This is a genomic window from Arthrobacter sp. B0316-1-20, from assembly GCF_059091865.1.
Genome location: NZ_JBNHHC010000020.1, coordinates 1 through 57,243, shown reverse-complemented (window position 1 = coordinate 57,243; position 57,243 = coordinate 1). Strand labels below are relative to the sequence as shown.

Here is a 57,243-nt window from a genome sequence, read left to right as displayed (position 1 = left end):
GATGGAGGCCTCGGTGCCCTGCACGGCCAGCATCGGTTTCACCGCTTGCGGCGGCCGGGCGCCCTGAGGCGCGGAGCCGGCATCATCCGCAGGCGCGGCGGTGACGGCCGCCCGCCCGGCGCGCCCGGACCCGCGGCCGTCCGCCGTCCCCGCAGCAGGACGCGGCTGGTCCTTCATCAGGTGCATCAGCCAATTGTCCTTGCCGTCCTCGCCGCCGGTGCGGATCAGGGCGTAGCGACGCGGACCGGGGGGCCCGCCGTCGTTCGCCAGGCCGCCGTCGGGTCGCCCGTGCAGCACGATGATGACTTCCTTGCCCTCGCGCCACTTCTCCACTTCGTAGGTGCCGCTGTCCCAGATGGTCATCACCCCGGCGCCGTATTCGCCCTTGGGGATGGTGCCCTCGAAGGTGGCGTATTCCATGGGGTGGTCCTCGGTGTGGACGGCCAGGTGGTTCTTACCGGTCGTGACCGGCGGTCCCTTGGGCACGGCCCAGGACACCATCACCCCGTCATGCTCCAGCCGGACGTCGTAGTGCAGCCGGCGTGCGTGGTGCTCCTGGATGACGAAAACCGGTTCATCGTCCGACTCGCGCCGCTCGATCACCGCAGGCACCGGCTCGGGCGTGCGGTCCGGGTCGCGCATCGAACGGTACGTGCTGAGCCGGTCCGGCCCCGGCTCCGGCAGGGACTGCTCGTCGGCGGTGCCGCCCGCCATGCCGGCCAGCGGGTCGCCGATCTCCTTGACGCGCTCGAGCACCTGCCTGAAGTCGAGGTGAGCCAGGTCCGGGTCTTCCAGCTCGGCCCAGGTTCGCGGCACCGCCACGGTGGGGTGCGGCCGGCCGCGCAGGGAGTACGGGGCGATCGTGGTCTTGGCCCAGTTGTTCTGGCTCCAGTCGACCAGCACCTTGCCCGTGCGCAGGGACTTCTTCATGTCGCTGACCACGAGGTCCGGATGGTCGGCCTCCAGCAGGCGGGCGAGTTCGTGGGCCACCTGGCTGACGTCCTCCGAGGTCTGCTTGCCGTCCAGCCCGGCGTAAAGGTGAATGCCCTTGGAACCGGAGGTCACCGGCCTCGGGTCGAGCCCCATCCCCTCCAGGATGTCCTTGATCAGGAAGGCGACTTCGACGCACTCGGCCAGCCCGGCCCCTTCCCCCGGGTCCAAATCCAGCACCATCCGGTCGGGATTGTTGATCTTGCCGCGCGGTCCGAACTTCCACTGCGGAACATGGATTTCCAGGGCCGCAATCTGCGCCAGCCACGTCAGGGTGGCCCGGTCATTGGCCAGCGGGTACACGTTGATGTTGCTCTTGTGCTCGATGGTGTGCCGCATGACCCAGTCGGGCGCGGACTTGTCCAGGTTTTTTTGGAAGAACACCTCGCCCGGTTCCTCCGCCGTGCCGACGCCGTGGACCCAGCGTTTGCGCGTCACCGGCCGGTCCGCAGCATGCGGAACCAGGAACTCGGCGATCTCCGAATAATAGGCGATCACCTCCGCCTTGGTGGTCCCGGTTTCCGGGTACAGCACCTTGTCCAAATTAGTCAGCCTGAGCCGGCGTCCGTCGACGTCTACGGTCTCCTTCTGGCTGGATATCCGGCTGGAATTCTGGCTGGCCATACCGCCAGTCTGTCCGCCGCGCGGCCGGTTGGCTAGGCCCTCGCCTCTGGCTTTGTACCGCCCGCGGGTGTTCACTAGTGGCATGAGAGCCATCTGGAAAGGCGCGGTGGCGTTCGGTCTGGTCAATGTGCCGGTCAAGCTCTACAGCGCCACCGAAGACCACGACGTGAGCCTGCACCAGGTCCATGACAAGGACGGCGGGCGCATCCGCTACCAGCGCCGGTGCGAGGTTTGCGGCAAGACCGTCGACTACCAGAACATCGACAAGGCCTACGACGACGGTGAGCACACCGTGGTGATCACGGACGAGGATTTCAAGTCCCTGCCGGTCGAGAAGAGCCGGGAGATCGAAGTCGTCGAGTTCGTCCCGAGCGACCAGATCGATCCGATCATGTTCGACCGCAGCTACTATCTGGAGCCGGATTCGAAGTCGTCCAAGGCCTACGTCCTGCTCCGGCGGACCCTGGAAGAGACGGACCGCACGGCCATCGTGCAGTTCGCGCTGCGGCAGAAGACCCGGCTGGCGGCGCTGCGGGTCCGCGGCAAGGTCCTGATGCTGCAGACCCTGCTGTGGGAGGACGAGGTACGGGAGGCCAGTTTCCCGTCGCTCGAGGAAACCGTGCGGATCTCGGCGAAAGAGAAGGAGATGTCCGCCGCGCTGGTGGAGTCGTTCTCCTCCGACTTCACGCCCGGGGACTACACCGACGAGTACCAGGAACAGCTGCGGACCCTGATCGAGGCGAAGCTGGAGCAGGGCGAGGCGCTGGATACGGCAAAGACCTTCGGCACGGACGAAGAGGAAGAAGGCGGCAAGGTCCTGGACCTGATGGAGGCGCTGCGCCGCAGCGTCGAGCAGAACCGGGAGGCCAAGTCTTCCGCCGGCTCCCCGAAAAAGAAGAAGTCAGGCTCCAAGTCCGAGGCGTCAAAGGGCGCCTGACGCGCGGTAAACGGACGACGGCGGGGCGGGGGACGACGGCGGGGCGGGGCCCAAACCACCGGGACCGCCTGCCGCTCGGCTACTGCCGGTAGTTTTCCACTTCCCCGGCCGGCCTGGTCTCTGCTTCGCCCGGGTCCTCGCCGGCCCTGCGCTTGGCACGGCGCTGGCGCAGCAAGTCCCAGCACTGGTCCAGCTGCTCTTCCAGGCGGCGCAGCTCGGCGGCGCGGGCGGCGGCCTTGTCCGGCTCCTCCGGCGTGGAGTCGCGCAGTTGTTGTTCCTTCTCGACCAACGCGCTGATGTACTTCTGGATGTCCTGGTCCATGGCACGCCCCTCCCGGCGGTAGTCACCTCAGGCTACGTCGCACGCCATCCGCGGGCTAGGGCCGCCGCCTCCTCAATGGACTGCGTTCTGTGGTTGACTTCCTGCAGGGCAATCCCGGTGGCGGGCGATGTGGAGGAACAGAAGACTCATGGCATATGGCGAGCTCGACACCTCGTCCGGGGTACCCCTGTATCGCCAGATCAGGGAAATCCTGCGCAGGGAAATAGCCGAGGGGATCGCTGATCCGCGGAAGCCAATGACCGAGGCGCAGTTGCTCAGCCGGTTCGAAGTCAGTCGGGCGCCCGTCCGGCAGGCACTCCAGGAGCTTGCCAGCGAGGGGTACATCTACCGGAAACAAGGCAAGGGGACGTTCCCGGTCATCGGCACCAGGGTCCAGCGGCCGGCCGACGTGCGCTCGGGGGCCCTGTACCAATACCTCGCCGAGAGCGGACTGCGTCCGACGGGGAAGGTCGCCGGCATCGAGCGGGTGGAACCGCCCGGCCGGATTCGGGACCTCCTGGGACTCGAAGCGCACGAGCGGCTCCTGCATTTCACCCGCCTTATCTCGGTCGAGGATGAGCCCCTCGTCGAAGCCGACGTCTACATTCGGGCGCCCGGGGACTTCAGCCCCACCGCCGCGGAACTGGAACGCGTCGGCTCCGCTTTCGAACTCCTCAAGAAAGAGTTCGGCATCGCACACGTCCGCGCCGAGCACGAAGCCTGGGCAACCGCGGCCACCGCCGAACAGGCCGCGACCTTCGGGGTCGCCGTGGGGAGCCCGTTGCTCGTCATCGAGACGGTCTTCTTCACCACGGGTAACCTGCCCGCCGGATGGCGCTCCGCAGTGCACCAGGCAGACAAATTCAAGTACCGGTTCAGCACCGGGCAGTAGGCCGCGACCCCGCGGGAAATCCACCCCGTCAGCCAAAACGAAACGAGATGTTTTCCGGTCAATCGCCTTGACTTTGACACTACATCATGTAAACCTAGTTGACAGGTAATCAAGGTCACATCAGCGGGAGCCCGCGGCCGTTAGCGGACGCCGGGCCTCCCGAGGGGCTCCTCCTTCGTTTACTACCGCCTGCACCGGTTTCGGCGAGGAATGAATCCAGAGGTCGCGGTGCATGATCCTTCCCAGCGTGACGTCTGCATGGCGTGGCGTCAGACGAAAGGTTGTGCCAATGACGGATACAACAACAACCCCGCACCCGACGGCCAATACCGTTCTTGGCCCCGTTCCGGCCCACGAACTGGGTGTGGTCGCGGTCCACGAAGCCCTGCTCTCGGTGGTCCCGGGAGCCCAGTACGCCCCGGACATCAGCATGGACCGGGCGGAGATCTTCGAGGTCCTGGCCGGAAAGCTGACCGACTTCCGCAGGGCCGGCGGCCAGACCATCGTGGACAGCACCGGCATGTTCCACGGCCGCGACGTGAAGCTGTACGAGGCGCTCTCGCGCTCGACCGGCGTGCACATCATCGCCTCCACCGGCATGGGGCCGGAGGAAATGCTCGGCGGCTACTTCCTCACCCCGCAGACCAACCCGCCGACCCCCTGGCCGGCCGAAAAGTTCGCCGACCTCTTCTCGAAGGAAGTCAGCGAGGGCATGGTGGTCCCGCGGGTCGAGCGCCGCGGAGCCGCCGGGCTGGTCACCAGCACCGCAACCCGCGAGGGCATGACCCCCACCGACGAGAGCTTGTTCCGCGGGGCGGCCCGGACCGCCCTGGCCACCGGCATCCCGGTCTCCATCCGCTACGGCGCCGACGCCCTGCACGACCTCGACGTCGTCCTGGACGAGGGACTGCCCGCCGGGCGGGTGCTCGTCGGCGGCCTGGACCGCCAGGACGCCGCGGCCGCCGGTGCGGCGCTTGAGGTGGCCCGCCGCGGTGCCTTCGTGGGCCTGGACCACGTGGGACTGGACGACGACGGCGGCTACCTCAGCGACCGCGAGCGGGCCGGACTGGTGCTCGAGCTTGTCAGGGCCGGCCACACGGACCAGGTCATCCTCTCGTCCAACGCGATCGGCGTGGCCAAGGGGCAGCCGGACTACGACCTGCCGTTCAGCCACGTGTTGACCGCCTTCGTCCCCTTCCTGAAATCACTGGGCCTGGGCGACGACGACGCCCGCCGCATCCTGGTGGACAATCCGCGCAACCTGCTGGCTGTGCGCTGAGCACCGCGGCCCGCCATCAACAAGCTTTCGAAACCCTGAGGTGAGGGAATGACCAAGGTCAACACCGTGCTGGGAACAATCCCGGCTGAAGAACTGGAAATCGTGGCAGTCCACGAACACATCGGCTACGGCATGCCCGGCTCCGAGCTCGACACGCGATGGTGGAAGTCGCCGGAGCAGGCCTACGAGGAAACCGTGCCGAAGCTGCGCAGGTTCCGCGAAAACGGCGGCGGTACCTTCGTGGACGCCACCGGCATCTGCAACGGCCGCGACGTCGACTATTACAAGTCCCTCTCGGCCAAGACCGGCGTGCACATCGTCGCCTGCACCGGCTTCGTGGGCGGCGACACCGCACTGCCGCACTTTGCACGGGCGTCGGTGGACTACCTGGCGAAGGTGTTCATCCACGAAATCACGGTGGGGATCGGCGACACGGGCGCCAAGGCCGGCGTCATCAAGGTCGGCGTGAGCCGCGGCGGCAAGATGACCGAACTCGACAAGCGGATCTACCGCGCGGCCGCCCGCGCGGCCGTCCTCACCGGGGTCCCGATCCTCACGCATCTGGCAATCGACCCCGAGCCCGCCGTGAACATCTTCAACGAGGAGGGCCTCCCGTTGGATCGCGTCCTCTTCGGCCACGCCGACGACGGCCTGAACGCACCGATCACGCCGCACGACTGGATTTACGAGCAGGGCGGCCGCATCGGCTTCGACACCTTCGGCTACGATCTCGAACTGCCCGACCCGCCGTTCTGGGGCCGCAAACGCGCCGAGCGCATGGAGCACTTCGTCAAGCTGGTGAACAAGGGCTACGCGGACAAGCTGCTCGTCTCAGCCGACGCCAACTGCAGCCCGCTGGGCTGGCCGGGCGTGAAGGGCCACACCATCAACTACATCTTCGATGACATGCTCCCGGACATGCGCGCCGCCGGCATCGACGACGCCACCATCAAGCTCCTCCTCGAGGACAATCCGGCCGATTTCCTCTCCATCAAGGCCTGACCCGCATCACTCCATCCGGCGCCATGCGCCGGCTCCGCTGCCGCCTACGACGACGGCGACGGATTCCAACCAACCCATTCACCCCGAGGACGCCTGCACCGGCGTCCAGTGAAGGAACAACAGAACAATGCAGACTTCCGAAATCCAGAACCTGAAGGTGGCCGTCGTGGGCGGCGGCTACGCCGGCGCTTCCGCTGCCCTGGCACTGCTGCAGCTCGGCGCCGACGTGCACGTCTACGAGCAGGCCCCCGAGCTTGGTGAAGTAGGGGCCGGCATCGGCCTGCGCCCGCCGACCGTGGAGGTGCTGCGCAAGTGGGGCGTGTTCGAAGAATTCGAGAAGGTCTCCGCCCCCTCCGAGGCCATCGAGGTCTACCAGGCCAACGGCGAGCTCATCGCCCGCGACCCGTGGCCGGGCATCAACGAGTACGCCCAGACCAACCACTGCCGCATGGTCCACCGCGGGGACGTCATCGAGACCCTCCTGCGCCTGCTGCCGGCCGAGCGGGTTCACATCGGGCACAAGATGATCAGCATCGCCGATAACGGCAACTCCGCCACCGTGAAGTTCGAGAACGGCGTGGAGGTCACAGCCGACCTGGTAGTGGGCGCCGACGGCATCCGCTCCAGCGTCCGGAACCAGATCTTCGGTGAGGTCCAGCCGGTGTTCTCCCACACGATTGCTATGCGCGCCGTCATCTCCGCCGACGACGCCTATGGCCTGGTGGAGAATGACAACTTCCGCGTCTACGTGGGCCAGAACGGCACCACCGTGTACTTCCTGCCGCTGCGCCACCGCAACCAGGTGTCCTTCGACATCACCGCCCCGAGCGACGACACCGCGTGGGCGCCGGAGGTCACGCACGAGTACATCGGGTCGCTGCTGGAGGGCTTCGACGAGCGCCTGCAGAAGATCGGCCAGGAACTGGACATCGCCTCGATGACGAACCGCGGTGTCTACGACATCGACAAGCAGCCGACCTGGCACACGGACAGCGTTGCCCTGGTGGGCGACGCCGCGCACGCCATGCTGCATCACCAGGGCCAGGGCGCGAACTCCGCCATGCAGGATGCCGCCTGGCTGGCCGACGCCATCAAGGACGGCTCCGACCTGCAGGACGCCCTGCGCACCTACCAGGCCAAGCGCAAGCCCATCACCGACGTGCTGCAGGACATCTCCCGCAAGCCGTTCGACATCGGTGACTCCTTCCCGGAGACCACGTCCTTCGAGAAGGGGGCGGGTGTCGAGTGACAATCCACCCCGAGATCGGCAAACTCCTCGCCACGCTGCCGCCGTTCGACCACGGCACGCGGCCCGACCCCGAGGCAAAGCGCGCGGGCGACCTGCAGTTCGTCGCGCCCTTGGAGGAACGGCTGCCACTGCACGCCGTCGAGGACACCGTTGCGGCCACTGACGCGGGCGAGGTCCCGGTGCGGATCTACACCCCGGCGGAGGCGGAGTCTTACGGGCTGCTGGTGTACTTCCACGGCGGCGCATTCTTCTCCGGCAGCCTGGAAACGCACGACCATGTCGCGCGGGCGCTGGCCAAGGAGAGCGGCTACAAGGTCATCTCCGTCGGCTTCCAGCTGGCACCCGAGGCCGCCTTCCCGACCAGCCTGCAGGAGTGCTACGGCGTGGTCCGCTGGGCCGCCGAGCAGGGCGGGAGCCTAACCTGGGACGGCCAGAACCTGGCTTTGGCCGGCGACAGCTCGGGCGCCAATTTCGTGGCGGCGGTGACGGCGATGGCCCACGACGAGGGCTTCGACCGGATCACGCACCAGGTCCTGTACTACCCGTCGCTGGACCTGGACTTCGACGAGGACCGCTACGCCTCGCTGTGGGAGAACGCCACCGGCTACGGCCTGGAGACCCCGGCGCTGAAGCCGTGGAACTCCTTCTACCTCGAGAGCGGCGCCGACCCGGCCGACCCGCTGGTCTCCCCGATCAAGCGCGAGGACCTCACCGGCCTGCCGAAGGCCCTGATCATCACCGCCGAGTACGATCCCCTGCGCGACGAGGGCGAACTCTACGGCCGGCGCCTGCAGGACGCCGGAGTGGACACCACCGTCAGCCGCTACGCGGGCGCCAACCACGGCTTCGTCCAGAACTTCTTCTGGATCCCGGAAATGTACCGGGCCTACCAGGAAACGGGCGCGTTCCTTAACCGGGGCTGACCCCACCCGCCCCAAACGCAGCGGCGGCGCGCACCCATAGGTGCGCGCCGCCGTCGTCGTCTGGGGTGTGGGGCCGGTCAGGCGCTCTTGCCGTACAGCTTGCGGTAGCCGTGCAGCGTCGTGAAGAACGGGGAAGGCTCCAGCGTCGGATCTCCGGTATAGCCGAGTTCCTCGGCCACCGAGGCGAACGGCGAATAGGGCGAGTCGCTCTCCTGCAGGCCGCCCTCCAACGAGCGGCGCACGGCGGCGCGGACCCGGGCCTCGATGTCCAGGCTCTCCTGCAGGGCCTGTCGGGCCATGCCGGCGTCCATCCCGACGTCGAAGGGCACGCCCTCGGTGTTGCGGTAGGGGTGGCCAAGGTACAGGCGGTTGGGACGGATTTCGTCGCGCAGGTAGCGGAGGCTGGCACGGTAGGCGTCCGGATCCTCATACCCCGGGAAGTGGTTGGCGGCGCCGTGGACCTGGACGGAGTCGCCGACGAACACGGCGTCCTGCCCGTCCACCACGTAGGCCACGGAGCCGGCGGTGTGGCCGGGGATGTGGTGCACGGAGACCGTGACGTCCCCGCCAAGGCTGAGGGTTTCGCCGCCCTCCAGGAGCATGTCCGGTTCCATCTCGCCCGAGATGGCATGCCCGGCCGCCTTCGTCTGCTCCTCGACGGCGTTCGGGTTGTCGAGGTACTGCCGGCGGACGTCGAGGTAGTTCTGCACGTGCGCCTGCCGGGAGCGCAGCAACGGGGCGTCCGCCCGGTGGATGACGACCCTCGCCTTCCGGCCGGTGAGCTCCCACAGGGCGTGGGCACCGCCGAGGTGGTCGATGTGGCCGTGGGTCAGCAGGATCCACTTAACGTCCTCGATGCGCCGGCCCAGCTTCTCCAGCTCCGGCGCCATTCCCTCGACCGGCGACGTGGTGATGCCCGTGTCGACGATGGCCGGCTCGGGCGCGTCGATGAAGAAGCTGTAGAGACCGAAGCGGCCCCAGGGCGAGACCAGCGGATGGATGGTCACTTCTTGCGTCATTGTTCTCTCCTCGGCTCCGGGACCCGTTCACGGTCCTGATGGTACGGCTCGACAGCGCGGCCCCCTTCCCTCGCGCGGCCTTTCCGCGCCGCGGCCCGGACCTGGTCACCATCGTTTGCACGGACTTTATTATAATAATATAATTTGAGCGGGGCTCCGGAGAGCGCGCCTGCCAGCGGGACACCTGGCACTCGAACGTCAACAAGGAAGTGCACACATGACTGATTTCACGACGTGGAATGCCGGTGGGGAGACGATCAAGATCCGCAAGGACCTGCGGATCCCAATGCGCGACGGCGTTGAGCTCGCCGCGGACACCTACCAGGGCCTGGAGGACAAGCCCCGGCCGGCGCTGGTGGCCCTGAGTCCGTACGGCAAGGAGCTGCAGGCGCTGGCGCTGACCACTCCCCCGCAGCAGCGTCCGAGCCCGATGTGGGACGGCTGCATCGAGGCCGGCGACATCGCCCGCATCGTCAAGGAGGACTACGTCCACGTCATCGGCGACCTGCGGGGGTCCGGCGACTCCGGCGGCGAACACATCGGCAACTACAACGCCGGCGGCGTATCGCTGGGCCAGGATGCGTACGACTTCATCGAATGGGTTGCCGAACAGCCGTGGTGCGACGGCAACGTCGGCATGGTCGGCATCTCCTACTTCGGCTCCATGCAGGTACTGGCCGCGGCCGAACGCCCGCCCCACCTGAAGGCGATTTTCGTCAGCGGCGGCCACTACGACTTTTACGAAACCACCTACCACGGCGGCATCATGTGGTTCATGCCCCGCGCCGCCCGCGAAGGCCGCGGCGGAGACTCCGGTTGGGCCTTCACCGACGGCGTCAAGTCCCGCATGATCGAAAAGTACTCGCCCGAGGAGCTCAAGAAGCTGGTCGCCAAGCGCCTCGAGGACCCGGACGTTGCCGCCTGGCCGAACCTGGTCCACGTGCTGCATTACCCCAAGAACCACGAAGCCTGGTTCGACATCGTTATGAACGAGCTGGACGGCGAGTGGTACGAGGAGCGCAACCCCATCACGCTCGCTCCGAACATCGACATCCCGGTCTGGCTCCAAATCGACCAGGGCCGCGGCTGGACCATGGACGGCACCATCGAGCTGTACAACTCGCTCAAGGGACCCAAGAAGCTGACCATCGGCCCCTACCCGCCCATGCAGTCGCGCCCGTTCATCGAGGAGCACGACAAGATGTTCCGCTGGTACGACTACTGGATCAAGGGCATCGACAACGGCGTGATGGACGAGCCGGCCGTGAGCGTTTTCGTCGAAGGTTCCCGCGAGACCGTCGAGGCGGACCAGTGGCCGCCGAAGGAGATCGAGTACACCTCCCTCTACCTTCGTCCGCGCCACAAGCTGTCCGCCGAGCCGGAGTTGATGGGCGTGGAGTATGCGGCCCCGGACGGCTTCTACCAGGCGCCCCTGACGGTGACCGACAAGGTGGAGATCCTCAGCTGGAGCACCGGGCCGTTCGAAGAGGACACGGAGATGATCGGCACCGGCGCCGCGCACATCTTCGCCGAGATCGACCAGCCGGACTCGAACTTCATCCTGCGCCTGTGGGACTACGCCCCGAACGGCAAGCGCCAACTGATCACCACCGGCTACCTCAAGGCCTCGCACCGCGAGCTGGACGAGGAGCGCACCAGCGAGGGCAGCCCGATCCACCCGCACACCCGTGCCGTGCCGGTGGAGCCGGGGAAGATCGAGGAGTATGTCCTGCGCCTCTACCCGTTCGCCAACACCTTCAGGCCGGGACACCGGCTGGTGGCCGAGCTTTCCAACGGCGAGCCGCTGGCCGACGAGCACAACGCACTGCTGCCTCCGGACGCCTTCCACCTCCCGGTGGGACGCCCGGTGACGCACAAAATTTACCGCGACGCCGCACACCGGTCCCGGCTGGTCCTGCCCTTCACCGCCCGCAAGGCCGAGGATGGGGCGAACTAACGCGACGGCAGCTCCGACCGCCGGCCGGGCGCCCTCGAGGTGCCCCCGAGGCTTCCCCGGCCGTGGTGATCAGCGATCCTGAACGTCACGGCCGGAGGTGCCCGGCGCACCTCTTATCCTTGGGTAATGGAAACAACCGAGGGCGGCACGGCCCGGAAAGCCGTCGAGGACAACCGCGATCTGGCGGTGGCCTTGATCGACATCTCCTCCGATGTCCGCCGAAAATCCCACGAGAATTCCGGCGTCCCGTTGCTGCCCAACGGCATGGTGGACATCATGCGGGTCATCGAAGCGCACCCGGGCATAACCGTGGCCGAGGTCGCTTCCAGGCTTGACCGCCAGTTCAGCAACGTGAGCACCCAACTGCGTGAACTGGTGGCCCGCGGGCTCGTGACGCGCAGGCGCGACGAGGCGGACAAGCGCTACGTGACGCTGCACCCCACCGACGAGTCCCAGCGGATCAGGATCATGCTGGAAACCGCGTGGGCGGAAACCCTGGGGACGGCGGCCGCCAGGCTACACCCCGGGGAACAGGAACAGATCGCGGCGAGCCTGCCCGCCCTCCAGCGCCTGGCGGCGCTGATCAACGAGCCGGACCAGCGCTGAACCGTCGGCCAGTCGGCCTTTTCTTTTTCGGTATACTTATACTTTTGTAAGTATTAGCGGCGCACCTGTCTGCCGCACCCCACAAACAGAAAAGGTGGCCATGAAAGACGTCCTAGAGGAGAAAATTCCGCCCGGAGAGGTGGAGGCGGCAGAGGCCGTGGAGCCCGAGAGGATCTCGCCCAAGCGCATCGCCGCCGTGATCACCGCCTTGGTGCTGTCAGCGCTGATCATGATCCTCAACGAGACCGTGCTGACGGTCGCCCTGCCCGACCTGATGGCGGACCTGGGCGTCCAGGCCACCACGGCGCAGTGGTTGACCACGGGCTTCATGCTCACGATGGCCGTTGTCATTCCGACCACCGGCTTCATGCTTCAGCGGTTTACCACGAAGAGCCTCTTCGTCAGTGCGATGCTGCTCTTCATCCTCGGCACGGCGCTGGCGACCATCGCCCCGACGTTCGCGGTGCTGCTCGTCGCGCGCATCGTCCAAGCCGCCGGCACCGCCATCATTCTGCCGCTGCTGATGACCACCACGCTCACCTCCGTGCCGGTGCGGCACCGCGGCACCGTCATGGGCCTCAACTCGGTGGTCATCTCCGTGGCTCCGGCCATCGGCCCCACCCTCTCCGGGGCCGTCATCAACTCCTTGACGTGGCGCTGGGTCTTCGGCCTGATGGTCCCGGTGGCCATCATCGTCTTCCTCTTCGGCGTCATTGCCATCAAGACCGGCAAGGAGACGCGCAAGGCTCCGCTGGATGTCCTCTCGGTCATCCTCTCCGCCTTCGCCTTCGGCGGCATCGTCTATGCGCTGTCCTCGATCGCCGACCTGATGGCAGGTTCCTGGGCCCCGGGCGTGGCACTGGTCGTCGGCGCCGTCGCGCTGGTCCTTTTCATTCAGCGTCAGCGTGCCCTGCGCAAGACCGAGTCCGACCTGCTGGACCTCCGTCCGTTCAAGGTGCACAACTTCCGCATCTCGGTCATCATCGTGATGATCGCCATGGCCACCATGCTGGGCACGGTCATGGTGATGCCGATCTTCATGCAGAACGGCATGGGCCTGAGCACGTTGACCATCGGCCTGGCCCTCCTGCCCGGCGGTTTGATCCAAGGGATCGTGTCCCCGCTCGTCGGCCGCCTTTACGACAAGGTGGGCCCCCGGCCCATCGTCGTTCCCGGCGCCTTCCTGCTGGCCGGCGGGCAGTGGCTGTTGGGAAGCGTCCATATTGATACCCCGGTGCCGACGATCGTCGTCTTCCATACTGTGTTCTGCGTCGGCATGGCCATGCTGATGACTCCGCTGATGACCGTGGCCCTGGGCGCCCTGCCGCGTGAGCAGTACGGCCATGGCAGCGCGATCATGAATACCCTGCAGCAGTTGGCCGGCGCCGCGGGTACCGCGGTTCTCGTTGCCGCCATGACCATCGGCACGGCGGCGGCAGCCGCCGGCGGCATCGCGGCGAACGTCGCCCTGGTTGACGGCGTCCGGGTCGCCTTCACGGTCGGCGGCATCCTCGGCCTCGTGGCCGTCGTGTGCGCACCGTTCGTTCGGCGCCTGCAGGAGAACACCGGCCACTAAGGCCCGGCCGCCCCGCCCGCACGCACGCTTAAAGGAAGCCGGTCACCCCAAGGGATGGCCGGCTTCCTCTGTCTCGGTCGTGCGACGCTGCGGGATGCTACCCGGCCGTGCGCGGTGCCGCTGCTTCCGGTTGGGTTTCCTTGACGCCGTGCAACCCAAAGAAGCTAAGCAACGCCGCGGCCAGGGCCGCGATGGCAACCACCAGGAAGGCCTGCGTGAATCCGCTGCCCAGGGCCTCGAGGGCGAACTGGCTGCCGCCCGATCCGGGGACGCCCTCGGGGATGCTGTTGAGCGCGATCGGCCCGCCCGCTTCCGCAATGCCCATCGCCGGACCCAACTGGTCCGGAGCCAAACCGGAGGTCTGCAGGGAGGTCATGAGTTTTCCGCCGGCGGTGGAGAGGGCAATGGCGCCCACCAGCACCGGTCCGAGCGCAAACCCGAGGTCGCGCAGGAGGTTGGTGGTGGCGCTGGCCATGCCGGTCATCTCCCGAGGCACAGAGTTCACGGCTATAGCGGTCATCGGGCTCAGCGTGAAGGCGAAACCAAGTCCGACCAGCAGGGACGGCAGGATGAAAGCGGTCACGTCGCGGCTGGTGACATCGGCAGTGGAGTTGATCAATGCGCCGGCAGCCATGGCCAGGAATCCGAACGTCATCAGCCAGCGGGATGAGACGCGGGCCTGCAGCCGGGACAGCACGGGGATCAGCACGAAGGCGGGCCCCTGCAGCAGCAGGAACAGCAGGCCGAGGTACAGCGGGTTTTGGTGCTGGACCGGCCCCAGCCACATGCTCGTGGAGAAGCAGGCGCCCAGGAAGGCGAACATGCCGACCACGGCCACGATCGACGCGATGGCGAACTGGCGGTTCAGAAACAGCCTCAGCTCCAGCAGCGGGGACTCGACTCGCAGTTCGATGGCCACAAAGATCGCCAACAGCACCACACCGGAGGCGAGGGCGGCTACCACGTGGGCGCTGGTCCAGCCGTCTTCGGGACCCTGTACCAGCCCGAAGAGAACCAGGATCAGGCCCAGTGCGAAGGTGATTTGGCCCCAGATATCCATCCGGCGCTCCCGGGCGACCTTGGCCTCGGCGGAGCGCAGGGCGGTCAGCAGCAGTGCGGCGAGGGCCGTCAATACCACCACCGCATAGGCCCCGCGCCACCAGCCGAAGCCGGCAAATACGCCGCCGAGCAAGGGCGACAGGGCCGAACCCGCCGAAAGGAAGCCTGCCCAGATGGCGATGCCTCGCACGCGCTCCTGCATGGAGCGCGCCACCGAAGCAACCAGGGCCAACGATGCGGGGAAAATCGCACCCGCACCCAGGCCGTTAAGGGCGGAGCCAATCCACATGGCCTGGACCGTCGGGGATATGGCGCAGACCAGCGAGCCGATCATGACCAGCACGGCGCCGCCCACGACGAGCTTGCGGTGGCCGTACTTGTCACCGAGCACACCAAAGGTCAGCTCGAAAACCACCACCGGAATCATGAACGCGGCGGTGATCCAGGTCAGCTGGGAACCGAACGTGTTAAAGGTGACCTGGAATTCGCCATTGAGCGCGCCTGGCAGCGCGTTGGCGATCTGCGCCACCATGACCGCCAATGATGCAGCGACCAATGTGCCCCTGGTGCGCGCGGGCGTGACCTGCACGGGCGGCGCCTGGGGCGGCGGATCGGACTGCGGCGATGACGTGTGGGTCCCCTGGTCCTGGCTCATATGAACTTCCTTGTCATGGTGTGAGCGGTGTGGTGAACGGGTGGTGCTCGGCGGAACCGGTCCGGGCATGGGCGGCCGCATTCGTCCGCACTCGCTGGAACCGGTGGTGGACGAGACCCTGCCGCAACACCCTGTGCTGTCTGCGGCACCCTGTGACGCAGGCGACAGGCTCATCGTGATGGGGCTAACAGTAGTGATTCGAAATACAGGGTGTCAAGTGAACATTCGACGTGTCATTTGAAAGGTTCCGCGCTCGAAGAGCGCGCGGCTGAAGTGCTGCAACGGTGCGGGGAAATCCGGACGGCAGCCGCGGCTGGTCCGGAGGATCCGCGGCCACCGGCTATCCTGTGTGGCATGGCAACACTCCGCGAGGCTCAGAAACAGCAGACCAGGCAACTTCTCTTGGACACCGGCCTGGACCTCTTCGAATCCAAGGGCTACGCGGCCACCACGATCGACGACATCGCCGCCCGTGCCGGCACCACGAGGACGACCTTCTACCTGCACTTCGCGTCGAAGGCGCAGCTGATGGGCGACGTGGTGAAGACGGTGGACTCCATTCTCACCAGCGTGGACGACCCGGCCCTATCCACCGTGGTGGAACTGGGTACCCGTGACTTGATCCGCGCCTGGATCAGCCGGAAATTCGACCAATGGGAAGCAACGCGCCCCTATCTGCATGCCGTCTACCAGGCGGCCCCGGTCGAGCCCGAGGTCGCAAAGGTCATGGAGGACTGGTTCCGCGATGTGGCGGCGGACATGACGTCCGGGCTGGATCGGTCGGGGCGGTTCGACCCGGCCAGCCGCCAGGTCCGCTGCGTCCTCGCCTTCGGCCAGCTGGAATACCTCTCGCAGCGGTGGATCCGCACGGGCTGGATCATGGATCGGGAGATGTGCCTGGAAACCCTGACGGATTCCTGGTGCCATCTGCTCTCGGAGGGGTAAGCCTCCAGCAGGATCACCCTTGGCGCGCGCCCGCCAGCAATTCGGCCAGCGCCCCGCGGCCCAGCACGGGCTGGCGATACTCATCGCTGAGGATCTGCAGCATGGAACCGGCATAGTCCTCATTGGTCGAGGCAATCATGTCCTTGGCGAAGACCACGCGGAAGTTGTGGGCGAACGCATCAGCCGCCGTCTGCGCCACGCAGTTGTGGGTCGCCACGCCTGCCAGGACCAGCCGTTCCACCCCGGCGTCCCGCAGCCGCTCGGCCAGGCCCGTACCAAAAAACGCGCTGTCGCGTGTCTTGACGATGCGCTCGAGGCCCTCTGTTTGCAGCCCGGGCAGGAATTCGGCCTGCTCGGTCCCCTCGAACAGGAATCCCTGGTCATCGTCGAGCATGCTGAGGGTCCAGGTTGAACGGTCCCTGAGGTGCTGCGTGTAAACAAGCAGCACCGGCACCTGCGCCGCCGTCGCGGTCCTGATCAACAGATTGGCTGACTCCACCACGGCTTCCTGCCGCTTGGCCAAGGCAGGGTCCTCGAAGTACGCGTTCTGCAAGTCGATCATCAGCACCGCAGTTTTCATGCCCTCCGCCTTCCGCCGGTCGTCCTCGCTTCCATCCTGTCAGGTGCACCCGCAGTTTGGGTCTTGACGCGCCAGCAGGGACAGGGTGTGGTGTGTACTACCATCCGGCCGAAAGGACAGCGTCATGCACTCACTCTGGCTCGATACCGCCCAACAGATTCCCGTGGACACGTACTCCGGCCAAACCGGGTTCGACTCGGTCGTCGCCGGAGCCGGGCTGACCGGCCTCACCACTGCTGTCCTGCTGGCGCGGGCCGGGCACCGGGTTGCCGTGGCGGAGGCGCGGTCGGTCGGCGCCGCCACTACCGGCAACACGACCGCCAAGGTATCCCTGCTGCAGGGCAGCCAGCTTTCGCGCATCGCGAACCATCACGATTCCGGCACCGCCGCGGCCTATGTGGCCGCCCAGCGGGAAGCCCAGGCGTGGATCCTGCGGTACTGCGACGAACACCGGGTGGGATACGACCGGCGGGACGCCTTCACCTACGCCACGACCCCCGAGGGCGCCGAGGACCTGGCGGCGGAGCAGCGCGCCAGCGAATCCGCCGGCCTGCCGGTCGAAAAAGTCTCCGGTGCCGGCGAGCTGCCGTTCGAGGTCGCCGGGATGCTGCGGTTGGCCGACCAGGCCCAGATCCATCCGATGCACCTCCTGGCGGCGCTCGTTGCAGAACTGCGCAGCCGCGGAGGCCTGGTCTTCGAGGGCATGCGGGTCACGGGCATCGGCCGCGCGGACGACGGCGGTGACGGGGCGGGGCCGCGAAACCTTACCGTGCGCACGGGGCTGGGCGACATTAAGACCGGCATCCTGGTGCTGGCGACCGGCACGCCCATGCTCAACCGCGGGGGACATTTCAGCGTGCTCAAGCCAATGCGTTCCTACGCCGCCGCCTTGACGGTGCCCGGGCGCATCCCGTCGGGGATGTATTTGTCCATCGACGGGCCGACCCGCTCGCTGCGGACCGCGCGCCACGGCGACCGGGAGGTCTTGCTGGTCGGCGGCAACGGCCACGTTGTCGGCCGCCACGGCCATACCCGGGGTCTGGTCGATGACCTGCTCCGTTGGACCCAACAGCACTTTCCGGGTGCCGAGCCCACGCATGCCTGGTCTGCGCAGGACTATGAACCCGCCGGTGCGGTGCCGTACGTGGGTCCGATCCTGCCCGGGGAAAAGCGCATCATGGTGGCCACCGGATTCAACAAGTGGGGCATGACCAACGGGGTGGCGGCGGCACTGGCGCTGTCGGCCTCCATCCTGGGCGGCGACAATCATTGGGCCAAGGACCTCTATAAGTCACGCATCTCCGGACGGGACGCCGCCAGCACCGCCGGCACCAATTTGTCCGTCGGGTTGGAATTGCTGTCCGGCTGGCTGGGCGGATTGACCAGGACCACGCATGCGGCACCGCCGGAGGGTCAGGGCACTGTGGTGCGGGAAAATTCGCGGCCGGTGGGCATTTGTACCGTGGACTCCGCCACATACCGGGTCAGCGCGGTCTGCACGCATCTGGGCGGCGTGCTGTCCTGGAACGACGCGGAGGACAGCTGGGACTGCCCCCTGCACGGGTCCCGCTTCAGCGCCGACGGCAAGGTGCTGGAAGGCCCCGCCGTCAAGGACCTCGAGGCACGGTAGCCCCCTTGGGACTGACGCCGCCGCACCGGTAGTCTAGTGCGGATGCCTCAGTTGAAACGCCGCGCGGCCGCCCTTGGTACCGCCGCCTTGATGTCCTTGTCCCTGGCCGCCTGCGGCTCCGACTACCCGCTGGGTCCGGCTCAGGAAGCCGCCGCCCGGCAGGGATCCTCCCTGTCGGGCACGCTGACAGGGGCCGGAGCATCATCCCAGAACGCAGCGATGGACGCGTGGGTGGCCGGCTTCGGCCTGCTCCATTCCGACGCGCAGGTGCAGTATTCGCCGGACGGCTCCGGCGCAGGACGCACCGCCTTCCTGGCCGGCGCCGTCGAGTTCGCCGGCTCGGATGCCTACCTGGACGACGAAGAAGTTGACCAGTCGCGCAAGGTGTGCGGCCCCGAGGGCGCCTTCAACGTCCCGTCCTACATCTCCCCCATCACCGTGGCGTTCAACCTTCCGGGCATCACCGAACTGAACCTGGACGCCGAAACCATTGCCAGGATCTTCCAGGGCGAAATCCGGTCTTGGGACGACCCCGCCATCGCGGAGCACAACCCGGGCGTGAAGTTGCCCGATCTTGCGGTCACTCCCGTCAACCGTTCCGAGGACTCCGGCACCACCGAGACCTTCACCGAGTACCTGCACGCCGTGGTCCCAGAGGTCTGGACGCCGGAGCCCAGCGACACCTGGCCCGGAGAATATGCCGGGGAAAACGCACAGGGTACAACGGGCGTTGTGAGCATGGTCGCCGGCACGGCGGGCGCCGTTACCTATGCGGACGATTCCGCCGTCGGGGATCCCCTGGGCAAGGTTAACCTCAAGGTTGGCCAGGACTATGTCCCGGTGAGCGCAGAAGCGGCAGCGAAGGCGTTGGACGAAGCCACACCCGTCGAGGGGCGGCCGGAATACGACCTGGCCCTGGAAGTGGACCGGACGACTACCGCCGCCGGCGCCTATCCGCTGATGCTGGTCTCCTACCACATCTACTGCACCACGTACGAGGACCAGGAGAAGGTGGACCTGGTCAAGGCGTTCGCTCAGTATGTCCTGAGCCCCGAGGGCCAGAACGACGCGGCGGACTCGGCCAAGAGCGCGCCGCTGTCCGAGGAGCTGTCGAAGCGTGCCGTGGCTTCCGTGGAGCGGATCAGCGCCCGTTCCTGACAGCGGCCGCAGGCCCCGAGTGGCAGATTAGCTGCCGGGACCCCGCCTCCGGTTCTCCCGGTCCTCGGGCTCCCGGACGTCCGGCTCCCGGTTGTAGGCGTTGTCATCCTCGTTCTGGGGGATGTCCGGCTGGGCCGAGGCTGCCGGAGGAAATCCGCCGGCGAAGGTTCCGCCGTAGAACTGCTGGTTGCCCGGCTCGTGCGTTTCCGATCCTCCGGACTCGACGAAGGTCTTGAAGCGCCACAACTCGTTGCGCACCTCCCGGTGGTCCGATCCCAGTCCCGAACCGGCCTTTTCCAGCAGGGAATGCGGCTCCCAATCGAGGTGCACGTGCATCGACGTGGTGTCGGCATCGATGCTCCCGAACGTCACGGTGCCGCTGTGCCTGATTCCGCCTTCGCTCCTCCACACGATCCGCTCTCCGGGCTCGTCCTCGGTCACGGCCGTATCGAATTCGCGCTGCACGCCGCCGACTTTCGTGACCCAATGGTGCGTGGTGTCGGACGTCCGGATCACCGATTTCACGCCGTGCATGAAGGAGGGAAAGTACTCGAAGCGCAGCCACTCGTCATAAACCTTTGCGGCGGGCAGCGAGATCTCGACTGTTTCTTCGATGGTTGCCATGATCATCCTCATTCCGCCGCGGAACGGCGCCGCAGGCACCGCCTTCATGAGTTGCCACCTGCAGTTAACGCTACAGAACGGCCCGGGGCGCGGCAATGAACGGCCACGCCCGCGCGCGCGGGAGGGTTGGCTGCAACCGGGCCCGCGTTCCGGGACGAGAAGGGACGATGTCCTGCATTGGTAGTCTGTGTGGTAAACCACTGCGTTGAAGTTGAGGGGGCGGTATGCCGCGCTGTTTTCCGGAACAGCCTGAGTTCGGCCGGGACCAGCCTGCCGAACGGCAGGTCTGGGAGGCGCTGAAGCGTACCCTGCCGCCGTCCGCCGCCCTGCTGCATTCGGTCGACATCGTCGAAAACGGTGCCGCCCGTCGGATCGATCTGCTCGTTGTCTGGCCCGGCGTCGGCATCGCCGCCATCGAGGTTAGAGGCGGGCAGATCAGCTACGACGCGGGCCAGTGGTACCAGTCCGCCAACGGCCGGCAGCACCGCATCAAGGATCCATTGGTCCACGCTCAGGACGCCCGGCACATGCTCCAGCGCTACCTCGGCTCCCAGTTGGGGCTCAGCCGCAGGGTCCGCTTCGCCCACCTGCTGGCCTTTCCGGACACGCGGCTTCCGCGGCATTGGGACATCCCCGGCCTCAGGCGTTCCATGGTGATCGGCAGCGAGGACCTCAAGTACCCGGACGACACGGTCAGGGAAGCCATCAACTTCTGCGGCGACGGGGACGGCGAAACCGCGCCGGATATCGCCGACCGCATCGGGGCATGGTTGACGCGCCCCCGGCCGGGCGACGGGGCGCTCTCCGCAGCGGCCGAGCACGAAGGCCGCGCCGAGCAGATGACGCGGGACCAATCGGCGATCCTTGATGTCCTGAAGGACCAGCCGCGGGCACGCGTCATCGGCGGCGCGGGCACGGGCAAGACCTGGCTCGCATTGGAACAGGCCCGGCGGTTGGCGCGCGACGGAAAGCGGGTGGCGCTGCTGTGCTCCAGCCGCGGCCTGGCCCGGTACTTCGAGACCGAGACGGCCGGGTGGAAGCCGGCCGAACGCCCGGCACACGTGGGCATGTTCTATGACCTGCCGGTCCGCTGGGCCGCGCACCATCCGCTGGACCCCCGGTTGCTCACCAACCAGTACTACGAGCACTACCTCCCCCGGACACTCAAACGGCTGGCCAAGAACCAGCCGGTCCGCGAACTCTTCGACGCGATCGTCGTGGACGAGGGCCAGGACTTTGGCACGCTGTGGTGGGAGGCCGTCTTGGAGTGCCTGAAGGAACCTGCTGTCGGCGGCCTGTATGTGTTTATGGACGAAGACCAGCGCCTTTTCGGCCGCGACGGCTGGCCGCCGATTGAAGTGCCCCCCTTGGTGCTGAATGAAAACCTGCGGAATACGAAGCAGATCGCGGCGCTCTGCGGCGCGCTGTCCACCGAGCTGGCGATTCCGCGGGGCCTCTCCGGCCCGCGCATCCGGCTGGTGGAGGCGACGGCCGGGAACGTCATCCAGCGGGCCGGCGATGCGGTGGCGCAGCTGGTCGAGCGTGAAGGCTGGGCCCCGCAGCAGGTGGCGCTGCTGACCACAAAGCGCAAGCATCCGGCCCATCAGCAAGCGGTGGACGCACTGGGCTGGCGCGGATACTGGGACGCCTTTTTTGACGACGACGACGTGTTCTACGGCGACGTGCTCGGCTTCAAGGGACTCGAACGCTCGGTGGTGGTCCTGGCGGTCAACGGCTTCGGCGATCCCGAGCGGGCGCGCGAGATGCTCTATACAGGCTTCTCCCGCGCGCGCAGCCTGCTGGTCATCGTGGGCGAAAGATCGGCCATCACAAGGGTGGGCGGCCCTGCCCTGGTCAAGAGGCTGACCCAGACCGAATCCTGGGATCCTGACCAGCAGCAGCAAGACCATTGACTTTCCCGCCGCAGCGGAGCATTCTAAAACTACTTATTCGGTTTTTAGAATTTACCGGAGGTTCCCATGGCAACCACCACTCCTGCGCTGCAACGGGTCCGGACCGAGCCCGCCTACGGTGCTTTTTGGATGCTCAGGCTGGGCTTTTCCGTCCTGCCGATTTTGATGGGGCTGGACAAGTTCTTCAATCTGCTCACTGACTGGGAACAGTATCTGGCCCCTTGGGTCGTTAACCTGCTGCCCTTCAGCGCGCACACCGCCATGCTGATCGTCGGCGTGGTGGAAATAGCCGCCGGCATCGTGGTCTGGTTCAAGCCGCGGTACGGCGCCTACATTGTTTCCCTCTGGCTGGCGGGCATCATCGTCAACCTGCTGACGCTGTCGGGGTTCTACGACGTGGCGCTGCGTGACGTCGGCCTGCTGCTGGCGGGACTGACACTGGCTCGGCTGGCCACCCAGTACGATCCGGCGTGGCACCGCCGTCGCTGATCAATCCCTGCCCGCGCCCGCCTTCAGTGCCCGGTGAAGGCGGGCGCCTCCTTGGCCAGGAAGGCATCCCGGCCGATGCGCGAGTCTTCAGTGGTGAAGGCCTGCCCGAAGGCCCGGCGCTCCACCTGCAGCCCGTCGGCGGTGGGACGGCCCAGCGCCGCATCGACCGTTCGTTTCGCGTTTGCGACGGCGGCGGGGGACTTTGCGGAGATCTCCCGGCAGGTGGCGGCGGCGGCGTCGAGCATGTCGTCCTTGCTGGCGAAGACGGCGTTGGCCAGCCCGATCCGCAGGGCTTCCTCGGCGCCGATGCTGCGGCCCGTGAAAATCAGTTCCCTGGCCATTCCGGGGCCGACCCGCTGCGGCAGCCGGACCGTCCCGCCGAAGCCCGGAATGAGGCCCAGGCCGACTTCCGGCAGGCCGAACTTCGCGTTGGCCGTCGCGTAGATGAAGTCGCAGGCCAACGCCAATTCCAAGCCTCCGCCCAGGGCAAACCCGTTGACGCAGGCGATCACCGGAAGGTCCAGAGTCTCCAGCAACCGGGTCAGGTCCTGCATGGCGGCGCTGTGTGCTTCCGCTTCGGCCGGCCCCATGGAGGCCAGTTCCCGGATGTCGGCGCCGGCCGCGAAGGCCTTCCCGCCGGCACCCGTGATCAGGATGCTCCGAACTTCCCGGCCTTCCGGCGAACGGATGTCCGTGACGAACTGTGCCAGGTCTGCCACGACCTGGGTGTTCAGGGAGTTGAGCGACTCGGGACGGTTGATGACGACGGTGGCCAATTCGCCGAGGCATTCAAGCTGAATCGTTTCGTAAGTCTTTTCCACAGCCCCACTATGCCACGCCGGGCCCCCAGAATCGGACGTGGTCATCCCCCCAGCAGGGCGACCACGTCGGCCACCTGCCGGTGTCCCCCGGCCACCGACCAGCGGTAGCCGTCGACCTCCAGGACGGCGGTGGAACCTCCGGCCGCTTCGACCAGGGTCTTGCCCGGAAGCCAGTCCCAGTCCGGCAGCCCCTGTTGGTACCAGACGCCGAAAATCCCGGCGGATGTTGCAGCCAGCTCACACGACGCCGACCCCCAGGTACGGTAGGTGGCCGAACCGAGGAGGGCGCGCAGGTACGGCTCGCCCGCTGCGTCGTCGCGCAAATACGTGTGGTGCAGGTACGCCGCCGCGCAGCTGGCTGCCAAGGGAGCGCTGGCGATTTCGCCCACGCGCAAGCCGTTCCGGGTGGTGGGCAGGTCGCGTCCGCCGATCCACAGGACGTCCTCGGCGGGGTGGTAGACCGCCGCCAGCCGGCTTCCCGCTCCATCCGTCAGCGCCAGCGCGGAGCACCAGTAGTGCCCGCCGGTGAAGAAGTTGTAGGTGCCGTCCACCGGGTCGATGACCCAGGTACGGCCCGAGGTTCCCTCGTGGCTGGAGCCTTCCTCGCCCAGGATCGCGTCCTCCGGCCGCAGTTCGCGCAGCGTATCGACTACCAGTTTCTCCGCGGCGTGGTCGGCGGCGGTGACGACGTCGGAGATGCTGGTCTTCTCCTCGAACGTGGTCACCCCCGACCGCATGCCGTTGGCCAGCGTTCCGGCGGCGCGCACCAGCCAGGCCGCGAGTTCGGTGTCGTCCAGATGGTCAGGGCTGCTCACGGTCATATCTGAAGCCTAGCCAACGGCGGGGCGAACGCGGCATGCAGGGGCAGTTGCTACCGGCGGCCCCGCCGCGGCCCGCGGCCCTTCGGGGTGCGGCCGCCACCCGGCCTGCCCTTGCCCTGGCCGGACGGCTTGTTCGCGCCCTTGCCCGATGCCGGCGTCCGGCCCGGTGCGGAGCCCTTTCCCGCAGCGGTGCCCTTCCCCGCGCCGGAGCCTCCGCCGTCGTTCTTCCCCGTGTTCTTGCGGGTCTTGCCCTTGCCCTGTTGTTCCTGCACCGAGGGCTGGCGCGAACTGCGCGCCGTGCGGCCGCGGACAATTCCGATGAACTCCTCGATTGCGGCCTCGGTCCGGTCGGTGAGCCACGCGAGGCCGATCTGCGTCTCGGGGTGATCGGTGACCGTGCGGTACACCACGTCCTTGCGGTTGTAGAGCCGGGCCACGGACATCGGCAGGATCATCAGTCCCGCCCCGGACGCCACTACCTCGATGCCTGTCTTGGCGCCGCCCATTTCCCCGGGGTCCAGGAAGTTCTCGTGCGCGATCTCCCGATACGGGACTTCCTCGTCGTAGAGGGCAACATCGTGTTCCTTCGGCGCGACCACCACGGGCAGTTCCGCATACAGCGGGATCACGCTCAGCCCCTCGCGGTCCACGGGCAGCCGGACGAAGCTCAGGTCGGCACGGCCGTCGCGCAGGATGGCCGTCTGCTCCTCCTCGCCGCACTGGAAAGCGGTCAGCGGGACGTCGGGCAGCCGCTCCGCCCACCGGCGGGTCCACTTCCCCGGTGTCACGCCCGGGACATAGCCGACCTTCAGTCCGGCCAATTGGGCCGTGGTCGTCGGCTCCTGGTCTGCATCCTGCACTTCATCACCGTAGCGCAGGGCGGCTAGGCTGGGCTTATGAGCGCGAAATCGGCACAATCCATGAAACCGGCCACGGCCGCCAAGAAACTGGGCATCTACTTGCCCGCGGCCCCGCAGGAGTTCCAGGACAGCCTGATCTCGCGGGAGGAATTCAACCAGCTGCAATCCGATCCGCCGGAATGGCTGGCGGAGCTGCGCCGCAACGGTCCGCATCCGCGGCCGGAGGTGGCCCGTAAACTCAACGTCTCCATCTCCGGTCTGGCACGCGGCGGCATCACGGAGCCGCTGACGACGGCCGAAATCACCGCTTTACTGCAGGATCCGCCGGAATGGCTGGTGGCGGAACGTGCCTCGTTCGCCGCCGTGCGTGCCGAGGAGCAGCGCGTGAAGGCCGCCGGCAAGCAGGGCTGATCAGCAGCCGCCGAGCGCGCCGCGGGCCCCCCTCCTCGCTGATCAAGCGGTGAGCGAGGCGGGCCCCTCCCCCGCTGACCAAGCGGTCAGCGAGGCGGGCCCCCTCCCCCGCTAACCAAGCGGTCAGCGAGGGCCCGGTATCCGTTAACGCCAAGAGCCCCGGTCCGAAGACCGGGGCTCTTGCTCTGCGTGCGCGAGGGGGGATTTGAACCCCCACGCCCTTTCGGACACTGGCACCTGAAGCCAGCGCGTCTGCCGTTCCGCCACTCGCGCGCATTGTTCCTGCCCTCTCGGCGTGCCAACCGGTTTCCCGGTTCGCTTTCCTCAAGAACAGCGAGATCAATAGTAGCGTGAAACAGTCCCAAATTCCCAATCGGGGCGCCGGCCCCCTTGGATACCGCGCAACGACGGGGATCGGAGGGCCTGCGCCGCGGGCCGCACGCCCCGCCGTCGTGATTCCGCGATGGTGAGCTTCACCACGCCCCGGCGCCGCCGCGCCCGCGGCGATCGTTGCCGAATGGGGCCTTTTGGGACACGCCCAAGTAGTATCGAAGGGAAGAATCGCCAGACAGGTGTGCCCTGTCCGCTGTCGCAGCGGGGGGCAGACCTGACCACAACTCTGGGAGGAGGCGGCCCGATGGGCATTCTGGACAGTATGGAGCGCGGCATCGAGAAGATGGTCCGCGGCGCCTTCTCTGTCGGCGGCAAGGGCCAGGTGCAGCCGGTGGAGATCGCAAGCCGCCTGCGCCGCGAACTGGACAACGGTTCCATCACCTTGGCCCAGGGCCGCACGTTGGCTCCCAACGTCTTCGACGTCAGGCTGGGCGATTCCGACTACGCGATGGCTGAACAATGGGGCGCCACCCTGGCCGAAGAACTGTGCGACGTGGTCATCCGCCACGTCAACAGCCAGAAGTACACCCTGCAGGGCCCGGTGCGCGTTTCCTTCACCAAGGACGACGCACTCAAGGGCGGCGACTTCGAAGTCGAGGCCACGGTCGTGAAGTCCGAGGGCCACCAGCCGCAGCCCCTGCAGCGCAGTGCCCCCGCGGCGCCGTCGCGCCAGCCCACCCTGCTGACGCCCGTGTTGGAAATCAACGGGCAGCGCTACTCGCTCAACGCGCCGTCCATCGTGCTCGGACGCTCCTCCGAGGCCGACATCATGGTGGACGACACCGGGGTCTCGCGGCGCCATCTGGAGATCCGCACCGACGGCGGGTCGGCCGTGGCCGTGGATCTCGGTTCCACCAACGGCAGCTATGTCAATGGCCAGAAGATCGACGGCCGGATTGACCTCACCGACGGCTCCGTCATCACGATGGGCCGCACCCGCATTACCTTCCGCCTGCTGCCGACACGGGGCGGCGGGGCCTAATGGGCGAGCTTGTCGTCACCGCGTTGCGGTTCGGTTTCCTGATCCTGCTCTGGATCATGATCATCAGCATCGTCTCCGCACTGCGGCGGGACCTGCAGATCGGCAAGCGCAGCCGCACCGGATCCCCCACTGCGCGCGAAGTCCGGAAGAATCCCGACCTGGCGGACGCTCCGGCCCCCCGGGTGGCTCCGCGCCGCCTGGTGGTCACGGAAGGGCCGCTGGCCGGCCACTCGCTGGAACTGGCCGCGAGCCCCATCCTGTTGGGCCGGGCCCAGGAAGCAACGCTGGTGCTGGAGGACGATTACGCCTCCGGCCGGCACGCCCGCCTCTTTCCGCAGGGCAGCCGCTGGTTCATCGAGGACCTCGGCTCCACCAACGGCACCTACCTGGCCGAGAACCAGCTGACGCGGGCGCTGCCCGTTGATCCCGGCGTTCCCATCCGGATCGGCAAGACGGTCATTGAGTTGAGGCCCTGACGGTGGCTCTGGTTCTGCGCTATGCGGCGCGGTCTGACGTGGGTAAGGCACGGTCTAAAAACGACGACTCCGCCTACGCCGGGCGTTATCTTGCCGTGGTGGCCGACGGCATGGGCGGCCATGCCGGCGGTGACGTGGCCTCGGCGTCCACGGTGCTGGACCTGGTCCATCTGGACCGCTCGGGCCATCAGGACCCTGCCAACGTGCTGGCCGACGAGATCCAGACCGCCAATTCCATCCTTTCGGAGCTGGTGCAGACCAGTCCCAAGCTGGCGGGCATGGGCACCACCGTCACCGCCTTGCTGCTGCATGACGACAAGCTCGAATTCGCCCACATCGGCGATTCCCGTGCCTATCGGCTGAAAAACGGCATCTTCGAGCAGATCAGCGTGGACCACACTTTCGTCCAACGGCTCATCGACGAAGGCCGGCTCCTTCCGGCGGAAGCCGAAATCCACCCGCACCGCAACGTGCTGATGCGCGTCTTGGGCGACGTCGATGCCAGTCCCGAACTCGACCTGGCCAGCCATCAGGCCGAGCCGGGGGAGAAATGGCTGCTCTGCTCCGATGGACTCAACGCCGTCGTGCCGGACAGTGTGGTGGAATCCGTGGTGCGCAACGCGCCCACCCTGCAGGACGCCGTCGATCAGCTGGTGGAGCTGACGCTTGACGGCGGTTCCCCGGACAACGTGACCATCGTGATGATCGAAGTCGCCGAAGCGGCGCCGGAGGCGGCTGACACCGCCTCCCTCGGCCTCGCCCCGGAACGACCGAAGGCATCGGCCTTGAAGCACGACGGCGCCGCCTCCCCTGTCGCGGCGATGCCCGCCGACGGAGCCTCCCTCGGGGCACAGGTGGCCGCGGGCGCCGACGACGAACAGCTTCAGCCGCACGAGGCGATCCGCGCCGATGCCATCCGCCGCGAGCTCGAGACCCGCCCGCATGTGCTGGTGGGCGCCGCGGCATTGGCCACCGAGACCGGACAGATTCCCATCGTCACGGCCCACTCCAACAAGCGCCGGGCGGCGGCATTGCTGACCCACAAGGCCCCGGACGAACCGGAAACACCCGAGAACGAGACCTCGGCCCCGGCCCGCAAGCCCTGGCTGATCCCGGCGTTCCTGACCGTCATGTCGTTGCTGCTGGTGGCGGTCATGTGGTTCGGCTACCTGTGGACACAGACCCAGTATTTCGTGGGTTCGGCGGACGGACGGGTGGCCATCTTTAACGGCGTCTCCCAGAACTTCGGGCCGATCGCGCTTTCCCACGTGGACACGGTCTACAACATCCCGCTGGAAAGCCTGCCCGCGTACCAACAGCAGCGGCTGGATTCCAGCATTTCCGCCCGCGACCTCGGGCATGCCGAGGAGATCGTGGAACAGTTGCGGATCAGCAGCCAGCTGAACTGTCCGGAACCCGAACCCAGCCCCAGTACCGTTCCGACGGACCGGCCCAGCACCTCGCCGGGGGCGACGCCGGCGCCTGCTGCCAGCCCCCAGCCCACCGTGCCGCCGGAATGTGTAGGTGGATAAGCCATGAGTAACATCCAGACAGTGCCGCGTTCCCGGCGCAACACCGAACTGCTCCTGCTCCTGCTGGCCTTGATCGTCGGCATCGGAGCCAACATGCTGGTCGGGCTCGACCAGGACCGGGCCTTCGACAGCGACTTCTTCACCCAGGGCGGCACCTTGGTGGTGCTGGTCCTCGTCGTACACGTGGTCCTGCGCCTTCGCGCCAAATATGCCGACCCGGTAATACTTCCGATCGTCACCGCCCTGAACGGGGTGGGGCTGGCGATGATCCACCGGCTGGACATCGCCAACAACGACTCCGCCGCGGGGCGCCAGCTCCTGTGGACCGGCGTGGCCATCGCCGCCGTGGTCGCCGTCATCTGGCTGCTGCCCGACCACCGCGTCCTGCGCCGCTTTACCTACATATCGTTGATCACCAGCGCCATCCTGCTCATCCTTCCGCTGCTGCCGTTCATCGGGATGGAAATCAACGGCGCCCGGATTTGGGTGAGCCTGGGGTTCGCCACCTTCCAGCCGGGCGAAATCGCGAAGATCACCCTGGCTATATTCTTCGCCGGGTATTTATCGACGAACCGCGACCTCATCCTGCTCGCGGGCAAGAAGATCGGCCCGCTGCAGCTGCCCCGCTGGCAGGACATGGGCCCCATGGTGGTGGCCTGGCTGGTCAGCATCGGGGTCCTGGTCTTCCAGCGCGATTTGGGTTCCTCGATACTGTTCTTTGGCCTGTTCATGGCCATGATCTATGTGGCCACCAGCCGCGTCAGCTGGGTCCTGATCGGCCTGCTCATGATCGCCGTGGGCGGCGTGGTGGCTTTCCAGCTGTTCCCGCACGTCACCGCACGTATAGACGGCTGGATCAACGCGTTCGACCCCGAGGTTTACAACCGGATCGGCGGCAGCCACCAGATCGTCCAAGGGCTGTTCGGCCTGGCCAGCGGCGCTCTGACCGGCACCGGACTCGGGCAGGGCCGGCCGGACCTGGTGACCTACGCGAACAGCGACATGATCATCGCCGCACTCGGCGAGGAGCTGGGGCTCATCGGACTCAGCGCCATCGTGATGCTCTACATCCTCTTGGTCAGCCGCGGCATCCGGGCGGCGCTGGGCAGCCGGGACGCCTTCGGCAAGCTCCTGGCCACGGGACTCTCCTTCACCCTGGCGCTGCAGTGCTTCGTGGTGATCGGGGGCGTCACCCGCCTGATTCCGCTGACCGGCCTGACCACACCCTTCCTGGCCGCCGGAGGGTCTTCCCTCCTGGCCAACTGGCTGATCGTCGCCCTGCTGCTGCTGATTTCCGACGCCGCGCGCCGTCCGGCCCTGACTGGCCCGGCCGCCGGCCGGCGGCCGCCGGGTGACCGGCCGGCGCGACGCAACCAGACCCAAGCACGGAACACCGGATCCACGGAGGTGATCCAACCATGAACCAGGCCATCCGCAATACCTGGATCGTCGCCATCGCGATGTTCGCGCTGCTGTTTGGATCGCTCACGGTCGTGCAATTCTTCGAGGCCGAAAACCTCAACGCCAACCCGTGGAACAGCCGGACCATCTACAAAGACTTCGACAAGAACCGGGGCGCCATCCTGGTGGGCGGCGAGCCGATCGCCGAGTCGGTTCCCTCGGACGACGAGTTCGCCTACCAGCGCGTCTACAACGAGCCCGCGCTCTACGCGCCGATCACCGGTTTCTACTCGTTGGTATACGGCTCCACCCAGATGGAGTCTGCGATGAACGATCAGCTCTCCGGTTCCGGCGACGAGTTCTTCTACGAACAGATCGTGCAGATGTTCTCCGGCGGCCAGGTCGAGGGCGCCTCCGTGGAGCTGACCCTGGACGCCGAGCTGCAGCAGTTGGCCTGGGACCTGATTCCCGACGGCGTGAAGGGCTCGATCGTGGTGATGGAACCGGACACCGGCAACATCCTCGCGATGGTCTCCAAGCCCAGCTTCGATCCGAATGACCTGGCGGGGCACAACACCGAAGAGGTCACGCAGAACATGGCCAAATTGGAGAAGGTGCCGGGCCTGTCTCCGTTCACCAACCCCGCCACCGAGAGCCTGTTGGCTCCGGGCTCCGTGTTCAAGCTCGCGGTGACGGCTGCCGCCCTGGAATCCGGCCAGTACGACGCCGACAGCAAGCTCGACAATCCCCCGACGCTGCCGCTTCCGGGCACCAACGTCGAGTTGCCGAACTACGTTAACGGCGGCTGTGCGGCGCGGACCACCGTCGGCTTCTCCTTTGCCCTGGAGCAATCCTGCAACACGCCCTTCGCGCAGATCGCCATGGACCTGGGGGAAGACGCCATTGCGGAACAGGCCGCCAAGTTCGGATTCGGCGAGTCCTACCAGATCCCCACCCACGTCACCGCGAGCCAGTTCCCGACCGGCATGAGCGATGACCTGCTCGCCCAGTCGGCCATCGGCCAGTACGACGTCCGCGTGACCCCCCTGCAGGTGGCCATGATGACCGGTGCGATCGCCAACGACGGCGTCTTGATGAAGCCGAACCTCGTGCGCACCGTGCGCGCGCCCGACCTGCGCGTCATGGACAGCCCCAAACCCCAGGAACTGCAACGTTCCCTTTCCGCAGACAACGCCCGGCTGATTCAGGACTGGATGGTCAATGTGGTCAGCAGGGGCATCGGCGGCGGAGCCGCCATTCCGGGCGTCGAGGTGGCCGGCAAGACCGGTACGGCAGAACTGCTGGCCGGCGAAGCAGGAAACAACTCGTGGTTCACCGGATTCGCACCGGCGGATGACCCCCAGGCCGTCGTATCCGTCGTCTTCGAGGACGTCGATGTAACGACCGGTTCTTCACTCTCAAGTCCAAGTGCTCGGCAACTCCTAGAGGCGGTGTTAAATAAGTGAGACCTACCTCGGGTATCACCTTAGGCGGCAGGTACCAGCTCACTGAACGTATCGCCATCGGCGGCATGGGTGAGGTCTGGAAGGCGCAGGACCAGGTCCTGGGCCGCATCGTCGCCATCAAGGTCCTCAAAGAGGAGTACACGGGCGACCCGGGCTTCCTCAACCGCTTCCGCGCAGAGGCCCGGCACACCGCGCTGCTGAACCACACCGGTATTGCCAATGTCTTTGATTACGGCGAAGAGGCCGGATCCGCCTACCTCGTGATGGAACTCGTGCCCGGGCATCCGCTCTCGGCGATCATCGAGCGCGAGCGCGTGCTCTCGCCCGACCGGACGCTGTCCATCATCACCCAGACGGCCAAGGCGCTGGCCGTCGCCCATGCCCAGGGCCTGGTGCATCGCGACGTCAAGCCCGGAAACCTGCTGATCACGCCGGAGGGCCGGGTCAAGATCACCGACTTCGGCATTGCGCGGCTGGCCGATCAGGTTCCGCTGACCGCGACCGGGCAGGTCATGGGCACCGCCCAGTATCTGGCGCCCGAGCAGGCGACGGGACAGACTGCTACCGGACAAAGCGACATCTATTCGCTCGGCGTCATCGGCTACGAGTGCCTCTCCGGTTCCCGGCCGTTCTCCGGTGAATCGCAGATAGCCATTGCCCTGGCCCAGGTCAACGACACTCCCCCGCCACTGCCCGAATCCCTGCCCCGGCCGGTCCGCGCTCTGCTGATGTCCATGCTGGCCAAGGACCCGGCCGACCGGCCGGCCAACGCGGAAAAGCTCGCCGAGGCGGCCGACGCCATCCGTGCCGGCAATATCCGTGCCGCCGAGGCAGCTGTCCCGGGAATGTTGCTGTTCGGTGGGGACGACAGCACCGGTTTGATGACTGCTCCGGTGCCCGCCCCCGGAACCGCTCCGACGCGCGCCGTCAGCGCCGGGACCTCCCAGCTGCCCGCCGTCGGCGGTGCAGCAGCAGCAGCGGGCCTCGGCGCCGAACGGGACTGGACCGATCAGGATCTGGACAGCGATGAGCCTGAAGAAACACCGCGCCGCCAGCAGAAGAAACGCAGTCCCTGGACCTGGCCGCTGGTCGGTTTGATCCTGTTGATTCTGTTCGCCGTGGCCGGCGCGATCCTGCTGCCCATGCTGACCCCCACCGGCGTTGCGGAGTCCTCGTCGTCGGCATCGAGCTCGACGACACGGGCGGCGCCGAAGACCACCTCCGCAACGCCAACAGAAGAAGAGACCGAGGAACCGCGCGAAACGGCAACGCCGGAGACGAACCAGCTGGCGGCGAATGCGTTCCTGGGCCGACCCTTCAGCGAGGTCCGGGCCGAGCTCGAAAACATGGGCTACCAGGTGGTTCCCAACCCGGTGGAGAGCGGCGAAGCCGAGAATACCGTCATCGACATCGCGCCGACCGGCGCCGTCGTCGTTGGCGAAGCAATCACCGTCACCTACTCCACCGGCCCCGGAACCGTCACCATTCCCAACGGTCTGGCCGGGCAGTCCGAGCAGCGGGTTCGCGAGGCCCTGATCGGACTGAACCTGGTACCGCAGAAGTCGGGCGAGCAGCCGAGCGATGAAGAGCCTGGCACCGTGCTCAGCCTGTCTCCCGACGGCGGTGACGTTCCGGTCGGGTCGACCGTCAGCTACGTTGTCTCCAGTGGGCCGGAAGAAGAAGAAGAAACTCCGGCCCCGACAGAGACGGGCTCGCCGGATGCCAAGGGCCTGCCGACCTCCGCTCCCGACACGCGCGGCGGTAAGCCGTGACCGAATCCTGGTCGGCCTGATGGAAGGACGACAACCAGTGGACTCGCCGCACATCCTGGCTGGCCGCTACGAGGTGGGGGAACTCATCGGACGCGGCGGGATGGCCGATGTGCTGCTGGGCCGTGACATCCGCCTGGGCCGCTCGGTGGCGGTCAAGCAGCTGCGGACCGACCTGGCCCGCGACCCGATGCTCCAGTCCCGGTTTCGGCGCGAAGCCCAGGCGGTGGCCGGGCTGAACCACCCGGCAATCGTTGCCGTGTACGACACGGGGGACATGGATCTTCCCGGCGCGGCGGAGCACGACGTCAAGGTCCCGTTCATCGTGATGGAGTACGTCCGGGGCCGGACGCTGCGTGAATTCATCAAGGGCCGCGAGCTGGGCATCGAGGACTCGGTCCGCTATGCCCTCGGCGTCCTGGCCGCGCTCGAATACAGCCACCGCTCGGGCATTGTGCACCGCGACATCAAGCCGGCCAACGTCATGGTCACGCCCGAGGGCAACGTGAAGGTGATGGACTTCGGCATCGCGCGTGCGCTGGCCGATTCGGCCGCCACGATGACGCAGACCCAGGCGGTTCTGGGGACCGCACAGTACCTTTCCCCGGAGCAGGCCCGGGGTGAAGCCGTGGACGCGCGCAGCGACTTGTACTCGGCCGCCTGCCTGCTCTACGAAATGCTTGCCGGTCGTCCGCCCTTCATCGGTGACAGCCCGGTGTCCGTGGCCTACCAGCACGTCCGCGAACTCCCCGAACCGGCGAGCCGCTTCAACCCGGACGTTACGCCTGCCTTGGATTCCGTACTGGAACATGCGCTGCAAAAAGACAAGGCGGACCGGTTCCAGACGGCCGCTGCCTTCGCGGACGCGCTGCGTGCGGCGCTGGGCGGGACGCCGCACCAGGCGGCCGGGCCGGCGACGGAAGCGTTTCCCGCACTGGCTCCCGCCACCGAACTAATCACCCAGCCGGCCCACGCCGTGGCCGGGGAAACTCCTGACCTGTCCCACACCGCCTACTCGCCTGATGACGACGCCGGGCCGGAAACGGCCTCCTACGACCGCGGGCAGCTTCCCACCGCCTTGGCCGTGGGCAGTGAAGACGACATCGAACCCGAGCGCCGGGCCAAGCGCCGGGCATGGATCGTCACGCTGATCATTGCCTTGCTGCTGGTCCTGGTGGGCGGAGGCTACTACGTCTACAACATGCTGGTGCAGAACGCCGTCCCGGATACGGTTGCCGTTCCGGCTGTGGCGGGGATGGACCAGAACGCCGCCACCAACGCCATCTGGGCAGCGGATCTCAAGCCACGGGTTGAACAGGAGTTCAGCGACGACGTCGAGGCGGGCATGGCAACCCGAACCGATCCGGACGTCGGAGAACAGCTGGAACCGGGCAGCCAGGTCGTGGTCTACATCTCCGAGGGTAGCGAATTTGCTACCATTCCCAAGGACCTGGCCGGCCGCACCGAGGCGGAGGTCCGGGACAAGCTCCGGAATCTGGGCCTGGAACCGGGGGAAAACGTCCCGGCGAACAGTGCCTCCATGCCGCGCGGGAATGTGGTGACCACCAAGCCCGCCCCCGGCGAGAAGGTCAAGACCGGTTCCACGGTGGACCTGGTCATCTCGAACGGCATGGTGCGCGTTCCGGCCCTGATGAACAAAACTGTTGAAGAAGCCGGCACGATGCTGGAAGACGCGGCCGTTGCCCTGCCCTACCGGGTACAAGAGGTCGACAACGAGGTGGTCGCACCCGGCACCGTCGTCGGCCAGAGCGTTAAAGCGGGAACGGACGTCGAACAGGGGACTGAGATAGTCCTGACCGTTGCGGTTGCACCGCCGCCCCCCGAGCCCTCCGAAACGCCTGCGCCCGACCCGGATGAGGGCTCCGACAGAGGCAACAACTCCGGCAACGGGAACGGCCGCGGCAACGGGAACGGCCGGGGCAACGGGAACAGCGACGACTGACAGCATCCGTGGCAGCCTGGTCCCCGCGACCGGTCGCGCAGTCCCGCCCCGGAGCGGTTCAGTGGGTAATGAGCGGGCTGAGCGTGGCGGCGCGTTCGGCCGTTCCCTCCGCGCCGAGCGACTCCAGCCAGTTACCGAGCATCAGGTAGCCGCCTTCGGTCAGCACCGATTCGGGATGGAACTGCACGCCCCACAGCGGCGCGCTCCGATGGGCCAGCCCCATCACGACTCCGCTGTCGGTCTCCGCGGTGATTTCGAGTTCGGCAGGGATGGTGCTGCGCACGGCCGCCAGCGAGTGGTAGCGGGTGGCCGTGAACGGGTTCGGAACGCCCAGGAAGGCGTTCTGGTCGCCGTGGGTCACGTGCGAGGTCTTCCCGTGCATCAATTCGGGGGCATGGGTGACGGTGGCGCCATAGGCCTCGGCCAACGCCTGGTGGCCCAGGCACACGCCGAACATCGGCTTTGCTTCCCGGCCGCACCAACGGATCAGCTCGACGCAGATGCCCGCCTCGGCAGGCGTTCCCGGGCCGGGGGAGACCAAGACCCCGTCGCGGACTCCGGCCAGTTCAACCGCTTCCTCGAGGGTGACGTCATCGTTGCGCACCACAGTCGTTTCCGCGCCGAGTTCCTGAAGGTAGCCGACCAGGGTGTAGACGAAGCTGTCATAGTTGTCGATGACGAGGATGCGCGGAGTCTTGCTCATGTGACAGTCGTGCCAATCGTGGAGTTGTTCCGGGACGGGGGACTGCGGGAGCCGGCCGGCACTCCGTCGGGGGAACGGGAGCCAAGGCGGCAACAGCAGCACTCACACTATGATCGGTCCCCCGCGGTGATCCCGGCAAATGCGCGGCGGCGAACGTCACATACATTGGCTAGACTAAACAGCTAGACGGTCGGCGGCGGCGGCGGACTCGCGTGAAGATCGCGGCCCCGGCCTGCCAGTGCCAACCACCCCTTGATGCCCCGGAGGATCTGTGCCCGAGTCGAAGCGCCGCAAGAGGACCGAACGGCGTCCCGAGGAATTGACCGCCAAAGGCAATAAGCCCAACCCCGTGTGGTTCAAACCGGTCATGTTCGGCCTCATGATCATCGGCCTGCTGTGGATCATCGTTTTCTACATCACGCAGGGAGCGTGGCCGCTGCCGGCAGCAGGGTCCTGGAACATCATGATCGGGTTCGGCATCGCCATCGCGGGCTTCCTGATGACGACCAGGTGGCGCTCGTAGGCAGTCATGCTGGTTGATAACGGCATCTACGTCGACGGCGTCCGTGCCGCCACGCCCGAAACCCTGGAGCAGACGTTCAGCGAGCTGCACCGGTACTCGGGCATGGCGTGGATAGGGCTCTACCGGCCGAGCGAGCCGGAGCTGGCCGCCGTGGCAGCGGAGTTCGATCTTCACCACCTGGCCGTGGAGGACGCCTTGCGCGGCCATCAGCGGGCCAAGCTGGAACAGTACGGCCGCACGCTGTTCACCGTCCTCCGGCCCGCGCGCTACATCGACGAAACGGAGAAGGTGGAGTTCGGCGAACTGCACGTCTTCATGGGGCGGGACTTCCTGATCACCGTCAGGCACGCGGAGTCGCCGGATCTGGCCCACGTGCGGCAGCGTATGGAGTCCGTGCCCGACCTGCTGGCGACGGGACCGCAGGCGGCGCTCTACGCGGTCCTGGACCAGGTCGTCGACGAGTACGAACCCGTGGTGCTCGGCCTGGAGAACGACATCGACGAGATCGAAGACCAGCTCTTCGGCGGCGATCCCGACGTTTCCCGACGGATCTACGAGCTGCTGCGCGAAGTCATCGAGTTCCAGCGTGCCCTGCACCCGCTGGAGGGGATGATCGCCGTCCTCGAACGAGGCACCAAAAACCCTGACCTGGACCTTGAGGTGGCCCGCGGCCTGCGCGACGTCGAGGACCATGTCATCCGGCTGAACGAGCGCGTCGACGCCTTCCGTGCCGTCCTGCAGAACGCCCTGAGCCTCAGCTCCACCCTGCAGGCCCAGAAACTCACCGAAACCAGTGTTGCCCAGAACGAACAGGTCAAGCGCATCTCGTCATGGGCGGCCATACTCTTCGCCCCGACTTTGGTGGCCGCCGTCTACGGGATGAACTTCACGGTGATGCCGGAACTGGACTGGGCGTTCGGCTACCCGATGTCGCTGGTTCTGATGTTCCTGACGGCCCTCGGGCTTTACTGGTTCTTCAGGCGCAACCGATGGCTCTAAAGCCCGCCTGACCGGGCAGGTGCGCCGGAAGCCCGCTCCCGGGATACGGGGACGGGCCCCGGCAGGGCGGCTGCCAGGGTAGGCTCAGCCGGCGTCTGCGGCGGCCATCACGGCAGCGGTAACGGCCGGGGCCACCCGGGGGTCCAGCGGGCTGGGGATGATGTAATCGGCCGCGAGGTCTTCCCCAACGATTCCCGCGATTGCCTCGGCCGCGGCAACCTTCATGGCCGGGGTGATGCGGCGGGCACCCGCGTCCAGTGCGCCGCGGAAGATGCCCGGGAAAGCCAGGACGTTGTTGATCTGGTTGGGGAAATCGCTGCGGCCGGTGGCCACAACCTTCGCGAACTTCGCGGCGGTCTCCGGGTGTACTTCCGGATCCGGGTTGGACAGCGCGAAGATGATGGCGTCGTCGGACATCTTCTCCAGGGTCTCTTCCGGGATCGTGCCGGAGGAGACCCCGATCAGCACGTCTGCCCCGTCGAGCGCCTGCGCGCTGCCGCCGGTGACTCCGCGCGGGTTTGTGCGGGCAGCATAGGAGGCCTTGACCTCGGTCAAATCGCCGCGGTCGCCGTGGATGATGCCGCGCGAATCCAGCAGGATCACGTCGGCAACGCCGGCGGCCAGGAGGATTTCGGCGACGGCGATGCCCGCCGCACCCGCGCCCGAAATAACCACCTTGAGCGACGCCAGCTCGCGGTTGACCACCTGGGCGGCATTGGTCAGCGCCGCAAGGGCTACCACGGCGGTGCCGTGCTGGTCGTCGTGCATGACCGGCATGTCCAGGGCCTCAATGAGGCGGGCTTCGAGCTCGAAGCAGCGTGGCGCCGAAATGTCTTCAAGGTTGACGGCGCCGAAGCTCGACCGCAGCCGCACCAGGGTCTCAAAGATCTCGTCAACGTCGGTGGTCTCGAGTACCAGCGGGATGGAGTCCAGTCCGGCAAACTGCTTGAAGAGGGCAGCCTTCCCCTCCATCACCGGCAGTGACGCAGCCGCCCCGATGTTGCCCAACCCCAGCACCGCGGTGCCGTCGGAGACCACTGCCACCAGCCGGGAGGCCCACGTGTACTTCCCGGCCATTTCCGGGTCGGCGTTGATGGCGCGGCTGACTTGGGCCACACCCGGCGTGTAGGCGATGGAGAGATCGCGCTTGGTGTCCAACGGTGCGGTGAGGCCAATCTGCAGCTTGCCGCCCTCATGGGCGCTGAAGATCTCCTCGCGGGTGAGGTCGATTCGTGTGGAGTTGCCGGTTTCGGTAGTCACGTAGATTCCTTCTGTTGTTCCTTCCCTTCACGGGAGGGAGCTTGGATGGCCCGGCCTGCGACAGGCCGGCAGGAAGCAGATCCTCCGAGAGGCCGCAGCTGGCCGTTCACAAGGCATGGGGCGCGGCGCATTCGATCCGACTATCGCCTGGGTCCGGGACGGCCGCGTGGGCCCCGTGGCTGGTCGAGCGAGGGGACCGGATTTCAAGGCTACCTGAAGGCCGGTTTGCAGGGTCTGCATATGTCTTCGGCCGGACGAATGTTTCGCCTTTTCCACTGTAATGCTCGGCTAATTGCAGGCTGCAGGCTTAGTTGTCCACGTTTTCACAGTTGTAGACCGAACTTATCCACAGACGTGCATAACTTTGGGGATTACTTCCGTCCACCCCTTCTGTCACCTGCCATCACGTTATCCACAGCTGTGGAATTACATGTGTGTAACTTATCCTCACTGTGCATAACTCCTGTGGATAACATCCTTTCACCGCAGCGAGGGCCGCGGAGCTTTCCACAGCCAGCCCACAGGATGGGGAAAGCAGGTTGGGGAAAACGCGCAGCTGCACGGCACGCGCGCCGGAGGGAGTGAGAGGGGCTCGGGCACAGCGTGCGCCTACAGCCAGCCCCCGGGCGGGACTGCCCGGAGATTGCCGGTCCGGCAAACGGGACCACACAGGAAAGGCGGGCAGGAACCGCGTCCTCCAGGACACTTTTCCTGCCCGCCTTGGCGGAAGCCGGCCGGGGTTACGTCATCGCCTTCAGGGCAGTGACCGCCACCAGCACCAGGAGTATGGCAGCCAGCCCGGTGAACTGGACAACGCTTCGATTCTTTCCCTTCGGCGCGTAGGCCAGCACCACAGCGGACAAGGCACCAACCAGCAGTCCGCCCAAGTGCGCCTGCCAGGCAATGCCGGAGACCACGAATCCGAGCACCGCGTTGATGCCAATCAGCACCAACAGCGATCTGACCTCGCCGCCGCGTTGCCGCTGCACGATGAACAGTGCGCCGAAGAGGCCGAAAATGGCCCCTGAGGCGCCGACCACGGGAATGTTGGGAGCGGAGAGCAGGAGTACGCCGACCGAGCCGCCGAAGCCGGAAAGCAGGTACAGCCCAAGGAACCTCAGCCGCCCCAACAGGGGCTCCAGGTGCCGGCCCAGGATCCACAAGGCGTAGAGGTTGAAGGCAATGTGCAGGAGGAAATTCGGCGAATGCAGAAAAGCCGAGGTGATCATCCGCCACGGTTCCGGCGCGTAGAACGGATTTGGAAGGGTGTAGACCGGCGCGTACAGGAACCTTTCGGTGAAGCCGGGAACGACCCACTGCAGCAGATAGGCAACGGCGCAGATGCCGATCAGTGTCAGCGTGACCACGGGACGGCCGACCGCGGCCACCCCGCCATAGACGGTACGGACAGTCGGCATGCTGCGCGCCGCTTCGTTGACGCAGTCGACGCACTGGACGCCAACCGACGCCGTGCGCTGGCATTCCGGACAGGCCGGGCGTCCGCAACGCTGGCAGCGCACGTAGGAGACGCGGTCCGGATGCCGCGGGCAGACGGGGACATCGGTCTGCGGCGGTTCGGCCGGCATTCCGTAGGACATGGAGGCGCTCCTGCTGGGAAAAGGTCCCCGCCCGGGTTCCGGGCGGGGACATTAGGCAACTTAGAGCTGCTCGACCGTGATGTTCTTGATGACCACGTCTTCCAGCGGCTTGTCCCGCTGGTCGGTAGCCACCGCGTTGAGGGAATCGACGACGGCGCGCGAAGCTTCGTCCGTGACGTCGCCGAAGATCGTGTGCTTGCCCTGCAGCCAGGTGGTGGGAACGGTAGTGATGAAGAACTGCGAGCCGTTGGTGCCGCGGCCCCCCTGGATGCCGGCGTTGGCCATGGCCAGCTTGTAGGGCTCGTTAAAGTTCAGGTCGGGGTTGATTTCGTCGTCGAACTGGTAGCCCGGGCCGCCGATGCCCTGGCCCAGCGGATCGCCGCCCTGGAGCATGAAGTCCTTAATGATGCGGTGGAAGATGACGCCGTCGTAGAGCGGAGCGTTCGTCTCTTCGCCGGTCTGCGGGTGCTTCCAGGTGATCTCGCCGGTGGCCAGCCCGATGAAATTCTTCACGGTTTTCGGGGCGTGGTTGCCGAACAGGTTCACCACGATGTCGCCGTGGTTGGTGTGGATAGTGGCCTTAGCTGTAGCAATAGCAGTCATGGCACCATTCTTCCACGGCGATTCCCCTGGGTTCCCGCCGGCGGCCGGTTCCGCGATGAGTGAAAATCCCGCGCGTTTCATCGCCGGCATAGCCGTCTGCAAGTGCAGGAAGTAGGCTGATGAACGACCGTCACCATTTCCGGGAGGTAGTAGTGAAGAAGACCAAACGAATAGCTCACGACGCAGAAGGCAATGTTTTTGTCCTCGTGGGAACAGCCAAGGACTGGGCCTCTCCCAAGATGGCAGCCGCGCGGAACTGGGCCGTCCCGCGGATCGAAAAGAGCATTGAGACCGCTTCACCGCGCATCCAGGGGGGGCTGCAGAAGGCCGCCAAGGATCTTTCCCACTCCGTAGTAACTGTGACGCCGAGGATCCAGGAGGGATTGGACAGCCTGGCCCCGAAGATTTCCCACGTTGTGGATGAGGCTGCTCCGCGCATCCAGGAGACCTTGGACCGGGCGGCCCCCGCCATCACACATGCCCGGGACAAAGTAGTCGACGAGTACATCCCGACCGTCTCAGCACGGCTCGCCGCTACCGCAGACCAGGTCGCGAAGACGCTGGACAAGACCGCGCTGCCCGTTTCGGTGCAGGCCGCCGTCGTCAAGGCGGGCGGATCCAAGCGCGCCCTCAAGAAAGCCCAAAAGGCAGCCGCCGGGCATGCCAGGAAGGCTGCCAAGGAGCTGAAAAACCAGCAGAAGTCCGGGGGCGGCAAGGGTTGGCTGATCGTGGGCATCCTCGCGGCCGCGGCAACGGCGGGAGTGGCCGCATGGCGGGCTGCCCGGCCGGTCGAAGATCCGTGGAAGACGCCGGTCCAGCCGACGAGTGCGACTCCGGCACCGGGTCAGGTTTCCACCACCACCAGTCCGTCGAGCTCGAGCTCCGCCTCGACTTCCACAACTTCCACCTCGACAGGTACCGCCGGGGCTGCCGAAACCGCAACAGCCAAACACGCTGCAGCCCCGGCCACCTCGGATGCCGCAGCGGGTACCTCTGTCTCCGATAAGGGTTCCGAGGCCGCGGCAGCCACGGCCAAGACGACCGGCAACGGCCCCACCCGCTCCGCGCGGGCGGCCGGCCAGAAGGCTGCGGAAGCTGCCGACGCTGCCGCCGAGAAGGACACCAAGAAGTAGTTTCCTTCAGCACACGCCGTAATGGGAGCTCCCCGAAGGGGAGCTCCCATTGTTCTCTCCCGTCCCATCCCCTTCACGACCCGCTTCCCGGACTCCCGGCAAGCCTGCTGGTAGATTTCATGCCGTGAGAAGTGCTGCGCCCAGCGTGTCGATCGTCATCCCGGCCTTCAATGAAGAGTCGGTTATCCGCCAATGCGTCTACGCCGCGGTGTGCCAGTCCGTGGCACCCTGGGAAATCATCGTCGTGGACAACAAATCGACCGACGGGACAGCCGACCTGGTCCGGGCCATGCAGGCCGAATACCCCGATGTTCCCCTGATCCTGCTCGAGCAGGATGCGGAGCAAGGCCTGATCCCCACGCGCAACTTCGGCCTGGACCATGCCACCGGAGAAGTCCTGGGCAGGATCGACGCTGATTCCGTCCTGGAGCCCGACTGGGTTGAGCGCGTGCAAGCGGCTTTCGCCGACCCGGAAGTGATGGCGTGCACCGGTCCGGTGCTGTACTACGACATGCCGCTGCGGCGCTTCGGCCTCCAGGCCGACGACCGCCTGCGCCGCTTCGTCCTGAAACTGGCCAAGAAGCAGTACCACTTCCTCTTCGGATCCAACATGGCCATCCGCCGCGGAGCCTGGGACATTATCCGCAACGAGGTTTGCCGTGATGAGGCGGACGAGATGCACGAGGACATCGATATCTCCGTTCATCTGGCCGACCACGCGCTCAGGATCCAATACGTGCCGGAAATGATCAGCGGCATGTCGGCCCGGAGGCTGGAAGATTCGCCCAAGGACTACCGGTACTACGTCACGCGCTTCGAGCGCACCTACAACGTCCACAAGATCGACCGCCGCATGGCGCGGGTGCCGATGCTGATCTTCATGAGCGTCTACTATCCCGCAAAGCTGCTGCGCCGGGTCCACCAGGCCCGCACGCAGGTCCGCGTGACGCGCGGCGGGCTGTAGCCGTTAGTCCCTCCCGGGTCCGCTGGCTTCCGGCACCGGGTTGCGTCCCTGCACCTTCGACCTGTTCTGGGAAAGCACGACGGCGGCCAGGCCCGCCAGGATCAGTGCCAGGCCCGCGTAGGTGCCCCACGGAAGGGTCTCGCCGAGGAACAGGGCCGCCAGGGCGGCGGCTCCGGGGATTTCCAGCAGGATGATCATTGAAACCACCAGCGGACTCAGGACAGCCAGCAGGTGGTTCAGCACCGAGTGGCCCAGCAACTGGGCCACCACGGTCACGGCCAGGATCCCGGCCCAGGCTTGGGGCGGGAACCCGGCGAGCGGCTGTCCGAAAGCCAACGCCATAGCCAGCAGGATGAGTGCGCACAATCCGTAACAGATGGTGGTGTACGGTCCCGTGGACAGCCGGCGCCGTACCCGGCCGCCGGCCATCGTATACACCCCGGCCATGGCCCCGCCGACCAGGCCGAGCAGGTCGCCCAGCAGTGCCTCTCTGGAGAGCCGCAGGTCGAACCCGGAGATCACCAGTACGCCGGCGAACGCGAGCCCGACACCGCACAAGATCAGCCGGGACGCCTTGATGCCGCGCAGCCGGTTGAACAGGACGATCCAGGCCGACTGCAGGCAGACCAAAGCAGTCGCCGCCGCCACCGAGGTCAGCTGCAACGCGGTGATGAAACAGGCAAAGTGGAGCGCCAATGCGACGGCCGCCACCGCGCTGAAGCCGATGTCCGACGTCGTCAGCTTCCGGAACTCCTGGCGCCGGCCGATCGCCGCGGGTACTCCCATCACGACGGCGCCGATGATGTTCCGCCAGAATGCGATGGCCAGGGCGGGGGCGGCAGTGGCAGCCATGATGGGACCGGACGCGGAGATGCCGAGCACAGCCAGTGTGGCCAGGAAAATGATCACACCTTCAGCCTAGGGGTGAACCCTGCCAACCCCATCCCGCCGCGGCCGCGGGGGGCGAACGCAGCGGGGGAGCAGCAGTGGGGCGCGAACGCAGCGAGGCCCCGATCCGTAGATCGGGGCCTCGCGTTTCCGGTGGAGGCAAGGGGACTCGAACCCCTAACCCCCTGCTTGCAAAGCAGGTGCGCTACCAATTGCGCCATGCCCCCGGAGGGTCCGGCCGGTCGAACCGGCCGATGCTTTGAGTCACTCGACCTTGTCGGTCGCGCGGCTCCAAGCGGATTTCTCCGCTTCGGATTCCTGCCACTTCTTGTACACGAAGACACCCGCGGCCGCGGCTGCCATCAGCAGCAACTTCTTCACGGTGTCCTCCCGACATCGGTGGGATCAGTCATCCGTGGGCGTACCAGGACTTGAACCTGGGACCTCTTCGTTATCAGCGAAGCGCTCTAACCGCCTGAGCTATACGCCCCCTGCCCTTGCGGGCCGAGATACGACTTTACAGTACGCCGGGCCGGAACTTCAAATCCGCTCAGTCGTCCGTCAGCGTGACCCCGATGCCGCCGACCAGCGTCGCCGAGATGTTGTAAAGCACCGCGGACAGCATGGCCAGTGCGGTCAGCAGGACCACGTTCACGACGGCGATGATGGTGGCGAAGGACGCTACCTGTCCCAGCGAGGCGTAGGACCGCAGGTCGAATCCGCCGCCCTCGGTACCCGCGACTTCCGTCAGCAGCCCGTTGACCCGGTCAAAGATGCCCGTGATGTCCAGCGTCGTCCACAGGACGATGGAGGCCACCACGGTGACGATGCCGAGGGCGACGGAGAGCAGGAAGGCCATCTTCAGCACCGACCACGGGTCGACCTTGCTGACCAGCAGGCGGGCACGGCGGACCTTGGCCTTCGGAGCCGGGCGCACGAGTCCTGGACGGGCGGGCTGGCCGGCCGGGCGCTGGGCGCCGTTGGCCGGACGCTGTCCGCTGTTCGCCGGGCGCTGGGCCGGGCGTGCAGGCGTGCCGCCGCTGCGAGTGGTAGCCCGGGGCGCGTTGGCCGGCTGCGGGCGCGTGCCCGGCCGTGGCGTTTTAGGTGTACTCACTCGTTACCTCCGATTTCCGGCGCCGTCGTTTCGGCTGCGGACTGCGTCATGTCTGCGTCCAACGGTACTTCATCGGTTGCCTGCTGCGCAGATTCGGCGCCGGTTGTGCCACCGGTTTCGGGACCCTGGGGCGTGTCCGGCGTGTCGGTGTCTTCCTCGTCCGCGGCCAGGCCTCGTTCGGAGTTCCTGGCGACGGCGATGATGCGGTCCTTCTTGTCCGGCTTGGCGAAGATGACGCCCATGGTGTCGCGGCCCCTGACGGGGACACCGGCGACGGAGGAGCGGACCACCTTGCCGCTTTCCATCACCACCAGCACCTCGTCTTCCTCCTGCACAATGAGTGCGCCGACCAGGTGCCCGCGTTCTTCCTGGTACTTGCCCACCTTGATGCCCAGGCCGCCGCGCCCCTGGACCCGGTATTCGTCGGCCTTGGTCCGCTTGGCGTAACCGCCGGCGGTCACGATGAAGACGTAGGAGTCCTCGCGCAGCACGCCGGCGACCAGCAGTTCGTCGTCCTCACGGAACTTCATGCCGGTCACACCGGACGTGGCGCGTCCCATCGGCCGCAGTGCCTCGTCCGTCGCGGTGAAGCGCAGGGACTGGCCGCGCCGGGAGACCAGCATCATGTCGTCGGTCTCAGCGACCAGCCGCGCCGAAACGAGCTCGTCGCCGTCGCGCAGGTTGATCGCGATGACGCCGGCGGAACGGTTCGTGTCGTAGTCCTCCAGCCGGGTCTTCTTGATCAGGCCGCGTTTGGTGGCCAACACCAGGTAGGGGGCCTGCTGGTAGTCCTTCAGGTCCATGACCTGGGCAATGTGCTCGTCCGGCTGGAAGGCCAGCAGGTTCGCCACGTGCTGGCCCTTGGCGTCGCGGCCGCCTTCGGCCAGCTCGTACGTCTTGGCCCGGTACACCCGGCCCAGGTTGGTGAAGAACAGCAGCCAGTGGTGCGTCGTGGTGACGAAGAAGTGCTCGACCACGTCGTCGCCGCGGAGCTGGGCGCCGCGTACTCCCTTGCCGCCTCGCTGCTGGGACCGGTAGTTGTCGCTGCGGGTGCGCTTGACGTATCCGCCGCGGGTGATGGTCACCACCATCTCCTCTTCGGGGATGAGGTCTTCCATGCTCATGTCCCCGCCGTAGCCCATCATGATCTGGGTCCGGCGGTCGTCACCGTACTTGCCGGTGATCTCGGCGAGTTCCTCGCTGACGATGCTGCGCTGGGCTTCTTCGGACGCGAGGATGCGGTTGAACTCCTGGATCATCCGCTCAAGCTCGGCGTGGCGGTCCTGGATCTTCTGCCGTTCCAAGGCGGCCAGCCGGCGCAACTGCATGTTCAGGATGGCCGAGGCCTGGTCCGTGTCGATGTCCAGCAACTGCATCAGGCCGTCGCGGGCTTCTTCCGTGGTGGACGAGGCGCGGATCAGGGCGATGACTTCATCGAGCGCATCCAGGGCCTTGAGCAGGCCACGCAGGATATGCGCTTCTTCCTCGGCCTTGCGCAGCCTGAAGCGGGTGCGCCGGACGATGACTTCCAGCTGGTGGGTGACCCAGTGGCGGATAAAGGCGTCGAGGGTCAGGGTGCGGGGCACGCCGTCGACGATCGCGAGCATGTTGGCCGCGAAGTTCTCCTGCAGCGAGGTGTGCTTGTAGAGGTTGTTCAGCACCACCTTGGCCACGGCGTCGCGCTTGAGCACGATGACCAGGCGCTGTCCCGTGCGGCCGGAGGTCTCGTCGCGCAGGTCGGCGATGCCGGCCACCCTGCCTTCCTTGGCCAGCTCGGCGATCTTCATGGCCAGGTTGTCCGGGTTCGCCTGGTATGGAAGTTCCGTGACCACCAGGCAGGTCCGGCCCTGGATTTCCTCCACGTTGACCACGGCGCGCATGGTGATGGAGCCGCGGCCGGTGCGGTAGGCGTCCTCGATGCCCTTGTGGCCCAGAATCTGAGCGCCGGTGGGGAAGTCGGGCCCCTTGATCCGCTGGATCAGCGCTTCGAGGAGTTCTTCACGGCTGGCGGTGGGATTGTCCAGGTACCACTGGACCCCGTCGGCCACTTCGCGCAGGTTGTGCGGCGGGATGTTGGTGGCCATGCCGACGGCGATGCCAGAGGAACCGTTGACCAGCAGGTTCGGGAAGCGGGCCGGCAGGACGGTCGGTTCCTGGTTCTTGCCGTCGTAGTTGTCCTGGAAATCGACGGTGTCCTCGTCGATGTCGCGGACCATTTCCAGCGCCAGCGGCGCCATCTTGGTTTCCGTGTACCGGGGGGCGGCCGCGCCGTCGTTGCCGGGCGAGCCGAAGTTGCCCTGCCCCAGCGCCAGCGGGTAGCGCATGGTCCAGTCCTGGATCAGGCGGACCAGGGCATCGTAGATGGCCATGTCGCCGTGCGGGTGGTACTGGCCCATGACCTCGCCCACCACGCGGGCGCACTTGTTGAAGGATCGCTCGGGGCGGTAACCGCCGTCGAACATCGCGTACAGCACCCGCCGGTGCACCGGCTTGAGGCCGTCGCGGACGTCCGGCAGGGCGCGCCCGACGATGACCGCCATGGCATAGTCCAGGTAGGACCGCTGCATTTCGGTCTGGAGGTCGACCTGCTCCACCCGGTCGGTCAGGATTTCGCCCTCGATCGGCTCATCGCCGGTGCCTGCGGGCAGGTCGGGCGTCTCTTCGTCGCTCATCGTTTAAGTTTCCTTTGCGTCAAAACCTTGGTGCGGCCCGGTCAGCGGCCGGCGGCCGGCCGGCTGCGGCGGGGCTAAATGTCGAGGAAGCGGACATCCTTGGCGTTCTGCTGGATGAAGGTGCGCCGGGATTCGACGTCTTCGCCCATCAGGATCGAGAAGGTCTGGTCCGCGGCGGCGGCATCCTCCATCGTCACCTGCAGCAGTGTCCGGTGGTCGGGGTCCATGGTGGTGTCCCACAGCTCCGTGTAGTCCATTTCACCGAGGCCCTTGTACCGCTGGATGCCGTTTTCCTTGGGCAGCCGCTGGTTGTTCGCCAGGCCGCGGCGGACGGTCTCGTCCCGCTCACGGTCGCTGAAGACATAATCGTGGGGGTGGTTGGACCATTTGATCCGGTAGAGCGGCGGCTGCGCCAGGTAGACGTAACCGTTCTCGATCAGCGGGCGCATGTAGCGGAACAGCAGGGTCAGGAGCAGCGTGGTGATGTGCTGGCCGTCCACATCGGCGTCGGCCATCAGCACGATCTTGTGGTACCGGGCCTTCTCCACGTCGAAGTCCTCGCCGATGCCGGCGCCGAACGCGGTGATCATGGCCTGGACCTCGGCGTTACCCAGCGCGCGGTCCAGCCGGGCCCGCTCCACGTTCAGGATCTTGCCCCGCAGCGGCAGGATGGCCTGGGTCTCCGGGTTCCGGCCGCGGACGGCCGAACCGCCCGCGGAGTCGCCCTCCACGATGTAGATTTCCGACTTGGATGGGTCGCGGGACGAGCAGTCCTTGAGCTTGCCCGGCATGCCGCCGGATTCGAGCAACCCCTTGCGCCGGGTGGATTCGCGCGCTTTCCGGGCGGCCAGCCGGGCCTGCGAGGCTTGGATCGACTTGCGGATCACGTCGCGGGCGGGTCCGGGATTGCGCTCCAGCCAGTCACCGAGTTCGTCCGTGACCACACGCTGCACAAAGCCCTTGGCCTCGGAGTTGCCCAGCTTGGTCTTGGTCTGGCCCTCGAACTGGGGCTCGCCCAGCTTCATGGAGATGACGGCAGTGAGGCCCTCGCGGATGTCGTCGCCGGTGAGGTTTTCTTCCTTCTCCTTGATCAGGTTTTTCTCGCGCGCGTAGCGGTTGATCAACGAGGTCATCGCGGCGCGGAAGCCTTCTTCGTGCGTGCCGCCTTCGTGCGTGTTGATGGTGTTCGCGTAGGTGTGGACGCTCTCCGAGTAGGAGGTGGTCCACTGCATCGCGACTTCCACCGAGAGCTTGCGCTCCGTGTCCTCGGTCTCGAACGCGATGACCTCGGGGTGGATGACCTCCACCTTCTTGGAGGAGTTCAGGTGCGTGACGTAGTCCAGCAGGCCGTTGTCGTACTTGTAGACCACCTGGCGGTGTTCCGCGGTGGTCTCGACCTCGGTGCCGGGCGTCGTGTCCAGGTCCACGTCCTCGGCGTCCGGTGCGTGGACTTCCGGACGGCGCTCATCGGTCAGGACAATTTTGAGGCCCTTGTTCAAAAAGGCCATCTGCTGGAAGCGGGCGCGCAGCGTCTCGAAGTCGAATTCCGTGGATTCGAAAATCTCGGGGTCCGCCCAGAAGGTCTGCGAGGTCCCGGTCTCGGTGGTCTCCTCGCCGCGGCGCAGGTCGCCCACCGGGAGGCCGCCGTTGGCGAACGACTGGTGCCACACGTAGCCCTGCCGGCGGATCTCGGTCTCCACCCGCGCGGACAGCGCGTTGACCACCGAGATGCCTACGCCGTGCAGGCCGCCGGAGACCGCGTAACCGCCGCCGCCGAACTTGCCGCCTGCGTGCAGGATGGTCATCACGACCTGTACGGTCGGTTTGCCCTCGGTTGGGTGCATGTCCACGGGAATGCCGCGGCCGTTGTCCACCACCCGGACGCCGCCGTCGGCCAGCAGCGTGACGTTGATGGTGTCGCAGTAGCCGGCCAGCGCTTCGTCGACGGAGTTGTCCACCACCTCGTACACGAGGTGGTGCAGCCCGCGCGGACCGGTAGAACCGATGTACATGCCCGGGCGCTTGCGGACGGCTTCCAGGCCTTCAAGGACGGTGATGTCGCTGGCGTCGTAGTGCTTGCCGTCGTTGCCCTCTGTCATTTGGGGTTCTGCGCCGGTGTTTTCCAGCTCATTGTCCTCTGCCACAGTTGCCGTTGACTCCTTGTGTTCCGTCCGGGGGACTCGTGTGTCGGCGCCCTTCCGGATAGAGGACGGGCGCCGCCTAGTCAATTCTACCGTGTCAGGGCGGTGAATCCTGCACGAACATGGCTCTATGCGGCACGGAAACCGGGTTTTGACGCCGCCGCCGGGTGCCCGATGGGACCGTGTATGTCCGCGGACGTCTCCAGCGTCCTACACGCCGTCTAAGCGAGCCGGTGCCGGCTGCTTCCGGCCGGCCTCCCGCGAGGGGCGAAATCAGCCGTAGGTGTCCCGCGGTCCGCGGCCGCTCACGGACCTCTTGCCCTTGCGCCAATTGGGCGCTGCCGGCGCCAGCACCTGGATTTTAGTGACGACGCCGGGGCCCAGCTTTTCGTCGAACCGCTTCAGCAGGGCGCTGCTGAGCAATCGCAGCTGCGTGGCCCAAGCCGTTGAGTCGCAGCGGACCTGCACCGTGGTTTCCTCGAAGCTTTCCGGCCGGCAGTGGGCGGCGATGTCCGCGCCGACCAATTCATCCCATCGCGAAATGACCGAGCCGACGGCCACCGGGGAGTTCCAGCCGCGTTCCGCGACGAACCGGTCGAACACGCGCCCCAAGCCCTGGGGGTCGCGGCCGAAATCCTGCGGGCCGGCGGACGGCCGCGCCCCCCGGGATGCGCGGCGGCGGCTGTTGGCCCTCGTGCGCACGTCGCCGCGGGCCGCCGCTGCAAGGCGCACCCGGTTCAGGACGGCTTTCGCGGCGTCCAGATCTTCGACAGCTCCTTCGTCACGGGACGGCTCCGCTCCCGCCGGTCCCGCGGGCGGGGGAGGCGCCGCCGGATCGGGCAGGACCGGCCGCCGTGCCGCCGGCTTTGCCGGCTCCTGCGGCCGGTCCCGGTCAGGCGGTTTCCTGGCCATTGGCCACGCCTCCCGGCACTACCATGAACTGTTCCCCCGCCAACGCGTCGGGGATGTCTTCGGCCACCGCGGCAGTAACGATCACCTGCTCCGCGCCGGCCACGATGCCCGCGAGCCTTGACCGGCGCTGGTTGTCCAGCTCGGCGAAGACATCGTCCAGGATCAGGACGGGAGTCGCGCCGGGCGCAGCGTCGTCGTCGCAGAAGACGTAGTACGAGGCCAGCCGGAGGGCCAACGCCAGGGACCAGGTTTCGCCGTGGGAGGCGTAGCCCTTGGCAGGTGCCTGTCCCAGCAGCAGTTCCAACTCATCGCGATGCGGCCCCACCAGCGAGATGCCCCGCTCCGTCTCCCGCTTGCGCTGCTGTTTAAAGGCGGCAAGGTAGAGTTCCGCCAGTTCGGCCGTTCCCAGGCTTGCCAGTGGCGGAAGGCCCGCCCCGCCGTCGTTCTCCACCTCGCCGTCATCCGACAGCTGGCTGTGGATGGTGGAGCGGTAGACGGCGGCCGCACGTTTGGAGCCATCGGTGAGGGCGGCGTACGCCGCGTCCAGGTGCGGCTGCAGCAGGTCCACCAGTTCCAGCCGGGCCTTCAGCAGGGCGGCCCCTGCCTGTGCCATGTGCTGGTCCCACACCTCCAAGGTAGCTTCATGGGCGGCGGTGAACCGTCCGCTGGCGCGCGCCGATTTGAGCAGGGCATTGCGCTGTTTGAGGACGCGTTCAAAATCGCTGCGGGTGGCCGCATGGTGCGGGACCAGGCTGGCCAGCAGCTCATCGAGGAAGCGGCGCCGGTTGGACGGGTCGCCTTTGACCAGCGCTAGGTCTTCGGGGGCGAAGAGCACCGTGCGCAGGTGCCCGAGGATTTCCCGCGCGCGCACGGGGTTGGCGCGGTTGATCCGGGCCCGGTTGGCCTTGCCCGGGGTGATTTCCAGTTCCAGCGAGGTGCTGCGCCCGCCCCGGTCCACCCGTGCCCGCACCAGCGAACGCGGTTGGTCGAACCGGATGAGGGGTGCATCATTGCTGACCCGGTGCGACGAGAGCGACGCGAGGTAGCCGATGGCCTCGACAATGTTGGTCTTGCCGACCCCGTTGGCTCCGACAAACACCGTGATGCCGGGCTTCAGGGCGATGTCGAGCTGCGGGTAGGTGCGGAAATCGGTCAGGGACAGGTATTCAACAAACAATGCGTTATAGCTACTTCGACTCGTTGCGGCGGCCGGCCTGGTCTTGTCCAGGCTTTCTGACTGCGTGGCCGCCAAACTGGTTACGGAGGGCGGCCACCATCTTCATGGCGGGCGCGTCGTCTTGGCGCGACGCGAACCGTGCGAACAGCGCGGCGGTGATGGCCGGGGCCGGGACACCGTGTCCGATCGCTTCCTCGACAGTCCACCGGCCTTCACCGGAATCCTCGACATAACCGCTGACCTGGCTCAATCCCGGGTCCTCGTCGAGGGCCTTCACCATCAGGTCCAGCAGCCAGGAGCGGACCACCGTCCCCTTTTGCCAGGCCCGGAAAGTCCCCGGAACATCCTTGATGATGTCCTTGGCTTCCAGCAGTTCGTACCCTTCGGCGTACGCCTGCATCAGCCCGTATTCGATCCCGTTGTGCACCATCTTGGCGTAGTGGCCGGCGCCGACGTCGCCCACGTGGGCGAAGCTTTCCTCCCGGGGGCCCTCCGGCCGCAACGCGTCGAAGACCGGCATCGCTGCCTGGATAAGGTCGGCGCTTCCGCCGGCCATCAGGCCATAACCGTTTGCCAGGCCCCAAACGCCGCCGGACACGCCGACATCAATGAAACCTATCCCGCCTTCGGACAGGAGGGCTTCGTGCTTTTGGTCTTCGGTGAACTTCGAGTTGCCGCCGTCGATCACCACGTCTCCGGCGGAGAGCTTGCCGGCCAGCTCTGTGATGACCGTGTCGGTGACCTCGCCGGCGGGCACCATGACCCAGACGGTGCGCGGAACCGGCAAGGCCCGGATCATTTCGTCAACGGTCCCGGTGTCACTGACCTCCGGGTTCCGGTCATAGCCGGTTACCTCGATGCCGCCGTCCCGAAGACGCTGCCGCATGTTGAAACCCATCCGGCCCAAGCCGATCAGTCCGATGTGCATCCGAGTCACTCTTTCCTCTCGTCCATGGGTCGGCGGGTATTACTGGTTGGGCAACCTCACCGGCATGAGCAGGTACCGGTAGTCTTCCTTGTCGTCGCCCTCAAGGTCGTCCTGGGCGGATATGACCGCAGGCTTCGGCGGCGTGGTAAAGGAAAACCGGACGTACTTGCTGTCAAAGGCGCTCAAGCCTTCGGACAGGTAGTGCGGGTTGAAGGCGACGGTGATTTCTTCCCCGGAGAGCGACGCTTCGATCGCCTCCGACGCTTGGGCGTCTTCGCCGGTTCCCGCGTCCAAGGTCAGGAGGCCGTCGGTGAAGGCCAACCGGACCGGGGTGTTGCGCTCGGCCACGAGCGACACGCGGCGGACGGCTTCGATCAGTGTGGTCGTTTCGACTGTCGCATGGATCGGGGTGTTGTCCGGGAACAGTGAGCGGATCTTGGGATAGTCACCGTCCACCAGGAGCGACGTCGTGCGGCGTCCGCCGCTTTCGAAACCGATCAGTTCGCTATTGTCCGAAAGCGCGATGTTCAGGTCGCCGGAACCACCCAACGTCTTGGCTACTTCGCTCAAAGTCTTGGCTTTGACCAGCGCGCTCGTGGAAATGCCCGGTGTGGCCGGACGCCAGGACAGCTCCCGGAGGGCCAGGCGGTAGCGGTCGGTGGAGAGCAGAGTAATCAGGTCGTCTTCGATTTCCATCCGGACGCCGGTCAGGATGGGCAGGGTGTCATCGCGGCTGGCCGCAATGATGACCTGGCTGACAGCCTGGGCGAATGCTTCGCCGTCCACGACCCCGCTGACTTCCGGCAGCGCAGGGAGTTCCGGATAATCGCCCTCGGGCATGGTGGCGAGGTTGAACCGGCTGTTGCGGCAGGTGAGGGCAACCTTCGAACCGTCGGTTTCAATGTCGACAGGCGCCGACGGCAAGCTTCGGCAGATGTCTGCCAAGAGGCGTCCGGAGACCAGGATGGTGCCTTCTTCAGTGACGTCCGCCGGGATCTGGAGACGGGCGGAAATCTCGTAGTCGAAGCTGGCAAGGCTCACCATGCCGCCTTCGGCCCGGATGAGCAGGCCCGACAGAACGGGGACAGGCGGGCGTGGTGACAGGGAACGGGCTGTCCATGTCACGGCTTCCGCCAGAACATCCCGATCAACTCTGAACTTCACTGAAGTAAGCCACCTTTCACAACGAACATGCCGGGGAAGACCGCCTGCGTCTGGCCGGGGTGCAGCGAATGGGACTGCGAACACCAGGTTGAAGCAGATGGCAACGATTCTCTGTGCAAGCTTAGCCGCAGCAACCGTCATTGCGCACCGAGAGTGCGCAGAGGTCCTGTTCGGCCGATTCGGCACGATGCGTGGGAGCCGGAACAGGGTCAAATGTTATTTGGAAGAACATCAATAAATGGGATTCGTAGTGTTAATAACTGCTGTGGATACTGTGGAAAACCTCGGTACGGCCTGCGCCTGAGCCGAAGTTGGGTGTTCACAAGATGTGCAGGGCAGTCGTCGCAAGCACTGGGAGCCTGTGGATGCAGATCCTTGTAATTTCGGGCGTCCACAGGGGGCAGGGCACTTTTCCTCTTAAGGACTCCGGTTGTCCACTTAAGAATCCACAACCTTATCCACACCTGTTAATTTCACCGGTGTAGTTCCGGGCAGGGGCCGCCGCCGGCGCTGCAGCCGCCGGGGAAGCTAGCTTTCGCGCTGTTGCTGCTTAATGCGGTTGGTCAGTTCCGTGACCTGGTTGTAGATGGCTCGACGCTCGGCCATCAACTCACGGATCTTCCGGTCGGCGTGGATGACGGTCGTGTGGTCGCGGCCGCCGAGTTCCTGGCCGATCTTCGGCAAGGACATGTCGGTCAGTTCACGGCACAAGTACATGGCAATCTGGCGCGCAGTTACCAGCGTCCTGGTCCTGGACTTGCTGGTCAGCTCCTCCATGCTGAGCTTGAAGTACGCGGCGGTCTGGCCAAGGATCGTGGCCGATGTGATCTCCTGTGCCCCTTCGTCGGTGATCAGGTCTTTCAGGACTATCTCGGCGAGACCCATGTCCACTGCCTGCTGGTTCAGGCTGGCGAACGCGGTGACGCGGATGAGCGCGCCCTCGAGCTCACGGATGTTGGTGGAGATCTTCGAGGCGATGTACTCAAGGACCTCGTCGGGGACGGACAGCCCCTCGCTGATGGCCTTCTTGCGCAGAATCGCAATACGGGTCTCCAGCTCCGGCGGCTGGATATCGGTCAGCAGTCCCCACTCGAACCGGGACCGCATGCGCTCCTCGAAGCCGGAGAGCTGTTTCGGCGGCAGGTCGGAAGTGATGACCACTTGCTTGCTGTGGTTGTGGAGGGCGTTGAAGGTATGGAAGAACTCCTCCTGCGTCGCGTCCTTGTTGGCCAGGAACTGGATGTCGTCGATCAGCAGGATGTCGACGTTGCGGTACAGCTGCTTGAAGCTGGCGCCCTCATCGTCGCGGATGGAGTTGATGAAATCGTTCGTGAACTCTTCCGAATTCACGTACCGGACGCGGATGCTGTTGTAGAGATGGCGCGCATAGTGCCCGATGGCGTGCAGCAGGTGGGTTTTTCCCAGGCCCGAGTCGCCATAGATGAATAGCGGGTTGTACGCCTTGGCCGGCGCTTCGGCCACCGCGACGGCCGCCGCGTGGGCAAAGCGGTTGGATGAACCGATGACGAAGGTGTCAAAAATGTATTTCGGGTTGAGCCTGCCCAGTTCAGGGGAAGCGGCTTGCGCCGCCGGCTGGGGAAGTGACTCGCTGCGCACGACCGCCGGGGCCGGGCGGGGCTCCTGTTCAGGTTCCGGTTCCGCCTGCGGAGCCATATCCGTGTCGACGCTGAAAGCGCAGAGGATGTCGTCCTTGAAGACTTCGAACAGGGCGTCGTGCAGAGGGTCTTTGAGCTGTTGCGACTGGAAGACTTCGCGTGTCAGTTCGTTGGGCACGGCCACCAGCAGGGTTGTGCCGATGAGGCCCTTGGCCTGCGCCAACACGATGAAGCCGCGCTGCCGGGGGGAGACACGATCGTCCTGTTCCAGCGTCCGGACCACTTTGCGCCAGGAACTTCCGACGTCATTTATCTGGTCCGTGTCCACGTAGTACCCCTCAGAAATGCTCAGCATGCTTCGGCATTTGCCGACAGCCAGCCCGAAATCCACAGACTTATTCACAGACGGTGGATAAGGGGCTCCTGCCAAGAGTAGAGCATGAATCTGCTGGACGACAGTTGGGATGCAGGCCCCTGTGGACGTCGCTTTCGAGAGGCGCTCCGGCCGCTCAAAGCGGCTTTGGCGTGGAGTTGTCCACAGGGGTTATCCACGGAAACGCCCGGGTGCGGAGAAGGCCGGTTTGACGGTACTCGCCGGCATCGCCTAACGTTGACTAGTCCTTCATGTCTACTTTGTTGTCCTTGTGCGTCCAACGCCCTGGCAATGGAATAGACCCCATATAGAGCGCCGACCTGTTCTTCCCCCTTGTTGCAATGGGTCCAACCGCATCTGTCGATCGTCTTGGAGTAACCACCGTGAGCAAGCGGACTTTTCAGCCGAATAACCGCCGTCGTGCCAAGAAGCACGGCTTCCGCCTTCGCATGCGCACTCGCGCCGGCCGCGCCATTCTGGCCGCACGCCGCAGCAAGGGCCGCACCGAACTGTCGGCCTAAATAGCCAGTTTGTCGACTCGGCTGTGAGGTTCAGTTCCCGCAGCGGCGTGTTTCGGCGGGCTGGGTAGCACATGCTTCCCAGCCAGCACCGGATGCGCACCTCGGCGGACTTCTCAACAACTGTACGTTCCGGCGCCCGCTCAGGGCGCCGGAACTTAGTGTTATATGCGGCGGCAGCAGACCCGGCCCGACCGGCATCTTTCGGCTTTATCGTCTCGAAGGCCGTCGGGAACGCCGTCATGCGCAACCGCGTTAAAAGGAGACTGCGGGAACTGGCAGCAGCCGGCTTAAGGGAGAATGGGTATTCCCGAGGGATCACCGTGGTTGTGCGGGCCCTTCCGGCAGCTGCCGACGCAGACTTCAACGCTTTGGAACTGGATTACCGGAAGGCTCTCAAGGCCGCCCTCGGCAAGTTGACCTTAACGCGCACCGCAACGACGGAAGCTGCGCACGGAGAGAAGGGGAGAGCCGAATGAGTGCCCGTGCCGTACCGGTTCCCGCCCATGCCGCCGTGCCCAGGAGGACCACGAGTCCCCTGCAGTATGCGCTGATCGGCGTGCTGCGCGTGTACCGCAAACTCGTTTCGCCCCTGTACGGCCAGGTTTGCCGTTTCTTCCCGTCCTGTTCCGC

Annotated in this window: 52 protein-coding genes and 3 tRNA genes (1 of these 55 only partly in view); 29 read left to right on the top strand and 26 right to left on the bottom strand. The window is 66.2% G+C overall.

Annotated features, from left to right (window positions below):
- Positions 1–1,614 carry the 5' portion of an ATP-dependent DNA ligase gene (locus AC5RW2_RS26745; protein WP_494074762.1) on the bottom strand. 930 nt of this gene lie to the left of the window's left edge, so only the first 1,614 of its 2,544 coding nucleotides appear in the window; its start codon is at positions 1,612–1,614; its stop codon lies off the left edge, out of view.
- A gap of 82 nt (positions 1,615–1,696) precedes the next feature.
- Here AC5RW2_RS26745 and ku point away from each other — a divergent pair, with 82 nt between their 5' ends.
- Positions 1,697–2,551, top strand: coding sequence for a non-homologous end joining protein Ku (ku, locus tag AC5RW2_RS26740; protein WP_494074761.1), 855 nt, complete (start codon positions 1,697–1,699; stop codon positions 2,549–2,551).
- Positions 2,552–2,630: 79 nt separating this feature from the next.
- On the opposite strand, the gene AC5RW2_RS26735 is transcribed toward ku, so the two are convergent.
- A complete protein-coding gene (locus AC5RW2_RS26735) occupies positions 2,631–2,873 on the bottom strand; it encodes a DUF2630 family protein (protein ID WP_494074760.1) in 243 nt (80 codons plus the stop codon).
- A gap of 148 nt (positions 2,874–3,021) precedes the next feature.
- Here AC5RW2_RS26735 and AC5RW2_RS26730 point away from each other — a divergent pair, with 148 nt between their 5' ends.
- From AC5RW2_RS26730 to AC5RW2_RS26710, 5 genes are all read left to right on the top strand, one after another.
- On the top strand, positions 3,022–3,765 hold the full coding sequence (locus AC5RW2_RS26730) for a GntR family transcriptional regulator (RefSeq protein ID WP_494074759.1): 744 nt from the start codon (positions 3,022–3,024) through the stop codon (positions 3,763–3,765).
- 289 nt (positions 3,766–4,054) lie between these two features.
- Positions 4,055–5,044 carry a phosphotriesterase family protein gene (locus AC5RW2_RS26725; protein ID WP_494074758.1) on the top strand — a complete coding sequence of 330 codons (990 nt, stop codon included), beginning with the start codon at positions 4,055–4,057 and terminating at the stop codon, positions 5,042–5,044.
- 48 nt (positions 5,045–5,092) lie between these two features.
- On the top strand, positions 5,093–6,046 hold the full coding sequence (locus tag AC5RW2_RS26720) for a phosphotriesterase family protein (RefSeq protein WP_494001891.1): 954 nt from the start codon (positions 5,093–5,095) through the stop codon (positions 6,044–6,046).
- 127 nt (positions 6,047–6,173) lie between these two features.
- Positions 6,174–7,295, top strand: coding sequence for an FAD-dependent oxidoreductase (locus AC5RW2_RS26715; RefSeq protein ID WP_494013408.1), 1,122 nt, complete (start codon positions 6,174–6,176; stop codon positions 7,293–7,295).
- Positions 7,292–8,218, top strand: coding sequence for an alpha/beta hydrolase (locus AC5RW2_RS26710; protein WP_494074757.1), 927 nt, complete (start codon positions 7,292–7,294; stop codon positions 8,216–8,218). Before AC5RW2_RS26715 ends, AC5RW2_RS26710 begins: the two co-directional genes overlap by 4 nt.
- Before the next feature lie 77 nt (positions 8,219–8,295).
- Here AC5RW2_RS26710 and AC5RW2_RS26705 read toward each other — a convergent pair whose 3' ends face one another.
- Complete coding sequence (locus AC5RW2_RS26705; protein WP_494074756.1) at positions 8,296–9,237, bottom strand: MBL fold metallo-hydrolase; 942 nt, start codon at positions 9,235–9,237, stop codon at positions 8,296–8,298.
- A gap of 217 nt (positions 9,238–9,454) precedes the next feature.
- On the opposite strand from AC5RW2_RS26705, the gene AC5RW2_RS26700 reads away from it, so the two are divergent.
- The 3 genes from AC5RW2_RS26700 to AC5RW2_RS26690 all read left to right on the top strand — a co-directional run bounded on the left by AC5RW2_RS26700 (position 9,455) and on the right by AC5RW2_RS26690 (position 13,376).
- Positions 9,455–11,194 (top strand): CocE/NonD family hydrolase, encoded by a 1,740-nt coding sequence (locus AC5RW2_RS26700; protein WP_494074755.1) that lies wholly within the window; start codon positions 9,455–9,457, stop codon positions 11,192–11,194.
- A gap of 126 nt (positions 11,195–11,320) precedes the next feature.
- Positions 11,321–11,800 (top strand): MarR family winged helix-turn-helix transcriptional regulator, encoded by a 480-nt coding sequence (locus tag AC5RW2_RS26695; protein WP_494001233.1) that lies wholly within the window; start codon positions 11,321–11,323, stop codon positions 11,798–11,800.
- A gap of 100 nt (positions 11,801–11,900) precedes the next feature.
- Positions 11,901–13,376 (top strand): MDR family MFS transporter, encoded by a 1,476-nt coding sequence (locus tag AC5RW2_RS26690; protein ID WP_494074754.1) that lies wholly within the window; start codon positions 11,901–11,903, stop codon positions 13,374–13,376.
- A gap of 97 nt (positions 13,377–13,473) precedes the next feature.
- Here the strand turns inward: AC5RW2_RS26690 and AC5RW2_RS26685 are convergent, their stop codons facing one another.
- A complete protein-coding gene (locus AC5RW2_RS26685) occupies positions 13,474–15,090 on the bottom strand; it encodes an MFS transporter (RefSeq protein ID WP_494074753.1) in 1,617 nt (538 codons plus the stop codon).
- A gap of 354 nt (positions 15,091–15,444) precedes the next feature.
- Between AC5RW2_RS26685 and AC5RW2_RS26680 the strand changes: the two genes are divergently transcribed.
- A complete protein-coding gene (locus AC5RW2_RS26680) occupies positions 15,445–16,035 on the top strand; it encodes a TetR/AcrR family transcriptional regulator (RefSeq protein ID WP_494001230.1) in 591 nt (196 codons plus the stop codon).
- Between the two features lie 13 nt (positions 16,036–16,048).
- On the opposite strand, the gene AC5RW2_RS26675 is transcribed toward AC5RW2_RS26680, so the two are convergent.
- A complete protein-coding gene (locus AC5RW2_RS26675; RefSeq protein ID WP_494023956.1) occupies positions 16,049–16,615 on the bottom strand; it encodes a cysteine hydrolase family protein in 567 nt (188 codons plus the stop codon).
- Between the two features lie 124 nt (positions 16,616–16,739).
- Between AC5RW2_RS26675 and AC5RW2_RS26670 the strand changes: the two genes are divergently transcribed.
- The gene (locus tag AC5RW2_RS26670; RefSeq protein WP_494074752.1) at positions 16,740–18,245 is read left to right on the top strand and encodes an FAD-dependent oxidoreductase; all 1,506 of its coding nucleotides are present in this window, start codon (positions 16,740–16,742) and stop codon (positions 18,243–18,245) included.
- Between the two features lie 42 nt (positions 18,246–18,287).
- Entirely contained in the window at positions 18,288–19,403 is a 1,116-nt protein-coding gene (gene pstS, locus AC5RW2_RS26665; protein ID WP_494074751.1) for a phosphate ABC transporter substrate-binding protein PstS, read from the top strand.
- A 27-nt stretch (positions 19,404–19,430) separates the two neighbouring features.
- Here pstS and AC5RW2_RS26660 read toward each other — a convergent pair whose 3' ends face one another.
- Entirely contained in the window at positions 19,431–20,027 is a 597-nt protein-coding gene (locus AC5RW2_RS26660; protein ID WP_494001226.1) for an SRPBCC family protein, read from the bottom strand.
- 224 nt (positions 20,028–20,251) lie between these two features.
- Between AC5RW2_RS26660 and AC5RW2_RS26655 the strand changes: the two genes are divergently transcribed.
- Positions 20,252–21,940 carry a nuclease-related domain-containing DEAD/DEAH box helicase gene (locus AC5RW2_RS26655; RefSeq protein ID WP_494074750.1) on the top strand — a complete coding sequence of 563 codons (1,689 nt, stop codon included), beginning with the start codon at positions 20,252–20,254 and terminating at the stop codon, positions 21,938–21,940.
- A gap of 66 nt (positions 21,941–22,006) precedes the next feature.
- Positions 22,007–22,429, top strand: coding sequence for a hypothetical protein (locus AC5RW2_RS26650; RefSeq protein WP_494024913.1), 423 nt, complete (start codon positions 22,007–22,009; stop codon positions 22,427–22,429).
- A gap of 23 nt (positions 22,430–22,452) precedes the next feature.
- Here AC5RW2_RS26650 and AC5RW2_RS26645 read toward each other — a convergent pair whose 3' ends face one another.
- The 3 genes from AC5RW2_RS26645 to AC5RW2_RS26635 are packed head-to-tail and all read right to left on the bottom strand — an operon-like array spanning position 22,453 to position 24,931.
- Positions 22,453–23,250, bottom strand: coding sequence for an enoyl-CoA hydratase/isomerase family protein (locus AC5RW2_RS26645; RefSeq protein WP_494074749.1), 798 nt, complete (start codon positions 23,248–23,250; stop codon positions 22,453–22,455).
- Between the two features lie 41 nt (positions 23,251–23,291).
- Positions 23,292–24,071: an inositol monophosphatase family protein gene (locus AC5RW2_RS26640; protein ID WP_494074748.1), complete on the bottom strand. Its 780-nt coding sequence runs from the start codon at positions 24,069–24,071 to the stop codon at positions 23,292–23,294.
- Between the two features lie 50 nt (positions 24,072–24,121).
- Positions 24,122–24,931: a LysR family substrate-binding domain-containing protein gene (locus tag AC5RW2_RS26635; RefSeq protein WP_494001221.1), complete on the bottom strand. Its 810-nt coding sequence runs from the start codon at positions 24,929–24,931 to the stop codon at positions 24,122–24,124.
- Between the two features lie 60 nt (positions 24,932–24,991).
- Between AC5RW2_RS26635 and AC5RW2_RS26630 the strand changes: the two genes are divergently transcribed.
- A complete protein-coding gene (locus AC5RW2_RS26630) occupies positions 24,992–25,342 on the top strand; it encodes a DUF5997 family protein (RefSeq protein ID WP_494001331.1) in 351 nt (116 codons plus the stop codon).
- 190 nt (positions 25,343–25,532) lie between these two features.
- Here AC5RW2_RS26630 and AC5RW2_RS26625 read toward each other — a convergent pair.
- Positions 25,533–25,615: transfer RNA gene (locus tag AC5RW2_RS26625), tRNA-Leu, on the bottom strand.
- 364 nt (positions 25,616–25,979) lie between these two features.
- On the opposite strand from AC5RW2_RS26625, the gene AC5RW2_RS26620 reads away from it, so the two are divergent.
- From AC5RW2_RS26620 to pknB, 7 genes are read left to right on the top strand one after another with little or no spacing between them, the layout of a single operon-like run.
- On the top strand, positions 25,980–26,717 hold the full coding sequence (locus AC5RW2_RS26620) for an FHA domain-containing protein (protein ID WP_494013421.1): 738 nt from the start codon (positions 25,980–25,982) through the stop codon (positions 26,715–26,717).
- Positions 26,717–27,193 carry an FHA domain-containing protein FhaB/FipA gene (locus tag AC5RW2_RS26615; protein ID WP_493978260.1) on the top strand — a complete coding sequence of 159 codons (477 nt, stop codon included), beginning with the start codon at positions 26,717–26,719 and terminating at the stop codon, positions 27,191–27,193. The genes AC5RW2_RS26620 and AC5RW2_RS26615 overlap by 1 nt, the downstream gene beginning before the upstream one ends.
- A gap of 2 nt (positions 27,194–27,195) precedes the next feature.
- Entirely contained in the window at positions 27,196–28,725 is a 1,530-nt protein-coding gene (locus AC5RW2_RS26610) for a PP2C family protein-serine/threonine phosphatase (RefSeq protein ID WP_494074747.1), read from the top strand.
- A 3-nt stretch (positions 28,726–28,728) separates the two neighbouring features.
- Positions 28,729–30,147 carry an FtsW/RodA/SpoVE family cell cycle protein gene (locus tag AC5RW2_RS26605; RefSeq protein ID WP_494001218.1) on the top strand — a complete coding sequence of 473 codons (1,419 nt, stop codon included), beginning with the start codon at positions 28,729–28,731 and terminating at the stop codon, positions 30,145–30,147.
- A complete protein-coding gene (locus AC5RW2_RS26600; RefSeq protein WP_494074746.1) occupies positions 30,144–31,592 on the top strand; it encodes a peptidoglycan D,D-transpeptidase FtsI family protein in 1,449 nt (482 codons plus the stop codon). Before AC5RW2_RS26605 ends, AC5RW2_RS26600 begins: the two co-directional genes overlap by 4 nt.
- Positions 31,589–33,364, top strand: coding sequence for a protein kinase domain-containing protein (locus tag AC5RW2_RS26595; RefSeq protein ID WP_494001216.1), 1,776 nt, complete (start codon positions 31,589–31,591; stop codon positions 33,362–33,364). Before AC5RW2_RS26600 ends, AC5RW2_RS26595 begins: the two co-directional genes overlap by 4 nt.
- Before the next feature lie 19 nt (positions 33,365–33,383).
- On the top strand, positions 33,384–35,324 hold the full coding sequence (gene pknB, locus AC5RW2_RS26590) for a Stk1 family PASTA domain-containing Ser/Thr kinase (protein ID WP_494074745.1): 1,941 nt from the start codon (positions 33,384–33,386) through the stop codon (positions 35,322–35,324).
- A 58-nt stretch (positions 35,325–35,382) separates the two neighbouring features.
- Here pknB and AC5RW2_RS26585 read toward each other — a convergent pair whose 3' ends face one another.
- The gene (locus tag AC5RW2_RS26585; RefSeq protein ID WP_494074744.1) at positions 35,383–36,027 is read right to left on the bottom strand and encodes an anthranilate synthase component II; all 645 of its coding nucleotides are present in this window, start codon (positions 36,025–36,027) and stop codon (positions 35,383–35,385) included.
- Positions 36,028–36,298: 271 nt separating this feature from the next.
- Between AC5RW2_RS26585 and AC5RW2_RS26580 the strand changes: the two genes are divergently transcribed.
- Together AC5RW2_RS26580 and AC5RW2_RS26575 are read left to right on the top strand one after the other, a co-directional pair.
- Positions 36,299–36,550: a cell division protein CrgA gene (locus AC5RW2_RS26580; protein ID WP_494001213.1), complete on the top strand. Its 252-nt coding sequence runs from the start codon at positions 36,299–36,301 to the stop codon at positions 36,548–36,550.
- 6 nt (positions 36,551–36,556) lie between these two features.
- Positions 36,557–37,549 carry a magnesium and cobalt transport protein CorA gene (locus tag AC5RW2_RS26575; protein ID WP_494001212.1) on the top strand — a complete coding sequence of 331 codons (993 nt, stop codon included), beginning with the start codon at positions 36,557–36,559 and terminating at the stop codon, positions 37,547–37,549.
- A gap of 84 nt (positions 37,550–37,633) precedes the next feature.
- Here AC5RW2_RS26575 and AC5RW2_RS26570 read toward each other — a convergent pair whose 3' ends face one another.
- From AC5RW2_RS26570 to AC5RW2_RS26560, 3 genes are all read right to left on the bottom strand, one after another.
- Entirely contained in the window at positions 37,634–38,809 is a 1,176-nt protein-coding gene (locus tag AC5RW2_RS26570) for an NAD(P)-dependent malic enzyme (protein WP_494074743.1), read from the bottom strand.
- Between the two features lie 740 nt (positions 38,810–39,549).
- Positions 39,550–40,407, bottom strand: coding sequence for a rhomboid family intramembrane serine protease (locus AC5RW2_RS26565; RefSeq protein ID WP_494013427.1), 858 nt, complete (start codon positions 40,405–40,407; stop codon positions 39,550–39,552).
- A 60-nt stretch (positions 40,408–40,467) separates the two neighbouring features.
- Positions 40,468–41,010: a peptidylprolyl isomerase gene (locus AC5RW2_RS26560; RefSeq protein ID WP_494001209.1), complete on the bottom strand. Its 543-nt coding sequence runs from the start codon at positions 41,008–41,010 to the stop codon at positions 40,468–40,470.
- A gap of 119 nt (positions 41,011–41,129) precedes the next feature.
- Between AC5RW2_RS26560 and AC5RW2_RS26555 the strand changes: the two genes are divergently transcribed.
- On the top strand, positions 41,130–42,143 hold the full coding sequence (locus AC5RW2_RS26555; protein ID WP_494013429.1) for a hypothetical protein: 1,014 nt from the start codon (positions 41,130–41,132) through the stop codon (positions 42,141–42,143).
- Positions 42,144–42,267: 124 nt separating this feature from the next.
- On the top strand, positions 42,268–43,107 hold the full coding sequence (locus AC5RW2_RS26550) for a glycosyltransferase family 2 protein (RefSeq protein ID WP_494001207.1): 840 nt from the start codon (positions 42,268–42,270) through the stop codon (positions 43,105–43,107).
- A gap of 3 nt (positions 43,108–43,110) precedes the next feature.
- Here AC5RW2_RS26550 and AC5RW2_RS26545 read toward each other — a convergent pair whose 3' ends face one another.
- The 12 genes from AC5RW2_RS26545 to dnaA all read right to left on the bottom strand — a co-directional run bounded on the left by AC5RW2_RS26545 (position 43,111) and on the right by dnaA (position 56,074).
- Positions 43,111–44,016: a DMT family transporter gene (locus AC5RW2_RS26545; protein WP_494074742.1), complete on the bottom strand. Its 906-nt coding sequence runs from the start codon at positions 44,014–44,016 to the stop codon at positions 43,111–43,113.
- Positions 44,017–44,149: 133 nt separating this feature from the next.
- A tRNA-Ala gene (locus tag AC5RW2_RS26540) sits at positions 44,150–44,222 on the bottom strand.
- Between the two features lie 37 nt (positions 44,223–44,259).
- Positions 44,260–44,376, bottom strand: coding sequence for a DLW-39 family protein (locus tag AC5RW2_RS26535; protein ID WP_493978246.1), 117 nt, complete (start codon positions 44,374–44,376; stop codon positions 44,260–44,262).
- A gap of 35 nt (positions 44,377–44,411) precedes the next feature.
- A tRNA-Ile gene (locus AC5RW2_RS26530) sits at positions 44,412–44,485 on the bottom strand.
- Between the two features lie 60 nt (positions 44,486–44,545).
- Entirely contained in the window at positions 44,546–45,109 is a 564-nt protein-coding gene (locus AC5RW2_RS26525; RefSeq protein ID WP_493978245.1) for a DUF3566 domain-containing protein, read from the bottom strand.
- Positions 45,106–47,781, bottom strand: a complete 2,676-nt coding sequence (gene gyrA / locus AC5RW2_RS26520; RefSeq protein WP_494074741.1) for a DNA gyrase subunit A — start codon at positions 47,779–47,781, stop codon at positions 45,106–45,108. Before gyrA ends, AC5RW2_RS26525 begins: the two co-directional genes overlap by 4 nt.
- A gap of 74 nt (positions 47,782–47,855) precedes the next feature.
- Positions 47,856–49,880, bottom strand: a complete 2,025-nt coding sequence (gyrB, locus tag AC5RW2_RS26515) for a DNA topoisomerase (ATP-hydrolyzing) subunit B (protein ID WP_494013768.1) — start codon at positions 49,878–49,880, stop codon at positions 47,856–47,858.
- Positions 49,881–50,195: 315 nt separating this feature from the next.
- Positions 50,196–50,834 carry a DciA family protein gene (locus AC5RW2_RS26510; RefSeq protein WP_494074740.1) on the bottom strand — a complete coding sequence of 213 codons (639 nt, stop codon included), beginning with the start codon at positions 50,832–50,834 and terminating at the stop codon, positions 50,196–50,198.
- Positions 50,815–52,011, bottom strand: a complete 1,197-nt coding sequence (gene recF, locus AC5RW2_RS26505; RefSeq protein ID WP_494074739.1) for a DNA replication/repair protein RecF — start codon at positions 52,009–52,011, stop codon at positions 50,815–50,817. Before recF ends, AC5RW2_RS26510 begins: the two co-directional genes overlap by 20 nt.
- Before the next feature lie 10 nt (positions 52,012–52,021).
- Positions 52,022–52,948, bottom strand: coding sequence for a phosphogluconate dehydrogenase (NAD(+)-dependent, decarboxylating) (gnd, locus tag AC5RW2_RS26500; RefSeq protein WP_494074738.1), 927 nt, complete (start codon positions 52,946–52,948; stop codon positions 52,022–52,024).
- A gap of 30 nt (positions 52,949–52,978) precedes the next feature.
- Positions 52,979–54,103: a DNA polymerase III subunit beta gene (gene dnaN / locus AC5RW2_RS26495; RefSeq protein ID WP_494024293.1), complete on the bottom strand. Its 1,125-nt coding sequence runs from the start codon at positions 54,101–54,103 to the stop codon at positions 52,979–52,981.
- Between the two features lie 528 nt (positions 54,104–54,631).
- Positions 54,632–56,074, bottom strand: coding sequence for a chromosomal replication initiator protein DnaA (dnaA, locus tag AC5RW2_RS26490; protein WP_494001200.1), 1,443 nt, complete (start codon positions 56,072–56,074; stop codon positions 54,632–54,634).
- Positions 56,075–56,475: 401 nt separating this feature from the next.
- On the opposite strand from dnaA, the gene rpmH reads away from it, so the two are divergent.
- The 3 genes from rpmH to yidD form a co-directional block, all read left to right on the top strand.
- Positions 56,476–56,613, top strand: coding sequence for a 50S ribosomal protein L34 (gene rpmH, locus AC5RW2_RS26485; protein WP_127513203.1), 138 nt, complete (start codon positions 56,476–56,478; stop codon positions 56,611–56,613).
- Positions 56,614–56,684: 71 nt separating this feature from the next.
- Entirely contained in the window at positions 56,685–57,089 is a 405-nt protein-coding gene (gene rnpA / locus AC5RW2_RS26480) for a ribonuclease P protein component (RefSeq protein WP_494001199.1), read from the top strand.
- On the top strand, positions 57,086–57,243 hold a 158-nt coding region (gene yidD, locus AC5RW2_RS26475), incomplete at its 3' end, for a membrane protein insertion efficiency factor YidD (protein WP_494074780.1). The genes rnpA and yidD, both read left to right, overlap by 4 nt.

Bases quoted from the DNA above. Each gene is read 5' to 3' on its own strand.
- AC5RW2_RS26675 (WP_494023956.1), bottom strand. From the start codon at position 16,615: ATGAAAACTGCGGTGCTGATGATCGACTTGCAGAACGCGTACTTCGAG.
- AC5RW2_RS26730 (WP_494074759.1), top strand. From the start codon at position 3,022: ATGGCATATGGCGAGCTCGACACCTCGTCCGGGGTACCCCTGTATCGC.
- AC5RW2_RS26695 (WP_494001233.1), top strand. From the start codon at position 11,321: ATGGAAACAACCGAGGGCGGCACGGCCCGGAAAGCCGTCGAGGACAAC.
- AC5RW2_RS26715 (WP_494013408.1), top strand. From the start codon at position 6,174: ATGCAGACTTCCGAAATCCAGAACCTGAAGGTGGCCGTCGTGGGCGGC.
- pknB (WP_494074745.1), top strand. From the start codon at position 33,384: ATGGAAGGACGACAACCAGTGGACTCGCCGCACATCCTGGCTGGCCGC.
- dnaA (WP_494001200.1), bottom strand. From the start codon at position 56,074: ATGCTGAGCATTTCTGAGGGGTACTACGTGGACACGGACCAGATAAAT.
- AC5RW2_RS26605 (WP_494001218.1), top strand. From the start codon at position 28,729: ATGAGTAACATCCAGACAGTGCCGCGTTCCCGGCGCAACACCGAACTG.
- AC5RW2_RS26680 (WP_494001230.1), top strand. From the start codon at position 15,445: ATGGCAACACTCCGCGAGGCTCAGAAACAGCAGACCAGGCAACTTCTC.
- gyrB (WP_494013768.1), bottom strand. From the start codon at position 49,880: ATGACAGAGGGCAACGACGGCAAGCACTACGACGCCAGCGACATCACC.
- AC5RW2_RS26720 (WP_494001891.1), top strand. From the start codon at position 5,093: ATGACCAAGGTCAACACCGTGCTGGGAACAATCCCGGCTGAAGAACTG.
- AC5RW2_RS26690 (WP_494074754.1), top strand. From the start codon at position 11,901: ATGAAAGACGTCCTAGAGGAGAAAATTCCGCCCGGAGAGGTGGAGGCG.
- AC5RW2_RS26555 (WP_494013429.1), top strand. From the start codon at position 41,130: ATGAACGACCGTCACCATTTCCGGGAGGTAGTAGTGAAGAAGACCAAA.
- AC5RW2_RS26655 (WP_494074750.1), top strand. From the start codon at position 20,252: ATGCCGCGCTGTTTTCCGGAACAGCCTGAGTTCGGCCGGGACCAGCCT.
- AC5RW2_RS26510 (WP_494074740.1), bottom strand. From the start codon at position 50,834: ATGGCCAGGAAACCGCCTGACCGGGACCGGCCGCAGGAGCCGGCAAAG.
- AC5RW2_RS26670 (WP_494074752.1), top strand. From the start codon at position 16,740: ATGCACTCACTCTGGCTCGATACCGCCCAACAGATTCCCGTGGACACG.
- rnpA (WP_494001199.1), top strand. From the start codon at position 56,685: ATGCTTCCCAGCCAGCACCGGATGCGCACCTCGGCGGACTTCTCAACA.
- gyrA (WP_494074741.1), bottom strand. From the start codon at position 47,781: ATGAGCGACGAAGAGACGCCCGACCTGCCCGCAGGCACCGGCGATGAG.
- AC5RW2_RS26615 (WP_493978260.1), top strand. From the start codon at position 26,717: ATGGGCGAGCTTGTCGTCACCGCGTTGCGGTTCGGTTTCCTGATCCTG.
- AC5RW2_RS26650 (WP_494024913.1), top strand. From the start codon at position 22,007: ATGGCAACCACCACTCCTGCGCTGCAACGGGTCCGGACCGAGCCCGCC.
- ku (WP_494074761.1), top strand. From the start codon at position 1,697: ATGAGAGCCATCTGGAAAGGCGCGGTGGCGTTCGGTCTGGTCAATGTG.
- AC5RW2_RS26700 (WP_494074755.1), top strand. From the start codon at position 9,455: ATGACTGATTTCACGACGTGGAATGCCGGTGGGGAGACGATCAAGATC.
- AC5RW2_RS26575 (WP_494001212.1), top strand. From the start codon at position 36,557: ATGCTGGTTGATAACGGCATCTACGTCGACGGCGTCCGTGCCGCCACG.
- AC5RW2_RS26735 (WP_494074760.1), bottom strand. From the start codon at position 2,873: ATGGACCAGGACATCCAGAAGTACATCAGCGCGTTGGTCGAGAAGGAA.
- pstS (WP_494074751.1), top strand. From the start codon at position 18,288: ATGCCTCAGTTGAAACGCCGCGCGGCCGCCCTTGGTACCGCCGCCTTG.
- AC5RW2_RS26620 (WP_494013421.1), top strand. From the start codon at position 25,980: ATGGGCATTCTGGACAGTATGGAGCGCGGCATCGAGAAGATGGTCCGC.
- AC5RW2_RS26560 (WP_494001209.1), bottom strand. From the start codon at position 41,010: ATGACTGCTATTGCTACAGCTAAGGCCACTATCCACACCAACCACGGC.
- AC5RW2_RS26685 (WP_494074753.1), bottom strand. From the start codon at position 15,090: ATGAGCCAGGACCAGGGGACCCACACGTCATCGCCGCAGTCCGATCCG.
- AC5RW2_RS26585 (WP_494074744.1), bottom strand. From the start codon at position 36,027: ATGAGCAAGACTCCGCGCATCCTCGTCATCGACAACTATGACAGCTTC.
- AC5RW2_RS26705 (WP_494074756.1), bottom strand. From the start codon at position 9,237: ATGACGCAAGAAGTGACCATCCATCCGCTGGTCTCGCCCTGGGGCCGC.
- AC5RW2_RS26725 (WP_494074758.1), top strand. From the start codon at position 4,055: ATGACGGATACAACAACAACCCCGCACCCGACGGCCAATACCGTTCTT.
- AC5RW2_RS26660 (WP_494001226.1), bottom strand. From the start codon at position 20,027: ATGGCAACCATCGAAGAAACAGTCGAGATCTCGCTGCCCGCCGCAAAG.
- AC5RW2_RS26630 (WP_494001331.1), top strand. From the start codon at position 24,992: ATGAAACCGGCCACGGCCGCCAAGAAACTGGGCATCTACTTGCCCGCG.
- AC5RW2_RS26565 (WP_494013427.1), bottom strand. From the start codon at position 40,407: ATGTCCTACGGAATGCCGGCCGAACCGCCGCAGACCGATGTCCCCGTC.
- AC5RW2_RS26600 (WP_494074746.1), top strand. From the start codon at position 30,144: ATGAACCAGGCCATCCGCAATACCTGGATCGTCGCCATCGCGATGTTC.
- AC5RW2_RS26640 (WP_494074748.1), bottom strand. From the start codon at position 24,071: ATGACCGTGAGCAGCCCTGACCATCTGGACGACACCGAACTCGCGGCC.